Source organism: Isoptericola sp. BMS4 (assembly GCF_011634835.1).
GTDB lineage: Bacteria > Actinomycetota > Actinomycetes > Actinomycetales > Cellulomonadaceae > Isoptericola.
The window spans coordinates 1,165,606-1,207,827 of record NZ_SIRP01000001.1 but is presented as its reverse complement, the minus strand read 5'-3'; the positions used below and the strand labels follow the sequence as shown (position 1 = coordinate 1,207,827).

40 protein-coding genes are annotated in these 42,222 nt (G+C 72.9%); 21 read left to right on the top strand and 19 right to left on the bottom strand.

Annotation, left to right across the window (positions count from 1 at the left end; translation table 11 throughout):
* Window positions 1-274: 274 nt before the first annotated feature.
* Window positions 275-943: a redox-sensing transcriptional repressor Rex gene (locus tag EYB28_RS05320; RefSeq protein ID WP_166845460.1), complete on the bottom strand. Its 669-nt coding sequence runs from the start codon at window positions 941-943 to the stop codon at window positions 275-277.
* A 17-nt stretch (window positions 944-960) separates the two neighbouring features.
* A complete protein-coding gene (locus tag EYB28_RS05315; protein WP_370459502.1) occupies window positions 961-1,263 on the bottom strand; it encodes a glutaredoxin family protein in 303 nt (100 codons plus the stop codon).
* Window positions 1,264-1,304: 41 nt separating this feature from the next.
* On the opposite strand from EYB28_RS05315, the gene EYB28_RS05310 reads away from it, so the two are divergent.
* Complete coding sequence (locus EYB28_RS05310; RefSeq protein ID WP_166845459.1) at window positions 1,305-2,111, top strand: HAD family phosphatase; 807 nt, start codon at window positions 1,305-1,307, stop codon at window positions 2,109-2,111.
* A 162-nt stretch (window positions 2,112-2,273) separates the two neighbouring features.
* On the opposite strand, the gene EYB28_RS05305 is transcribed toward EYB28_RS05310, so the two are convergent.
* On the bottom strand, window positions 2,274-2,372 hold the full coding sequence (locus EYB28_RS05305) for a 30S ribosomal protein bS22 (protein ID WP_012085056.1): 99 nt from the start codon (window positions 2,370-2,372) through the stop codon (window positions 2,274-2,276).
* 142 nt (window positions 2,373-2,514) lie between these two features.
* Window positions 2,515-3,693, bottom strand: coding sequence for an acetoin utilization protein AcuC (locus tag EYB28_RS05300; RefSeq protein ID WP_166845456.1), 1,179 nt, complete (start codon window positions 3,691-3,693; stop codon window positions 2,515-2,517).
* Window positions 3,694-3,831: 138 nt separating this feature from the next.
* Here EYB28_RS05300 and EYB28_RS05295 point away from each other — a divergent pair, with 138 nt between their 5' ends.
* Window positions 3,832-5,190, top strand: coding sequence for a TrkH family potassium uptake protein (locus EYB28_RS05295; protein ID WP_166851759.1), 1,359 nt, complete (start codon window positions 3,832-3,834; stop codon window positions 5,188-5,190).
* A 60-nt stretch (window positions 5,191-5,250) separates the two neighbouring features.
* Window positions 5,251-5,922: a TrkA family potassium uptake protein gene (locus EYB28_RS05290; RefSeq protein ID WP_166845454.1), complete on the top strand. Its 672-nt coding sequence runs from the start codon at window positions 5,251-5,253 to the stop codon at window positions 5,920-5,922.
* A 7-nt stretch (window positions 5,923-5,929) separates the two neighbouring features.
* Here EYB28_RS05290 and EYB28_RS05285 read toward each other — a convergent pair whose 3' ends face one another.
* Window positions 5,930-7,201, bottom strand: coding sequence for an ATP-binding protein (locus EYB28_RS05285; protein ID WP_205710848.1), 1,272 nt, complete (start codon window positions 7,199-7,201; stop codon window positions 5,930-5,932).
* A 197-nt stretch (window positions 7,202-7,398) separates the two neighbouring features.
* Here EYB28_RS05285 and EYB28_RS05280 point away from each other — a divergent pair, with 197 nt between their 5' ends.
* The gene (locus tag EYB28_RS05280; protein WP_166845452.1) at window positions 7,399-8,757 is read left to right on the top strand and encodes a phytase; all 1,359 of its coding nucleotides are present in this window, start codon (window positions 7,399-7,401) and stop codon (window positions 8,755-8,757) included.
* 78 nt (window positions 8,758-8,835) lie between these two features.
* Here EYB28_RS05280 and EYB28_RS05275 read toward each other — a convergent pair whose 3' ends face one another.
* The 5 genes from EYB28_RS05275 to EYB28_RS05255 all read right to left on the bottom strand — a co-directional run bounded on the left by EYB28_RS05275 (window position 8,836) and on the right by EYB28_RS05255 (window position 12,606).
* The gene (locus EYB28_RS05275; RefSeq protein WP_166845450.1) at window positions 8,836-9,558 is read right to left on the bottom strand and encodes an ABC transporter permease; all 723 of its coding nucleotides are present in this window, start codon (window positions 9,556-9,558) and stop codon (window positions 8,836-8,838) included.
* A complete protein-coding gene (locus tag EYB28_RS05270) occupies window positions 9,555-10,319 on the bottom strand; it encodes an ABC transporter ATP-binding protein (protein ID WP_166845448.1) in 765 nt (254 codons plus the stop codon). The genes EYB28_RS05275 and EYB28_RS05270 overlap by 4 nt, the downstream gene beginning before the upstream one ends.
* A gap of 45 nt (window positions 10,320-10,364) precedes the next feature.
* The gene (locus EYB28_RS05265; protein WP_166845446.1) at window positions 10,365-10,994 is read right to left on the bottom strand and encodes a TetR/AcrR family transcriptional regulator; all 630 of its coding nucleotides are present in this window, start codon (window positions 10,992-10,994) and stop codon (window positions 10,365-10,367) included.
* A gap of 47 nt (window positions 10,995-11,041) precedes the next feature.
* Window positions 11,042-11,884 carry a pyrroline-5-carboxylate reductase gene (gene proC / locus EYB28_RS05260; RefSeq protein WP_304599232.1) on the bottom strand — a complete coding sequence of 281 codons (843 nt, stop codon included), beginning with the start codon at window positions 11,882-11,884 and terminating at the stop codon, window positions 11,042-11,044.
* A gap of 77 nt (window positions 11,885-11,961) precedes the next feature.
* Window positions 11,962-12,606 carry a hypothetical protein gene (locus tag EYB28_RS05255; protein WP_166845444.1) on the bottom strand — a complete coding sequence of 215 codons (645 nt, stop codon included), beginning with the start codon at window positions 12,604-12,606 and terminating at the stop codon, window positions 11,962-11,964.
* 129 nt (window positions 12,607-12,735) lie between these two features.
* On the opposite strand from EYB28_RS05255, the gene radA reads away from it, so the two are divergent.
* Window positions 12,736-14,139 (top strand): DNA repair protein RadA, encoded by a 1,404-nt coding sequence (gene radA / locus EYB28_RS05250; RefSeq protein WP_166845442.1) that lies wholly within the window; start codon window positions 12,736-12,738, stop codon window positions 14,137-14,139.
* 92 nt (window positions 14,140-14,231) lie between these two features.
* A complete protein-coding gene (gene disA / locus EYB28_RS05245) occupies window positions 14,232-15,317 on the top strand; it encodes a DNA integrity scanning diadenylate cyclase DisA (protein WP_166845440.1) in 1,086 nt (361 codons plus the stop codon).
* 71 nt (window positions 15,318-15,388) lie between these two features.
* Here disA and EYB28_RS05240 read toward each other — a convergent pair whose 3' ends face one another.
* Window positions 15,389-15,892 carry a GNAT family N-acetyltransferase gene (locus EYB28_RS05240; protein WP_240930399.1) on the bottom strand — a complete coding sequence of 168 codons (504 nt, stop codon included), beginning with the start codon at window positions 15,890-15,892 and terminating at the stop codon, window positions 15,389-15,391.
* Between the two features lies 1 nt (window position 15,893).
* A complete protein-coding gene (locus EYB28_RS05235) occupies window positions 15,894-16,844 on the bottom strand; it encodes a hypothetical protein (RefSeq protein WP_166845436.1) in 951 nt (316 codons plus the stop codon).
* A gap of 699 nt (window positions 16,845-17,543) precedes the next feature.
* Between EYB28_RS05235 and EYB28_RS05230 the strand changes: the two genes are divergently transcribed.
* Window positions 17,544-18,449: an A/G-specific adenine glycosylase gene (locus tag EYB28_RS05230; RefSeq protein WP_240930398.1), complete on the top strand. Its 906-nt coding sequence runs from the start codon at window positions 17,544-17,546 to the stop codon at window positions 18,447-18,449.
* Between the two features lie 146 nt (window positions 18,450-18,595).
* Here EYB28_RS05230 and EYB28_RS05225 read toward each other — a convergent pair whose 3' ends face one another.
* Window positions 18,596-19,126 carry an amino-acid N-acetyltransferase gene (locus tag EYB28_RS05225; protein ID WP_255461466.1) on the bottom strand — a complete coding sequence of 177 codons (531 nt, stop codon included), beginning with the start codon at window positions 19,124-19,126 and terminating at the stop codon, window positions 18,596-18,598.
* A gap of 97 nt (window positions 19,127-19,223) precedes the next feature.
* Window positions 19,224-20,177 (bottom strand): sugar-binding transcriptional regulator, encoded by a 954-nt coding sequence (locus EYB28_RS05220; protein ID WP_166845435.1) that lies wholly within the window; start codon window positions 20,175-20,177, stop codon window positions 19,224-19,226.
* A 105-nt stretch (window positions 20,178-20,282) separates the two neighbouring features.
* Here EYB28_RS05220 and EYB28_RS05215 point away from each other — a divergent pair, with 105 nt between their 5' ends.
* From EYB28_RS05215 to EYB28_RS05185, 7 genes are all read left to right on the top strand, one after another.
* Complete coding sequence (locus EYB28_RS05215; protein ID WP_166845433.1) at window positions 20,283-22,028, top strand: glycerol-3-phosphate dehydrogenase/oxidase; 1,746 nt, start codon at window positions 20,283-20,285, stop codon at window positions 22,026-22,028.
* Between the two features lie 90 nt (window positions 22,029-22,118).
* Window positions 22,119-22,880 (top strand): MIP/aquaporin family protein, encoded by a 762-nt coding sequence (locus EYB28_RS05210; RefSeq protein WP_166845431.1) that lies wholly within the window; start codon window positions 22,119-22,121, stop codon window positions 22,878-22,880.
* Between the two features lie 57 nt (window positions 22,881-22,937).
* Window positions 22,938-24,452 (top strand): glycerol kinase GlpK, encoded by a 1,515-nt coding sequence (glpK, locus tag EYB28_RS05205; RefSeq protein ID WP_166845429.1) that lies wholly within the window; start codon window positions 22,938-22,940, stop codon window positions 24,450-24,452.
* Window positions 24,453-24,760: 308 nt separating this feature from the next.
* Entirely contained in the window at window positions 24,761-26,077 is a 1,317-nt protein-coding gene (locus tag EYB28_RS05200; protein ID WP_240930397.1) for an alpha/beta fold hydrolase, read from the top strand.
* A gap of 171 nt (window positions 26,078-26,248) precedes the next feature.
* Entirely contained in the window at window positions 26,249-26,533 is a 285-nt protein-coding gene (locus EYB28_RS05195) for a hypothetical protein (RefSeq protein WP_166845427.1), read from the top strand.
* A 118-nt stretch (window positions 26,534-26,651) separates the two neighbouring features.
* Window positions 26,652-27,440, top strand: coding sequence for an ABC transporter ATP-binding protein (locus tag EYB28_RS05190; protein ID WP_166845425.1), 789 nt, complete (start codon window positions 26,652-26,654; stop codon window positions 27,438-27,440).
* Between the two features lie 62 nt (window positions 27,441-27,502).
* The gene (locus EYB28_RS05185) at window positions 27,503-28,765 is read left to right on the top strand and encodes a hemolysin family protein (protein WP_166845424.1); all 1,263 of its coding nucleotides are present in this window, start codon (window positions 27,503-27,505) and stop codon (window positions 28,763-28,765) included.
* 63 nt (window positions 28,766-28,828) lie between these two features.
* Here the strand turns inward: EYB28_RS05185 and EYB28_RS05180 are convergent, their stop codons facing one another.
* Genes EYB28_RS05180 through EYB28_RS05170 form a run of 3 tightly spaced genes read right to left on the bottom strand, consistent with a single transcriptional unit; the run spans window position 28,829 to window position 31,667 of the window.
* Window positions 28,829-29,590 (bottom strand): glucose 1-dehydrogenase, encoded by a 762-nt coding sequence (locus EYB28_RS05180; protein ID WP_166845422.1) that lies wholly within the window; start codon window positions 29,588-29,590, stop codon window positions 28,829-28,831.
* Entirely contained in the window at window positions 29,587-30,648 is a 1,062-nt protein-coding gene (locus EYB28_RS05175; RefSeq protein WP_166845420.1) for a zinc-binding dehydrogenase, read from the bottom strand. The genes EYB28_RS05180 and EYB28_RS05175 overlap by 4 nt, the downstream gene beginning before the upstream one ends.
* A complete protein-coding gene (locus EYB28_RS05170) occupies window positions 30,645-31,667 on the bottom strand; it encodes a C-terminal binding protein (RefSeq protein ID WP_240930396.1) in 1,023 nt (340 codons plus the stop codon). Before EYB28_RS05170 ends, EYB28_RS05175 begins: the two co-directional genes overlap by 4 nt.
* A gap of 238 nt (window positions 31,668-31,905) precedes the next feature.
* Here EYB28_RS05170 and EYB28_RS05165 point away from each other — a divergent pair, with 238 nt between their 5' ends.
* The 6 genes from EYB28_RS05165 to EYB28_RS05140 all read left to right on the top strand — a co-directional run bounded on the left by EYB28_RS05165 (window position 31,906) and on the right by EYB28_RS05140 (window position 37,293).
* Window positions 31,906-33,279 carry an ABC transporter substrate-binding protein gene (locus tag EYB28_RS05165; protein ID WP_166845418.1) on the top strand — a complete coding sequence of 458 codons (1,374 nt, stop codon included), beginning with the start codon at window positions 31,906-31,908 and terminating at the stop codon, window positions 33,277-33,279.
* A gap of 71 nt (window positions 33,280-33,350) precedes the next feature.
* Window positions 33,351-34,238, top strand: a complete 888-nt coding sequence (locus EYB28_RS05160; RefSeq protein ID WP_166845416.1) for a carbohydrate ABC transporter permease — start codon at window positions 33,351-33,353, stop codon at window positions 34,236-34,238.
* Window positions 34,225-35,133, top strand: a complete 909-nt coding sequence (locus EYB28_RS05155) for a carbohydrate ABC transporter permease (protein WP_240930395.1) — start codon at window positions 34,225-34,227, stop codon at window positions 35,131-35,133. Before EYB28_RS05160 ends, EYB28_RS05155 begins: the two co-directional genes overlap by 14 nt.
* Before the next feature lie 2 nt (window positions 35,134-35,135).
* A complete protein-coding gene (locus tag EYB28_RS05150; protein WP_166845414.1) occupies window positions 35,136-35,462 on the top strand; it encodes an L-rhamnose mutarotase in 327 nt (108 codons plus the stop codon).
* Window positions 35,459-36,307 carry an amidohydrolase gene (locus EYB28_RS05145; RefSeq protein ID WP_166845412.1) on the top strand — a complete coding sequence of 283 codons (849 nt, stop codon included), beginning with the start codon at window positions 35,459-35,461 and terminating at the stop codon, window positions 36,305-36,307. Before EYB28_RS05150 ends, EYB28_RS05145 begins: the two co-directional genes overlap by 4 nt.
* Before the next feature lie 5 nt (window positions 36,308-36,312).
* Window positions 36,313-37,293 (top strand): aldo/keto reductase, encoded by a 981-nt coding sequence (locus tag EYB28_RS05140; RefSeq protein WP_166845410.1) that lies wholly within the window; start codon window positions 36,313-36,315, stop codon window positions 37,291-37,293.
* Between the two features lie 83 nt (window positions 37,294-37,376).
* Here the strand turns inward: EYB28_RS05140 and EYB28_RS05135 are convergent, their stop codons facing one another.
* Entirely contained in the window at window positions 37,377-38,546 is a 1,170-nt protein-coding gene (locus EYB28_RS05135; RefSeq protein WP_166845408.1) for a mandelate racemase/muconate lactonizing enzyme family protein, read from the bottom strand.
* A gap of 111 nt (window positions 38,547-38,657) precedes the next feature.
* On the opposite strand from EYB28_RS05135, the gene EYB28_RS05130 reads away from it, so the two are divergent.
* Window positions 38,658-39,440, top strand: coding sequence for a FadR/GntR family transcriptional regulator (locus EYB28_RS05130; protein ID WP_166845406.1), 783 nt, complete (start codon window positions 38,658-38,660; stop codon window positions 39,438-39,440).
* 96 nt (window positions 39,441-39,536) lie between these two features.
* Here the strand turns inward: EYB28_RS05130 and EYB28_RS05125 are convergent, their stop codons facing one another.
* A complete protein-coding gene (locus tag EYB28_RS05125; RefSeq protein WP_205710847.1) occupies window positions 39,537-42,050 on the bottom strand; it encodes a right-handed parallel beta-helix repeat-containing protein in 2,514 nt (837 codons plus the stop codon).
* Window positions 42,051-42,222: the final 172 nt, after the last annotated feature.

Here is a 42,222-nt window from a genome sequence, read left to right as displayed (position 1 = left end):
GTCCGCTCGGCCGCTCGTTCCTCGCGGCCTCCTGCCAGGCCCAGCCAGCCTCGCGACAAGCATCCCCGAAGGGTCTCGTGCTGTGGTCGCCCTGCCTGCACGCGCGCCACGTCAGGCCTGTGGGAGCGGCTGCTGCAGGTGCTGTGGTCGCCCTGGTTGCACGCGCGCCAAGTCACGCGGAGAAAGAGCGGAGGGATGCCGGGACCACCGCGCCTGCACCGGTGACTGCCGTCGGCTCGGGAGGCCGGCGTCGGCCACCGCGAGGCCGCGGAGTCTACGGCTGGGGCTGCGGGGCGGCGTGGGTCGCGGCGCGGGCGGCGGCGTGGAAGGCGAGGATCTGCAGCTCGCCCGCGACGTCCACGGAGCGCACGACGACGTCGTCGGGCAGCTGCAGGGCCACCGGCGCGAAGGACAGGATCTCGCGGACCCCGCCGGCGACGACGCGCTCGGCGAGGCCCTGCGCCACGGGGCCGGGCGTCGCCAGCAGCACCATCGACACGCCGCGCCGGGCGAGGACGTCCTCGAGGTCGTCGACGTGGTCGATCGTGATGCCGGCCGCGGTGCGGCCCACGACGCGCGGGTCGGCGTCCAGCAGCGCCACGACCTGGAACCCGCGGGCCGCGTACCCGGAGTAGTTCGCCAGCGCGTGCCCCAGGTTGCCGATCCCCACGATCGCCAGCCGGTGCTCGGAGCCCAGACCCAGGGCCGAGGCGATGTACGACGCCAGCGACTGCACGTCGTAGCCCACGCCGCGCGTGCCGAACGACCCCAGGTACGACAGGTCCTTGCGCAGCTGCGCCGACCCCACGCCGGAGCGCTCCGCGAGCTCCGAGGACGACGTCGTCGTCACCCCCGCCTCCGCCAGGTCGCGCAACGCGCGCAGGTAGTAGGGCAGCCGCGCCACCGTCGCGGCCGGCACCGTCGCCTCGCCGAGCTCGATCACGTTCGTTCCCTCCCGGGCTACCGCCCCAGCCGGCGCGCCAAGCGCGCGGCGTCCACCCGCCAGAACCCCTGCTGCACACCGTCCACCTCGACGACCGGTACGTAGTCGCCGTACCGCGCCACCAGGTCGTCCGACGCCCCGCCGGCCGCGTCGCCCGCTCCGCCGACGTCGATGTCGACCTCGCGCCACGCCGCGCCCACGGTGCCGCACACCTCGACCACCACCGCCCGTGCCTCGTCGCACAGGTGGCAGCCCGCCCTCGTGTACAGGACGACCCGGGGGTCGTCGACCGATTCTTGCAGCCCGCTCACGCAGGACAGCGTAGCCGCGCCGACGTGGTGGCGCCGATACAGTGGGCCGCATGCCGTCGCCCGCCGAGTCTCGTGTTCCCCCGGCGCGCACGGCGGCGTTCTTCGACGTCGACAACACGATCATCCGCGGCGCGAGCGCCTTCCACCTCGCCCGCGCGCTGTACCAGCGCCGATTCTTCGGGGCCGGCGACCTGCTGCGCTTCGGCCTGATCCAGGCGAAGTACCTGATGTTCGGCGAGTCGCGCAGCCAGATCGAGACCGTCCGCAGCCGGGCCCTGTCGCTCATCGCGGGCCGGTCCGTCGCGGAGATCACCGCCGTCGGCGAGGAGGTGTACGACACCGTCCTCGAGCTGCGGATCTTCCCCGGCACCAAGCGGCTGCTGGACGAGCACCTCGCCGCGGGCGACCAGGTGTGGCTGGTGACGGCGACCCCGGTGGAGATCGGCGGCATGATCGCGCGACGGCTCGGCGCCACGGGCTGCCTCGGCACGGTCGCCGAGCACTCGGGCGGCTACTACACCGGCCGCCTCGTGGGCGATCTCATGCACGGCGAGGCGAAGGGCGCGGCGGTCCGCGAGCTGGCGGAGCGCGAGGGCGTCGACCTCGCGTCGTCCTACGCCTACGGCGACTCCCTCAACGACCTGCCGATGATGCGCTCCGTGGGCCACCCGTGCCCCATCAACCCCGACACCCGGCTGCGGCGGCACGCCAAGGAGGTCGGCTGGCCCATCCGCGAGTTCCGCGGCCGCGGGCAGCGGGTCGCCGGGCGGGGCATGAAGACGGCGTCGTGGGCCGGCGCGGCCTGGATCGTCGGCCTGGTGCTGCGCTCGATCCAGCGGCGCTTCCGCCGCCGCTGACCCAGGTCGGCATTCCGTCCCCGGGTCGGCACGCCTGTGTGCCGACCCGGGGACGGGATGCCGACCCGGCGCGCCCGCACCGTCCGGAGACGCGACGAGCCCGGCGCCCTCACGGAGGGCCCGGGCTCGGTGCGTGCGCCCCGCCGACCGGCGGGGGCGGCGTCACTTCTTGTTGCGGCGCTGGTGACGCGTCCTGCGAAGCAGCTTGCGGTGCTTCTTCTTCGCCATGCGCTTGCGGCGCTTCTTGATGACGGAGCCCATGAGGTCCTCACAATGCTGGTCGGGTGGTGGAGCACGGTTGGTCCCACGAGCACCTGTCCCCAGGCGCAGCCGACCAACACGAAAAAGTCCGTCCCTCAGAGTACCCGATCCGGCCCGCAGGCCCGAACACGGACGGCACCCCTCAGTCGCGGTAGGGGTCCAGGCCCCACGTCGGGAACACGTGGCGGCGCGTGGCCAGCACGGCGCGGTCGACGTCGTCCTCCGGGTCGTACCCGTCGCTCCAGGGGCGCCACGCGACCTCGCCGCCCCCGAGCCGTTCCGCGGGGTCGAGGCCGGAGAGCTCCTCCACCTCGCGACGCCAGCGGGTGGGCAGCTCCAGGCCGGGCGCCAGGGGCGCATGGGCGGCCTCCGCCACGAGGCTCGCCCACACCAGCGGGACGACGTCGACGACCGCGTACCCGCCGCCGCCGAGCGCCACCCACCGGCCCCGGGCGACCTGGTGCGCGAGGTCGTGCACCCAGCGCGCGGCCGTCCGCTGCGCGTCGACGCTCACGGCGAGGTCGGTGAGGGGGTCGTTGGCGTGGGCGTCGCACCCGTGCTGGGAGACGATCGCCTCGGGCTCGAACGCGCGCACCACCGCAGGCACGACGGCGTCCACCGCGCGCAGCCACTGCTCGCCGCCGGTGCGCGGCGGCAGGGCGACGTTCACCGCGGTGCCCTGGGCGGCCGTGCCACCGGTGTCGCCGGCGTTGCCGGTGCCCGGGAACAGCGTGTGCCCGTCCTGGTGGACGGAGACGGTGAGCACCCGCGGGTCGTCCCAGAAGATCGACTCGACGCCGTCGCCGTGGTGGGCGTCCAGGTCGACGTAGACCACGCGCTCGGCGCCGAGGTCGAGGAGCCGCTGCACGGCGGCCGCGGCGTCGTTGTACACGCAGAAGCCGGACGCGGCGTCCCGGCGGGCGTGGTGCATGCCCCCGGCGACGTTCACGCCGTGCGCCACGCGGCCGGTCCACACGGACTCCGCGGCGTCCACGGAGGCGGCCACGAGCCGCGCGGCGGCGTCGTGCATGTCCGCGAAGACGGGGTCGTCCTCGGTGCCGAGGCCGCGGGCCGGGTCGGGCTCGCCGGTGGCCGCGGCGCGGCGCACCGCCGCGACGTAGTCGGCGTCGTGCACCGTGCGGATCACGTCGTCGGGCGCGGGGCCCGGGACGTCGCCCACCTCGAGGGTCGGCTCGTCGAGCAGCCCCAGCTCACGGACCAGCCGCATCGTGAGGTCGAGGCGGGCGGGCGCCATCGGGTGCCCGGGACCGAAGTCGTATCGCAGGAGCTCGGGGCTCCACAGCAGCCGGGCGACGCGCATCCCGTCACGGTAGCCCACGTCGTGGCAGGCTTGAGCCGCGTGTCCGCGGACCGGGGCGGGGACGCGGACGGCGGCACGTGCGAAGGCCGGACGGCAACGGGAGGTCGGGTGGCGACGAGGTGGGGCAGCCGCGCCGTCATGCTGCGCGAGTGGGTCGACAAGACGGTCCGCGAGTACCCCGCCCGGCTGGCGATGACCGTGTTCGCCGCCGTCATCACCGTCTTCACGCTGCTGCTGCTGCCCCCGTGGGCGACGGCGTCGGGCCGTTCCGCATCGTTCGCCGACGCCCTGTTCACCGCGACCTCGGCCGTGTGCATCACGGGCCTGGTGACCGTCGACACCGGGGAGTACTGGTCCACCTACGGTCGCGTCGTCATCATCGTCGGCATCAAGATCGGCGGCCTGGGGGTCATGACGCTCGCGTCGCTGCTCGGCATGGCGGTGTCGCGGCGCATCGGGCTGACCCAGCGTCTCCTCACCGCCTCGGAGACCAAGACGAGCCGCCTCGGCGAGGTCGGCGACCTCGTGCGCGTCATCATCATCACCTCGACGTCGATCGAGGCCACCATCGCCCTGTTCCTCTTCCCCCGCTTCCTCGCGCTGGGCGAGAGCGTCGGGCAGGCCGCGTGGCACGCGGCGTTCTTCGGCATCTCGGCGTTCAACAACGCCGGGTTCGTCCCGACGGCCGACGGCCTGGTCCCCTACACCTCCGACTGGCTCGTGCTGGTGCCGGTGGCCCTGGGCGTGTTCATCGGGGCGCTGGGCTTCCCCGTGATCCTCAACGTGCTCACCCACCGGCGCCGCCGGCACCACTGGGTGCGGTCGCTGTCGCTGCACACGAAGCTGACGGTCACCACCAGCCTGGCGCTGCTCGCCGGCGGCGCGGTGCTCATCGGCGCCCTGGAGTGGAACAACCCCCGCACCCTCGGCGAGCAGGACCTGCCCACCCGGCTGCTCTCGACGTTCTTCGCGGCCGTGATGCCCCGCTCCGGGGGGTTCAGCACCGTGGACGTCGGCGCCATGCACGACGAGACGTGGCTCGTGCACGACGCCATGATGTTCGTCGGCGGCGGGTCCGCCTCGACGGCGGGCGGCATCAAGGTCACGACGCTCGCCGTCATGCTGCTCGCGATCCTCGCCGAGGCCCGCGGCGACAAGGACACCGAGGCGTTCGGGCGGCGGATCCCGCGCGACACGCTGCGGCTGTCCATCGCGGTGGTCTTCATCGGCGCGACCGCGGTGCTCGTGTCGTGCATCGTGCTGCTGCAGATCACCGAGTTCTCGCTGTCCCAGGTGCTGTTCGAGGTGATCTCGGCGTTCGCGACCGTCGGGCTGTCCACCGGCATCACGCCCGAGCTGCCGGACGCGGCGAAGATCTGGCTCAGCGCCCTCATGTTCATGGGCCGTGTCGGCACGATCTCGATCCTCAGCGCGCTGGCGCTGCGCGACCGGCGCCGCATCGTACGCTTCCCCGAGGAACGCCCGATCATCGGGTGAGCCAGACTCATCCGACCGACAGCATCGGCTGACGCTCCGCCCCACCAGGAAAGGAACACCGTGCCCGACAAGAAGGTCCCCGAGCGGGACGCCGGCGTGCTCGTCATCGGCCTGGGCCGGTTCGGCTCGGCCATCGCCTCCACGCTGGACCGGCTCGGTCAGGACGTGCTCGCCGTCGAGCAGGACGAGCGCCTCGTGGCGCAGTGGTCGGGGCGACTGCCGCTGGTCGAGGCGGACGCCTCCAACCCGGAGGCGCTGGAGCAGCTCGGCGCCCGGGACTTCGGCGTGGCCGTCGTCGGCGTCGGCACCTCCCTGGAGGCGTCCGTGCTCATCACGGGCAACCTCGTGGACATGGGCACCCCGCAGATCTGGGCGAAGGCGGTCTCGGTGGAGCACGGCCGCATCCTCACGCGCATCGGCGCCCATCACGTGGTGTTCCCCGAGACGGACGCGGGCTCCCGCGTCGCGCACCTCGTCAGCGGCAAGATGCTCGACTACATCGAGGTGGAGGACGGGTTCACCATCGTCAAGATGCGCCCGCCGAAGGAGATGCAGGGGTTCACGCTCGCGCAGGCGAACATCCGGCAGAAGTACGGCATCACCGTCATCGGGGTGAAGTCGCCCGGCGTCGAGTTCGCGTACGCGACGCCGGAGACGCGGGTCAGCGCAAACGACCTGCTGGTCTGCTCCGGCCACGCCGAGCTGCTGGAGCGGTTCTCCGCGCGGCCGTAGCGCGCGGTCAAGGCCCGAGCAGGGCCAGGGGGACGACGGCGATGCCGTCCGGTCGCCGGTACGCTGCCCGCCCCGTGGTGATGACGACCGAGTCGACGACATCTGCCCCGACACGTTCTGAGAGCCAGTGCAGGTGTCGCACGTCCCGGTCGCTCGGCGTGGCACCGAGCTTGACCTCGATCGCGAGGACGCGCCCGTCGTCCCGCTCGACGATCAGGTCGACCTCGTGGTCCCCTCGGTGCGTCCGCAGGTGGCTCACCGTCGCGCCCGCTCCTTCCGCGTAGACGCGGACGCACAACGTCGCCAGGCTCTCGAAGAGCGCACCGAACAGGCTTCCACGACGGGGCCCGACCGTCCCGGCGGGGTGCGGCGTGTCCAGCAACGTGGGCGCGTTCACTCCGAGCAACCGGGCGGCGAGCGCCGGGTCGGCGAGGTGATGCTTCGGCGTCCTGCCCAGGGCGCTCAGCCGGCTGCCTGCCCCGACCCACGGCGGGAGCTCCTCGAGCAGCCAGATGCGCTCGAGGGTCTCGCGGTACGCGGTCGTGGTGGTCCGCGCAGGCTTGTCCGGCTCTCCCGCCGTCGCCGCGTCGAGGATCTCGGTGTACGAGGCCGTCGTCGCCGTGGCGGCCGCGTACGCCCGCATCCAGGCCCGGAGCGTCCCGGGCCGACGAACCTCGCGGCCGGCCTCCGGGAAGTCACGCTCGACGATGAGCCGAAGATACGTGTCAAGCGCGTCCCGTCGCACGCGTGGCGGCATCTCACGCAACCCGGGGAACCCTGATGCCACGATCTCCTCGGCGTAGTGCTCGAGCAGGACACCGGTGTCGCCCTCAAGTGCGCGCTCGCCACCGAGCATCGCTGAGAGCGAGACCGTGGGGTCGCCGATGCCGCGCTCCGCCAGGGCCATCGGACGCATCCTCAGCTGCACGATGCGTCCAGCGCCCGAGTGCATCGGCCGTGCCGTCGGCGTCGCGGATCCCGTCAGCAGGAACGAACCGGGCTCGGCCCCGTCGTCCACGCCACGACGCACCGCGTCCCACACCCTCGGGAGCACCTGCCACTCGTCGACGAGGACGGGCCGGGGAAGTCGTGTCACGCGGCGGAGGTCTGCCACGACGAGGTCGGTCTCGTCCGGGTCGGAGAGGTCGACCACGGTGCGCGCACGTCGCTGAGCCGTCGCCGTCTTGCCCACCGCCTTGGGGCCGACGATCGCCACTGCTGGCAAGCCGGTGAGCATGCGGTCGAGCTCACCATCGACCACGCGATTCCTGTACTCCACCAGGCCACACTACAGACTCGCGGACTCCTACGCTACAAACACGCACGTCCCTACGCTACAAACACGTAGGCTCCCACGCTACAGATGCGCGCGGGAGCCTCCCGCTCGGTCCCGCGATGCGCGGGCCTCGCGGTGTTCGCCTCCCGGACACCCCGGCGCCACCGGGAGGTCAGAGCCGCAGGGGAACCTCTGCTCCCATGCGATCCCCACGAACCGCGCTGCTCGCGCTCGCCCTGCTGCCCGCCCTCGCCGTCGTCCACGCCGCCGCGGCATGGGGGCATCCCGGGCACGGCGGCGGTGACCCGCACGGCCGCGGCGACGTGGCGGCCGTGACGACCGACGTCCAGACCCCGGCGCTGTTCGACGACGAGGCGGGCGGCAACGCCTCGGGCGACGACCCCGCCATCTGGGTGCACCCCGAGGACCCGGACCGCTCGCTCGTCGTCGCCACCGCCAAGGAGGGCGGACTGCGCGTCTACGACGCCGACGCCGCCGAGGTCCAGTCGCTGCCCGCGACGCCCGCGCCGCGCGCCGACGGGGTGGACGGCCGGTACAACAACGTCGACGTCGCCTACGGCCTCGAGGTCGGCGGCGAGCGTCTGGACGTCGCCGTCGTCTCCGACCGGTACAACGACCAGATCCGCCTGTTCGCCGTCGACCCCGACGGCGCGGCCTCCGACGCGCCGCTGCACGAGATCACGACGCCCGACCAGGAGTTCCTGTTCCAGCCGGACCGCGCGGGCGTGGACTCCGAGCAGACCGCATACGGCCTGGCCGTGTGGCAGGACGGCGACGACGCGTACGCCGTCGTCACGCAGGAGGGCACCACCCGCATCGCCACGGCGCGCCTCGTGCCCGGCGCGGACGGTACCGTGGGCTACACGGACGTGCAGCACCTCGACATGCCCGCGTCGTTCGACCTGCCCGACGGCACCACGTGGACCCCGTGCGACGAGCCGGGCGTCGGGCCGCAGCTCGAGGGCCTGTCCGTGGACCAGCGCACCGGCACGCTGTACGCGGCGCAGGAGGACGTCGGGCTGTGGCGGCTTCCGCTCCCGCTCGGCTCCGGGGAGCCGCGCCTGGTGGACCGGGTCACGGACTTCGGCGTGCACGACGCCTACGACCCCGCCACCGAGGAGTGCGCACCGGCCGACGGCTCGTCGCAGGCCGACGCCGTCGCCGCGAACCCGTTCGGCGGCGACCTGCTCACGGCCGACGCCGAGGGGGTGGACGTCTACGACGGGCCCGGCCGCACCGGGTACGTCATCGTCTCCAGCCAGGGCGACGACACGTTCGCCGTGTACTCGACGACGGGCCGCAACCGTGCCGTCGGGTCGTTCCGCGCCGAGGGCGCGGGCGACGTCGACGACGTCCACGGGTCGGACGGCCTGGCCGTCACGCACCGGCCGGTGGGCGACCACACGGAGGGGCTGCTCGTGCTGCACGACGAGCCGCACACCGGCCCCGACGTCGCCGACGAGCGCGCGGACGACGCGACGAACTTCCACTACGTGGGCTGGGACGCCGTCGCCGACGCGCTGGGCCTGCACCACTGACCCAGCCACCCGTGTTGTGGGCGCGGTTTCGGGGACGATCCGACCGCGGATTGTCCCCGAAATCGCGCCCACAACGGATCAGGCGGTGCGGCGGCGCAGGGTCGCGACGCCGAGGGTCACGGCCCCGACGATGAACAGGGCGATCACGCCGACGGCGCCGGCGACGTCGGGCCACTCGGCGCCGGCGGCGAGGTCCTGCATGGCCTCCACGGCGTACGTCAGCGGGAAGACGCGGGACAGCCACTCGAGCACCTGCGGCATCTCGTCGCGCGGCATGAGCAGGCCGCAGGTGATGAGCTGGGGGAAGATGATCGCCGGCATCATCTGCACCGCCTGGAACTCCGACCGGGCGAGCGCTGACGCCGCGAGGCCCAGGCAGGAGCCGAGCACGGCGTCGAGCAGCGCGACCACGACCACGAGCCACAGCGGCCCGGCGACGTCCATCCCGACCAGGAGCGCGAAGCCGACGACCACCAGGGCCTGCACGAGCGCGAGCCCGGCGAAGGCGAGCGCGTAGCCGGCGACGAAGTCGCCCTTGCCCAGCGGGGTCGTCATGAGGCGTTCGAGCGTGCCCGATTGCCGCTCGCGCAGCGTCGCGACGCTCGTGACCAGGAACATCACGATGAGCGGGAACAGCCCCACGAGCATGGGGCCGAACTGGTCGAGCACCGGGGTCCCGTCGAACATCCAGGCGATGAGGCCCAGCAGCAGGCACGGCAGCACGATGATGAGCGCCACGGTCCGTCGGTCGAACCGGATCTGCGCCAGGACGCGTGCCGCGGTGGTGAGCGTGAGGGTCATCGGGACTCCTCCCCGGTGGTGGTCCCGGCCGCCTCGGACCGGTCGATGAGCGCGAGGAACGCCCGCTCGGCGTCGGGGGCGCCGGTCTCGGCGAGCAGCTCGTCGGGCGTGGTGTCCGCGACGAGCTCGCCCCGCCGCAGCAGGAGGAGCCGGCCGCACTGGGTGGCCTCGTCCATCACGTGGCTGGAGACGAGCAGGCTGCGCCCGTCGGCGGCCAGGCCGCGGAAGGTGCGCCACAGGTCCCGGCGCAGGACGGGGTCGAGACCGACGGTCGGCTCGTCGAGGACGAGCAGCTCGGGGTCGCCGACGAGCGCCGCGGCGAGGGAGACGCGCGAGCGCTCCCCTCCGGAGAGCGTGCCGACCCGCTGCTTCTCGTGGCCGGCGAGGTCCACCGTGTCGACCGCCCGGGCGACGGCGGCATCGGCCCCCGCGGCGGGCAGGCCCGCCAGCCGCGCGAAGTACCGCAGGTTCTGCACGACGGTGAGGTCGGTGTACACGGAGGCGGCCTGGGTCACGTAGCCGACACGACGGCGCAGTCCGGGCGACCCGGCGGGCTCGCCGAGCACGGTGACCTCGCCGCGCGTCCTGTCCTGCACGCCGACGATCGCGCGCATCAGGGTCGTCTTGCCGGACCCGGACGGCCCGAGCAGACCGACCACCTGGCCGGTGGGCACGTCGACGTCCAGGCCGGCGATCACCTCGCGACCGCCGCGTTCGACGTCGAGGCCGCGGACCCGGACGGCACCTCCGTTATTCACCATGTGAAGAATTCTGCTCCTCCGCCGTGCCCGACGCAATCCCCCCGGTCAGCCGGGCGGCAGCTCCCCCGTGAGGTAGCGCTGGACGGTCGGCCCGACCAGCGCAGCGGCACGCGCCGGCGGGAGGGCGGCCAGCGGCTCGACGGGGACGAGGTAGCGGGTCAGGAGGAGCCCCGACATCTGCGAGGCGACGAGCGAGGTACGCAGCCGCGCGTCGTCGACGCCGAGGCGCCGCACGAGCGGCCCGAGCACCTCCGCGCCGAGGAACTGCGGGAGCAGCGCCCGCAGGCCCGGGTCGGACAGCACGGCGGGAATCATCAGCCGCACGGTGTCGCCCTCGTCCGCGTCCCACACCTCGAGGACGGCACGCACGAGCCGCTCCCCCATGGTCTCCACTGGACCGCCCTCGGCCACGGCCCGGGCGATGGACGCGGGGTCGACGTCCGCCAGCCCGAGTGTGGCGGTCAGCAGGTGCGTCTTGTCGCCGAACCAGTGCCGCACCGTGCCCGGGTCCACCCCGGCACGCCGCGCGACCGCACGGAGGGACGCTGCCTCGTACCCCCGCTCGAGGAACTCCGCCCGGGCCGCCGCCAGCACCGCGCCCCGGGTGTCGGAGCCGCCGGGGCGGCGCCCCCGGCGGCCGGGCCTGGTCTCGGCGGGCTTCTCACGTGCGGGCACACCGTCATCGTGCCAGGTGGGTGGGCGCGCCCGCCGGACGGCGGCGGTCAGCCGTGCTCGGCGGCGAGCTCGCGCGACCGGTCCCGGGCGGCGGAGAGCGCGTCGAGGAAGGCCGCGCGCACGCCGCCGTCGTCCAGCTTGCGCAGCGCGGCGACGGTGGTGCCGCCCGGCGAGGAGACCTTCTCGCGCAGCAGCACCGGGTGCTCCCCGGTCTCGTCGAGGAGCTTCGCCGAGCCCAGGACGGTCTCGACGGCGAGGCGGCGCGCGACGTCGCGCGTGAGGCCCAGCAGCACGCCGGCCTCCGCCATCGCGTCGACGACGTAGAACACGTACGCAGGCCCCGACCCGGCGAGCGCGCCGAACGCGTCCATGTCCTTCTCCGCGACACGGAAGACGTGCCCGGAGCCGGACAGGACCGTCTCCACCAGCGCGACGTCGTCCTCGCGGGCCGCCGTGCCGCCGACGACGGCGGTGACGCCCGCCCCGACGAGCGCCGGCGTGTTCGGCATCGCCCGCACGACCGGCGTCCCCGCCGGCAGCCGCTGCTCGAAGAACGACAGCGGCAGGCCCGCCGCGACGCTGACGACGACCGCGCCCGGCTCCAGGGCGTCCGCGACCCGGTCGAGCATGGACCCGACGTCCTTCGGCTTCACGCCGACGACGACGACGTGCGCGCCGGCGACCGCGGCGACGTTGTCCGTCGTCGCGCGCACCCCGTAGCGCTCGGTCAGCTGCGCCCCGCGCTCGGGCCGGCGGGACGTGACCACCACGTCGCCCGGCGCCACGCCGGCCTTCAACGCCCCGGACAGCACCGCCTCGCCCATGTTCCCCGTGCCGAGGAACGCGACCGTGGTGCCGGTGACCTGCTGCTCGTCCGTCTGTTCGCTCACGGGCACCACGGTACGGGGCGGACGACGGCGGGCGGCCGCGTGGACGTGTGCCGACGGCCACAGCCGGGCAGCAGCGCCTACAGCGGGTAGGCGGAGTAGAAGTCCTGGACCAGCTCGGCCGGGCCGGTGGCCTGCAGGACGGCGGTCCCGTTGCGCCACGTGACGACGGCGGTGCCCTCGGCGCTGCCCGGCGTGACGACGTACGACCCGACGGTCTCGCCGTCCACCTGCACGTCGCCCTCGTCCGTCGGGTCGCCCGCCGCCTTCACGAGCGCCTCGTAGGTGCCGGCGGCGCCGTCGCCGTCCTCCCACTGCCCGGCAAGCACGTCGACACGCGTCGCCCCGCCACCATCCCCGTCGGCGTACGTCAGCTCCCACGCCTCGACGGCGTCCACGTCGTCGACCCACGCGTCGTGCGGGACCGCCTCGCGCAGCGCCAGCTGCAGCACCGTGTCCGGCATGGCCATGAGGAACGCCGTCTGGTCCTCCGGGCGGCCGCTCGGCTCGATCGTCGGCGTCGGCGGCGGGCCGGTGACCGTCGTCGTGGGCTCCGGTTCGGGCGAGCGCGCGAAGCCGGGCCAGACCACGGCCGTGAAGATCACCACCAGCAGCACCAGCGCACCAGCGAGCGAGGCCACCACGATCCGACGACGGCGGATCACCGCCGCCGACGGGCGCCGGGACCCGCCTCGACCGTTCGGGCCCGTGCGTGCCTGGCTCACGTCGTCCTCCTGGTCGTCGGCGCGGTGCACCCGCAGCCTAGAGCGCGCGACGCCGTCCGGGAGCCGTATCCGGGCCGCGTGTCGAGGCCGGACTCTCCCTGTCGGTGCCCGCCCCTAGCGTGTCGTGACGTGAGTACCTCGACGGCGTCCCGCACGCGCAACCGCCCGGCCTTCCGCTGCACGGAGTGCGGCTGGACCACCGCGAAGTGGGTGGGGCGGTGCGGGGAGTGCCAGGAGTGGGGCACGGTCACGGACGAGGGGCCGGCGGCGACCGGGCCGCGGACGGTCGCGGTCAGCCCGGCCCGCAACCCGGCGCGGCCGATCGGCGAGATCGACGTGGCCGCCGCGCAGGCGTCGCCCACCCAGGTGGACGAGCTCGACCGCGTCCTCGGCGGCGGCCTGGTGCCGGGCGCGGTGGTGCTGCTCGCCGGGGAGCCGGGCGTCGGCAAGTCGACGCTGCTGCTCGACGTCGCCGCGACGTTCGCCCGCGGTGCGGACGGCCGCTCGAACCGCACCGTGCTGTACGTGACGGGCGAGGAGTCGGCCGGGCAGGTGCGGCTGCGCGCCGAGCGCATCGGGGCGCTCGCGCCCACCCTGATGCTCACCGCCGAGACCGACCTCGCCAGCGTCCTGGGCCACATCGAGGCGACCGAGCCGGACCTGCTCGTCGTCGACTCGGTGCAGACCATCGCCTCGGCGGAGGTCGACGGCGCCCCGGGCGGCGTCAGCCAGGTGCGCGAGGTCGCGGCGGCGCTCATCGCGGCGGCCAAGGAGCGCGCAGTGCCCGTGCTGCTCGTGGGTCACGTCACCAAGGACGGCACGGTCGCCGGGCCGCGCACGCTGGAGCACCTCGTCGACGTCGTCTGCCAGTTCGAGGGCGACCGGCACTCACGCCTGCGCATGGTCCGCGCCGTGAAGAACCGGTACGGGCCCACCGACGAGGTCGGCTGCTTCGAGCTCAACGAGTCGGGCATCGTCGGGCTGAGCGACCCCAGCGGGCTCTTCCTGTCCCACCTCGGTGCCGGCGTCCCCGGCACGTGCGTCACGGTCACGCTGGAGGGCCGACGCCCCCTGGCGCTGGAGATCCAGTCGCTCGTCGCCCCGTCCCCGCTGGCTAACCCGCGCCGCACCACGAGCGGCCTGGAGACGTCCCGCCTCGCGATGATCCTCGCCGTCCTGCACCGGCACGCCGGGCTGCGGCTCGCCGACCAGGACGTCTACGTCTCCACCATCGGCGGCGCCAAGGTGACCGAGCCCGCCGCCGACCTCGCCACCGCGCTCGCCATCGTGTCCGCCCGCACCGGAACCCCGCTGCCGACGGGCACGGTGGCGCTCGGCGAGGTCGGTCTCGCCGGCGACATCCGGCCGGTCACCGGACTCGACCGCCGGGTGGGCGAGGCGGCGCGCCTCGGCTTCGTGCGCGCCGTCGTGCCCGCCGGGACCAAGGTCGCGGCGCCCGCCGGGATGCGGCTGCTGGAGGCCCGGCACATCGCCGAGGCCGTGGAGCTCGCCGAGGTCGCGGCGCGCCGCTGACCGGCGAGCGCTTGCCCCGTGCCGGGGCCGATCCGGCGCCGACCGGGTGTCTTCCCTGGGGCGGGCGGCCTCGCACGTCGTAGGCTTTCCTCGTGGCTCCCTCCTTCGCGCACTCCGACGCCCTGCTCAGGGAGACGCTCGCGGCCGTCGCCCCCGGGACCGAGCTCCGCGACGGTCTCGAGCGCATCCTGCGCGGGCGCACCGGCGCGCTGATCGTCCTGGGCCTCGACGACGTGGTCGAGGAGATGTGCTCCGGCGGCTTCGTCCTCGACGTGGAGTTCTCCGCGACCCGCCTGCGCGAGCTGTCCAAGATGGACGGCGCCGTCGTCATGGACCGGGACGCGACCCGCATCCGGCGCGCCGCCGTCCAGCTGCTGCCCGACCCGACGATCGAGACCAGCGAGTCCGGCACCCGGCACCGCACCGCCGAGCGGGTCGCCAAGCAGACCGGCCTGCCGGTGATCTCGGTGAGCCAGTCCATGCGCATCGTCGCGATCTACATCGGATCCTTCCGGCACGTGCTGGAGGACCCGGACACCATCCTGGGCCGCGCCAACCAGGCCCTCGCCACGCTGGAGCGGTACCGCTCCCGCCTCGACGAGGTGTCCGGCACCCTGTCCGCCCTGGAGATCGAGGACCTGGTGACGGTCCGCGACGTGTGCTCCGTGGTGCAGCGCCTGGAGATGGTGCGCCGCATCTCCGAGGAGATCGACGGCTACGTCGTCGAGCTCGGCGCGGACGGCCGCCTGCTGGCGCTGCAGCTCGACGAGCTCATCGGGGGCATCGGCGCCGACCGGGACTTCGTGGTGCGCGACTACGTCGAGCTCGACCGGGCCGGCCGCGCCGTGGCCGCCGTCCACGCCGACCTCGCGTCGCTGGACTCCGCCCAGCTCCTCGACCTCGGGCAGATCGGCCGCGTGCTCGAGCTGCCCGGCGGCGGCGTCGCCCTCGACGCCGCCGTCGCGCCGCGGGGCTACCGGCTCCTGTCCAAGGTGCCGCGCCTGCCCGCCACGATCATCGACCGGCTGGTCGGGCACTTCGGGGGGCTGCAGAAGATGCTCGCGGCGAGCGTCGACGACCTCATGGCCGTCGAGGGCGTCGGCGAGCAGCGTGCCCGAGCCGTGCGCGAGGGCCTGTCACGGCTCGCGGAGTCGAGCATCCTCGAGCGCTACGTCTGACCGAGCCCGACGCCTGACAGCGCTGCACCGCGCGGCGGAGCCGCGCGCGACAGAGCACGGCCCGTTGCCGGTCACGGCCGGTCCAGGTCACGGTGCCAGGCGACCTCCCGCTCGAGCTGCCCGGTCCGGCGGAACAGGCGCACCTGGGTGGCGTCGGCGAGCACGCCGGCCAGCTCCTCGGTCGTCGCGCGCGCGAACCCGAGCCGCTGCCAGAACGGCCCCGACCGCCGGGAGAACAGCCACGCGTGACGGGCGCCCGCGTCGCGGGCCCGCAGGACGGCGAACTCAGCGACCGCCAGGCCCTCGCCCCGGCCGCGCCGGTCCTGCCGCACGGCGGTGCTGCGCACCAGCGCGTGCTCGCCGTCGGCGCTCAGCTCGAAGCCAGCGCTCGCCGCGACCCGCCCGCTCGCGTCGCGGGCCACCCAGAGGTGCACGTCGGCGCGGTCCAGCCCGGCGAGGGTGAGGTCGGCGTCCCGCAGGAAGGCCTCGACGTCAGGCACGTCGTCGGCGCGCACCGGCACCAGCCCCGAGACCAGCCCTGCGGCCGGCGCCTCCGCCGGACACGGGCTCGCCACGTCAGGCATCGTCCGTCCCGCTCTTCTGCCCGCCGCCCTTGGCGTCCTCCGCGGTCTCGGTCCCCTTCGTGGGCCGGTCCCCCGACGCGCCCTTGTCACCCTTCGCGTCCTTGTCCTTCGTGCTCCCGTCGGGGCTGGTGCCCGAACCGTCCGCGGTCGCGTCGTCGGAGCCGTCGTCGGTGGCGCCGTCATCGGCCGCCGAGTCGTCCCCGGTGCCGGACGCCGCGCCCCGGCCGCCGTCGCCCTTCTCGGCGGAGCCTTCCGCCGACGGCGCGACGCTGGGCTCGGGCGGGGCGGTGACGGTGACCGTGACGGGCTCGCTGCGCGCACCGGGCACGTCGGCGAGCTCCGCGTACGCCTGGTAGGTGCCGGGCTCCAGCGCTGGCAGGTCGTCCGCGCACTTCGCCGTCGACCGCTCGGTGCGCCAGCGCACGTCCTGCTCGGCGACGTGGTCGACCCCGAGCAGCAGCATGGTCTCGCCGTCGGTGCAGTCACCCGAGGACCAGACGCGCTTCCCCGGGGCCGCGGCGTCCTCCTCGGCGCCCTCGGTCGCGGTCTTCTTCGCGGACCCCGACGACGTGCCGGCCGTCCCCGTCGCGCCGGCGGTGCCGGACGCGTCGGCCGGGAGCTCCCGCACCGTGACGGTGCGGCTGCCCGAGCCGCCGTCGACGAGGCACGGCACCCGGCCGGTGTTCGTCACCTTCACGGAGAAGACGAGGGAGTCGCCGACCACGGCGGTCGGCGTGGCGGCGGAGAGGGTGAGGTCCACGGCGTCCGCGCGGCAGGTGGTGGCCGGGCCGGTGAGGTCGATCGGCTCCGGCGGCGCGGCCTTGTCGGCCGGCAGGCCGGGGTCCGAGCTCGGCAGCACCGCGCGCACGGCGTCCGCGGCCCGACCCACGCCGTAGCCGCCGAGCACGCCCACCGTGCACAGCAGCGCGAGGACCGCCAGCATCCCGGCGAGACGGCCGCGCCCTCCGCCCGCGCGGCGGCGCGCGCCGGAGCGGGTGGGGGCGCGGCCCGGCGTCCGGCGGGCGGTGCCCGGCGCGACCAGCCCGTTCGTCGTCCTGCGGGTGCCGCCCGACCTCGACCCACCGCGCGACGCGCCGCGCCCGGCCGGTGCCGTGCCGCGGCCCGACGTGCGCGCCCCACCGGAGCGGGACGAGGCCGACCGCGACGAGGCCGACCGCGAGGCCGTGGACCGGGACGTGGAAGACGACTTCGCCTGCCCGTTCGATCGCCGGGTGGCGGCCTGCTGCCCGCCCTTCGCCGCGGCGGAGCGGGAGGAGCCGGACGCCCCGGAACCGGACCTCGACGAGCCCGACCGGGTCCCACCGGAACGGGTGGATCCGGACCTGGACGTGCCCGACGCGGAGGCGCCCGACCGGCGGGCGGCGGCCCCGCCCCGCGAGGCCGCCGCGCCCCGGGACCCGGACGCGCCTCCGCGTGCCGCACCGCCGCGCGAGGCCCCGGAGCCTCGGCGCCCGTCCTTCGCAGGTGTCACCGGCCACCCCTCCGTCTCGTACTGCCGGCGCCACAGTACGACGTGGGCACGCGCCCACCGCGCAGCCGCGCCGCCACCCCCAGTCGTCAGGGCGAGATGGCCGTCGACCGGTACCCGAGCGTGACAGGTCGTGGGAGAGAATGGGCCACCGTGTCGACCACCGCGCCCCCGGCCCCCGAGACCACCGACGAGCTCGTCGAGCGCGTCACCGACTGGTTCTCGGGCGCCGCCCGCGACCTGCCCTGGCGACGCCCGGACCGGACCCCCTGGCAGGTGCTCGTCAGCGAGGTGATGCTGCAGCAGACGCCGGTCGTGCGGGTGGAGCCGGTGTGGCGCGAGTGGATGCGCCGCTGGCCCGCCCCCGCCGACCTCGCGACCGCCCCCACGGCGGAGGTGCTGCGTGCCTGGGACCGCCTCGGCTACCCGCGCCGAGCCCTGCGGCTCGCCGACTGCGCCCGCGCGATCGTCGAGCGGCACGACGGCGCGGTGCCGGACGACGAGGAGGCGCTGCGTGCCCTGCCCGGCGTCGGCGAGTACACGGCGGCCGCGGTGCGGGCGTTCGCGTTCGGCCGCCGCGCCGTCGTCGTGGACACGAACGTGCGGCGCGTCCTCGCCCGGTCCCTCGGCGGCACCGCCCTCGGCGCCCCGTCACCCACCGCGGCCGAGCGCGCCCTGGCCGCCGCTGCCGTCCCGGCGGACGACGCCACGGCGGCCCGCTGGGCCGCGGCGTCGATGGAGCTCGGCGCGCTGGTGTGCACCGCGCGCGCCCCGCGCTGCCACGCGTGCCCCGTCGCCGACCTGTGCGCCTGGCGCGCCGCCGGGCACCCGCCGGACGCGCACGCGCACCGCCGCCGCACCCAGGCGTGGCACGGCACCGACCGCCAGGTCCGCGGGCGCGTCATGGCGGCCCTGCGGGCCTCGGACGCCCCGGTCCCCCGGGCGCTGCTCGCGGACTCCGGGCCCGACCCTGTGCAGGTGGAGCGCTGCCTCGCGGGCCTGGTCGAGGACGGCCTGATCGAGCAGGACGACGCGGACCGCTTCCACCTGCCTGCCTGACCACCCACTCCGGTGTTGTGGGTACGAAGATGGCGTGGATCCGGGCCCGGATCCACGCCATCTTCGTACGTACGAAGATGGCGTGGATCCGGGCCCGGATCCACGCCATCTTCGTACCCACAACACCGGAGGGCAGCCTCGAAGGGTCAGAGGTCGAGGAGCATGCGGGTGTTGCCGAGCGTGTTGGGCTTCACGTGGGCGAGGTCGAGGAACTCCGCGACGCCGTCGTCGTGCGAGCGCAGCAGCTCGGCGTACACGTCCGCGGTGACGGGCGTGCCGTCGATCTCGCGGAACCCGTGCGCGGCGAAGAACGGGACCTCGAACGTCAGGCAGAAGACGCGGCGGAGCCCGAGGCCGCGGGCCCGCTCCACCAGGGCCGCCAGCAGGGCGTGCCCGACGCGCCGTCCGCGCCACGCCGGGTCGACCGCCAGGGTGCGCACCTCGGCGAGGTCCTCCCACATGACGTGCAGGGCGCCGCACCCGACCACGTCACCGGCTGTGCCGCCGTCGGTGGACGTCGCCACGACGAACTCCTGGACGGCCTCGTAGTAGCCGACCATCTCCTTGTCGAGCAGGATGCGTCGCTCGGCGTACGGCTCCACGAGCCCCCGCACCGCGCGCATGTCGGCGGGCAGGGCGGGACGCAGGGCGATCGGGTCCTGGGGCTCGGTGGGCACGCGGTCACTCTACGACCGGGGCCGGCCACCGCGTCCGGGCGTCCGCGGCACGCCGCGCCCCCGTCCGTGCACAGACGTTCACGACATTCACCCGTCGTCACCGGCCCGCCACGAGGCGAGCGGCCGTCACCTCGTCCACCACGAGGTCGGTCACGACGCCGGCGGCCAGCGCGGCCCGCAGCGGGGCCGTCTTGTTGTCCCCCGCCACGGCGCACAGGCGCCGCGGGATGCGCCGCAGCTCGGCGGGCGACGGGCCCGTGGCACGGGCGTTGAGGGAGATGTCGCGGTACGTGCCGTCCGCCCGCAGGAACACGGTGCACACGTCCCCGACGACGCCCTCCGTGTCGAGGACGCCGACGTCGTCCGGCTCCAGGTACCCGGCCGCGTAGACGTGGGACGGCACGCCGCCGGTGAGGGCGCCCACCGAGAACAGCGCGATGTCGGCCCGCGACTGGACGTCGAGGACGCGGCGCACGGAGCGCTCGCGCCACATCGCCTCCCGGGTCTCGGCGTAGTCGAAGAACGCCGGCACCGGGAAGTGGTGCAGGTGGGCGTCGAAGGCCTCGCCGAAGCCCGCGATCAGGTCGCCGGCGTAGCTGACGCCGGAGGTCCGCGTGTTGGCGGCCCCGTTGAGCTGCACGACGGCGGAGCCGCGGGTGGGCTTGTGCGGCAGGTGGTGGGCGATCGCCGCGAGGGTCGTCCCCCAGGCGATGCCGAGCACCATCTCGGAGTCGAACCACCGGGCGAGGAGCCGGGCGGTGGTGATGGCCACCTGGTCGAGCCGCTCGGCGTCGCCGGCCGAGTCCGGGACGGGCACCACGTAGGCGTCGATGCCGTACCGCTCGGTGATCTCCTGGCCGAGGCCCGGCGCCCGCGAGTGCCCGGGTCGCAGGGTGATCTCGACGACGCCGGTGTCCCGCGCCCGCTTGAGCAACCGCGACACCGTGGAGCGCGACGTGCGCAGGTGGCGGGCGATGGTCTCCATCTTCATGTCCTGCAGGTAGTACATGGTCGCGGCCATCACCACGTCACGTTCCCGGTCGGTCGTCACCCGTCCACGGTCTCACGGATTCTGCACGTTCGTGCACCCGGCTTGCGAGGACGTGCCACCAGTGTTGATCTGGAAAACGTCCCTCGTCGATCGGAAGGAAGAACGATGGCCTCATCCCGGCTCACGGCCGACGCACGATCCCAGGCCCTTGCCGCGCTCGAGGGATCCCAGGCGGCGAGCGCCGAGCTCGACGTCCTCGTCGTCGGCGGCGGGGTCACCGGCGCCGGGATCGCCCTCGACGCCGCCACCCGCGGCCTGTCCACGGCCGTCGTCGAGGCCCAGGACTGGGCCTCCGGCACGTCCAGCCGCTCCAGCAAGCTCGTGCACGGCGGCCTGCGCTACCTGCAGATGCTCGACTTCCACCTCGTCAAGGAAGCCCTCACCGAGCGGGACCTGCTGCTCAAGACGATCGCGCCCCACCTGGTCAAGCCCGTCCCGTTCCTCTACCCGCTGGAGCACCGCCTCTGGGAGCGGGCCTACGTCGGCGCCGGCATCGCGCTCTACGACACGCTCGCCTCCCTCGCCCCCGGCCGCCGCGCCATGCCGCTGCACCGGCACCTGACCCGGCACCAGATGGAGCGCAAGTTCCCCGACCTCGCGCACGACGCCGCCATCGGCGCCGTCCAGTACTGGGACGCGTCCGTGGACGACGCCCGCCTCGTCACCACCCTGATCCGCACCGCCGCGAGCTACGGCGCGCACGCCGCGTCGCGCACCCAGGTCGTCGCGCTGACCAAGAGCGCCACGGGTGCGGTCAACGGCGCCGTCGTCGTCGACCTCGAGACCGGGCGGGAGATCACCGTCCGCGCCCGGCAGGTCATCAACGCCACCGGCGTGTGGACCGAGGACACCGAGTCGCTCGCCGGCGACGGCGGCGGGCTGCGCGTCCTCGCGTCCAAGGGCGTGCACGTCGTCGTGCCGCGCGAACGCATCCGCGGCACCTCCGGCCTGATCCTGCAGACCGAGAAGTCCGTGCTGTTCGTCATCCCGTGGTCGCGGTACTGGATCGTCGGCACCACCGACACCCCGTGGGAGCAGGAGCTCACCCACCCCGTCGCGACCGCTGCCGACATCGACTACGTCCTCGAGCATGCGAACGCCGTCCTCGCGCACCCCCTCACCCGCGACGACGTCGTCGGCACGTACGCCGGTCTGCGGCCGCTGCTGCAGCCCGGCACCAAGGAGGGCACCAGCTCGGCCAAGGTGTCCCGCGAGCACACCGTCGCGAGCCCCGCCCCCGGCCTCACGGTCATCGCCGGCGGCAAGCTCACCACCTACCGGGTGATGGCCAAGGACGCCGTCGACTTCGCCATCGGGCAGCGGGCCGCCGCCCTCCCGTCCATCACCGACCAGATCCCGCTGCTCGGCGCCGTCGGCCTGCAAGCCACCCGGCGGCAGGCCCGGGCCTGGGCGCAGCGGTACGGGTGGACGCCCGCCATGGTCGACCACCTGCTGCACCGGTACGGCTCGGACGTCGCCGCGCTGGTCGAGCTGTGCGAGCAGGACCCCGGCCTCGCCCGCCCCCTCGAGCACGCCCCCGCCTACCTGCGCGCCGAGATCCACTTCGGCGTGAGCCACGAGGGCGCCCTGCACCTCGAGGACGTCATGCTGCACCGCACCCGCCTCGTCTACGAGGTCGACGACCGCGGACGCGGCGCCCTGCCCGAGATCGCCGACATCGTCGCCCCGCTGCTCGGCTGGGACGACGCCACCCGGCAGGCCGAGATCGACTCCTACACCGCCCGCGCCGACGCCGAGGACGCGGCCGGGCTCGAGCCCGACGACGCCGCCGCCGAGGCCGCCCGGCTGCGCGCGCCCGACGTCGCCGCCATGCAGCCCCTGCAGGGCTGACCGCTCCATCACCGCGACGGGCGACCCCGCCCGCCGCGCTCTCTCCGCCAGGAGACGACGAAGTCCCCCCGAGAAGAAAGTGAACCGACGATGGACTCCATACTGGCCCAGGCGTTCTGGTCCGAGATCCTCGGCACCGCGACGCTGGTACTGCTCGGCTGCGGTGTCGTCGCCAACGTCGTCCTGCCCCGCAACAAGGGGTTCGACGGCGGGTGGCTGCTGATCAACTTCGGGTGGGGGCTGGCGGTGTTCGCGGGTGTCTTCACCGCGTTCAAGTCCGGCGCCCACATCAACCCGGCCGTCACCATCGGCCTCTTCTCCGCGGACCGGCCCTTCTTCGAGGTCACCGGCCCGGAGGGCCTGGTCACCGCGAGCATCGAGCCGACCGTCGGCAACATGTTCATGTACTTCGGCGCGCAGATGATCGGCGCGATCGTCGGTGCGGTGCTGTGCTTCCTCGCCTACAAGCGCCACTTCGACCAGGAGGCGCCCGGCGCGACCAAGCTCGCCGTGTTCTCCACCGGCCCCGAGGTGCGCTCCTACGGCTGGAACTTCGTCACCGAGGTCATCGGCACCTTCGTGCTCGTCTTCTTCGTGGTCGTGTCCGGCGAGACGCCGTCCGGTCTCGGCCCGCTCGCCGTCGCCCTCATCGTGGTCGGCATCGGCGCCAGCCTGGGTGGTCCCACCGGGTACGCCATCAACCCCGCTCGCGACCTCGGCCCGCGCATCGCCCACGCCTTCCTGCCCATCAAGGGCAAGGGCTCCAGCGACTGGGCCTACTCGTGGGTCCCCGTCGCCGGCCCGCTGGTCGGCGGCGTGCTCGCCGGCCTCGCCGGGGCGGTCTACGTCTGATCGCCCACCACACACCCCGTACCGCACCACCGCACACCGACGTGAAGGGCAACCCCCATGGCTGACTACGTCCTCGCCATCGACCAGGGCACGACCAGCTCCCGTGCCATCGTCTTCGACCACTCCGGCCGGATCGTGTCCACCGGCCAGCTCGAGCACGACCAGATCTTCCCGAAGGCGGGCTGGGTCGAGCACAACGCCGAGCAGATCTGGACCAACGTCCGCGAGGTCGTCGGCCTCGCCCTGACCCGCGGCAACCTGTCCCACGAGGACATCGCCGCCATCGGCATCACCAACCAGCGCGAGACCGCCGTCGTCTGGGACAAGAACACCGGCAAGCCGGTCTACAACGCGATCGTCTGGCAGGACACCCGTACCCAGGCCATCGCCGACGAGCTCGCGGGCGACGAGGGCCCCGAGAAGTACAAGTCGATCGTCGGGCTGCCGCTCGCCACCTACTTCTCCGGCCCCAAGGTCAAGTGGATCCTCGACAACGTCGAGGGCGCCCGCGAGGCCGCGGAGCGTGGCGACCTGCTGTTCGGCAACACCGACACCTGGGTGCTGTGGAACATGACCGGCGGGCCCGACGGCGGCGTGCACGTCACCGACGTCACCAACGCCTCGCGCACCATGCTCATGGACCTCGACACCCTGTCGTGGCGGGAGGACATCGCCGCGGACATGGGCATCCCCATGTCGATGCTCCCCGAGATCCGATCCTCCTCCGAGGTGTACGGCCAGGGCCGCCCCCGCGGCATGGTCCCCGGCGTGCCCATCGCCGGCATCCTCGGCGACCAGCAGGCCGCGACGTTCGGCCAGGCCTGCTTCGAGGTCGGCACCGCGAAGAACACGTACGGCACCGGCAACTTCATGCTGCTCAACACCGGCACGCAGAAGATCCCGTCCAAGAACGGCCTGCTGACGACCGTCTGCTACAAGATCGGCGAGCAGGACACCCGGTACGCCCTCGAGGGATCCATCGCCGTCACCGGCTCCCTCATCCAGTGGCTGCGCGACAACCTCGGGCTCTTCTCCGACGCGCCCGACGTCGAGTGGCTCGCCCGCAAGGTCGACGACAACGGCGGCGCCTACTTCGTGCCGGCGTTCTCCGGCCTGTTCGCACCCTACTGGCGCCCCGACGCCCGCGGCGCCCTCGTCGGGCTCACGCGGTACGTCAACCGCAACCACGTCGCCCGCGCCGCACTCGAGGCGGTCGCCTTCCAGACCCGTGAGGTCGTCGACGCCATGAAGCTGGATTCCGGCGTCGAGCTCACCGAGCTCAAGGTCGACGGCGGCATGGTCGCCAACGAGCTGCTCATGCAGTTCCAGGCCGACCAGCTCGGCGTCGACGTCGTCCGCCCCAAGGTCGCCGAGACCACCGCCCTCGGCGCCGCCTACGCCGCCGGCATCGCCGTCGGGTTCTGGAACGGCGAGGAGGACGTCATCGCCAACTGGGCCGAGGACAAGCGCTGGTCGCCCGCCATGGCCGACGACGAGCGCGAACGGCTCTACCGCAACTGGAAGAAGGCCGTCACGAAGACGTTCGACTGGGTGGATGCTGACGTGCACTGATCTTCTGCTCGGCCCGCGGCGGGGACGGACCTCGTGCGGGCGGCCGCGTTCACGGGCGCTGGGCGCCCTCCACTTCGGGAAGGATACGGCCGCCCGCACGAGGTCCGTCCCCGCCGCTCTGCCGTCGGCTCACTGCGCGTGGGGGCGATGGGGCTGGGCGGGCGGGGCGACGGCGTCCCCTCAGCTCTGCCTCGGCTCACTGCTCGTGGGTGGGTGATGGGACTGGGCGGGCGGGGCGACGGCGTCCCTTCAGCTCTGCTGTCGGCTCGCGGTGCGTGGTGGGGACGGCCGGCCTCTAGGGTGGCGGGGTGAGCAGCACCGTGACCAGCGAGTCCTCGTACACGATTCCCGGCGTCCACGTCACCGACCGCACCCTGACCGTGCCGCTGGCCTGGGCGCGGCCCGACGACGGGCGCACGCTGTCGCTGTTCGTGCGTGAGCTGGTCGACCCGACGAAGAAGGGCGACGACCTGCCCCTGCTGGTCTTCCTGCAGGGCGGGCCCGGCGGCAAGGGGCCCCGGCCCACCGGGCCCGACGGCTGGGTGGGCGAAGCGCTGAAGCGGTTCCGGGTGGTGCTGCTCGACCAGCGCGGCACCGGGCGGTCGACGGCGGTGCGCGCGGGCGCACTGACCGCCCTCGGGGACGCCGCCGCCCAGGCCGAGCACCTGAGCCACTTCCGGGCGGACTCGATCGTGCGCGACGCCGAGCACGTGCGGACCACGCTCTACGGCGGCCGGCGGTGGTCCACGCTCGGCCAGTCGTACGGCGGCTTCCTCACCCTGACGTACCTGTCGCTCGCGCCCGACGGCGTCGCCGCGTCGTACGTCACGGGCGGTCTGGCCGGCCTGACGGCGAGCGCCGAGGAGGTCTACCGGCGGACGCAGCCGCGCGTCGTCGCCAAGAACGCGCGGTACCGCGAGCGGTACCCCGGCGACGAGGCGCGGGTGGCGCGCGTCGCCGACCGGATCGCCGCCGGCGACGTCCGCCTCCCCGGCGGGGACCCGCTGACCGTCGAGCGGTTCTGCTCGCTCGGCATGGCGTTCGGGATGGGCCCGGGCTTCGAGCGGGTGCACTGGATCGTCGACGAGGCGTTCGACCCCGGCTCGGACGAGCTCTCCGACACCTTCCTCGCCGAGGTCGAGGCGGCGACCGGCTTCGCGACGAACCCGCTGTACGCCGTCCTGCACGAGTCGATCTACGCGCAGTCCGGCACGGGCGCCACCGCGTGGGCGGCGCAGCGGGTGCGCGACGCCGACCCCGCCTTCGCGACGTCGGCCCGGCCCCTGCTGTTCACGGGCGAGATGATCTACCCCTGGATGTTCGAGCAGGTCGCCGCGCTGCGGCCGTTCCGCGCCGCGGCCGAGGCTCTCGCAGCACGCGACGACTGGGGCGACCTGTACGACCTCGGCACCCTCGCGGCGAACGAGGTGCCGCTGGAGGCCGCCGTCTACTTCGACGACATGTTCGTCGACTCCGGGCTGTCGCTCGACACCGCCGCGCGCGTGGGGAACGCCCGCGCCTGGGTGACGAACGAGTTCGAGCACGACGGCCTGCGCGCCGGCGACGTCTTCAGCACGCTCCTGGAGCGCCTCGACGCCCGCGGCGGCCCGCTGAACGCCCGGTGACGTCCGGGGGCGACGCCGGTGGGGAGGTCGTGGAACAGTGGCCGTGTGCCCGAGACCGATGACGACGCCCAGCACGGGTGGTACGCATATGCACCGACGAGTGGCTCGGTGTTCGTACCCCGCAGTCGTCCCGACCAGGCTCCCGCGCCGCCACCTCGTGACCTCGACCGCGTGAAGCTCATGAACGAGTACGGCGCCCGGATGCCGCTCTGGCCCCAGGACGACCCGCGACTCGTCGCGCTGGTCGACGAGTTCGTCGACGACGTCCTCACGGCACGGCTGCACGCCTGGGCCGAGGTCTTCGACCAGCACTTCCACCACGAACGAGGGTGGGACGACCGTCGGGTCGCCGCCGCGCACCGAGTCGAGGGCGAGGCCCTGCGCGACACGCTCGCCGCGGCGCTTCCCGCACCGTGGCACGTCGACCTCGACTACTGGGAGACGCTCGGCGCCTGAGCATGCATCCGCGTGTCCGACCGTACCGATGACAGATGTCCGGGAACCTCCGGGTACCGTCGTTCGTCGGACCGTGCGGCCGTCCCGGCCCCGCGACACCCTCACGAAGGCAGCAGGCATGAGCACCTCTGGTACCCCGATCCTCCGCGCGCACGGCCTCGTGGCCGGCTACGGCGGGCCCGCCGTCCTGGGCGGTGTGGACCTGGAGCTCGTACCGGGCACCGCGCCGGTCGGCGTCGTGGGCGAGTCGGGGGCCGGCAAGTCGACGCTGGTGGCGGCGCTGCTGGGGCAGGTGCGCCCGCGCGAGGGCCACGTGACGTTCGAGGGCCGGACGGTGTCGAAGCTGTCGCGGCGGGACAAGAAGCGGTTCCGCGGTGCCGTGCGGACCGTCGCGCAGAACGGCCTCGACGTCGACCCGCGATGGACCGTCGAGCGCGCCCTCAAGGGGGCGCTCACCGACGCGCGCAAGGCCGGGCGCGCCAACGGTCGCCCGCCCGAGGAGCTGCTCGACGACGTCGCGCTCGAGCCGCGTTTCGCCACCCGGCAGGTCGCCACGCTCTCCGGCGGCGAGAAGCAGCGCCTCGCCCTCGCGCTGGCGCTCGCCACCCGGCCCGACGCCCTGCTGCTCGACGAGCCGCTGACCGCCGTGGACCCGGCGATGCGCAGCCGGATCGCGCGCGGCCTCGCCGACGCCGCCCGCGACCTCGGCACCGCGGTGCTGCTGGTCTCGCACGACGTCGAGCTCGTGGGCCGCCTGTGCGCCACGACGCACGTGCTCGCCGACGGCGTCTTCGTCGCGTCGGGCCCCCTGGACGACGTCCTGGCGTCCGGCGCCGCCGAGGACGCCCACCCCGCGGTGCGCGGGCTCGCGGAGGCCGCGCCGCTGGCGGCGCAGCGCTTCCGCTGACGGCCCGCGGAACTCGCGCGGGCACGTCGTCGTTGACCTGAGAACCCGGCGAGAGGAGCGGCGTGGACGCGGACACCTGGTGGAACATCGCCCTCGTGCTGCTGTTCGTGCTGGTCGGCGGTGTCTTCGCCGGCACGGAGTTCGCCCTGGTCTCGCTGCGCCGCACCCAGATCGACCAGCTCGAGCGCCGCGGTGCCCGCGGCCGGCGGGTCGCCGCCGTGGCACGCGACCCGAACCGCTTCCTCGCGGCGGTGCAGATCGGCGTCACGGTCGCCGGGTTCTTCTCGGCGGCCTACGGCGCGTCCACCCTCGCCCCCGACGTCGCGCCGGCGTTCGTCGCGCTCGGGCTGGGGCCCGGCGTCGCGGACACGGTCGCCCTGGTCGTCCTGACGCTGCTCGTCGCGTACCTGTCGCTGGTGCTCGGCGAGCTGGTGCCCAAGCGCATCGCGCTGCAGCGCTCGGCGCAGGTCGCGCTCGTCGTGGGGCCGCCGCTGGACCGGTTCTCCCTGCTGATGCGGCCGGTGATCTGGCTGCTGTCGCGGTCCACCGACGCCGTCGTCCGTCTGCTGGGCGGGGACCCGGCCGTGCGCTCCGAGGAGATGAGCGGCACCGAGCTGCGCGACCTGGTGGCCGCGCACCCCGGGCTCCAGGAGGAGGAACGACGCATCCTCGCGGACGTCTTCGCCGCCTCCGAACGCACGGTGGCCGAGGTGATGCGGCCGCGGGCCGACGTCGACTTCCTGCCGGCCGAGATGCCCGTCACGGAGGCCGAGGGGCTGACCCGGGCACAGCCGTACTCGCGCTACCCCGTCACCGGCGAGGACGCCGACGACGTGCTCGGTTTCGTGCACGTGCGCGACCTGGACACCCGGAGGGACGGCCCGGGCGCCGGACCACGCGTCGTCCGTGACGTGGTCCGGCCCGTCCTGGAGGTCCCCACGACCGGACGGCTGCTCCCGACTCTGACCACCATGCAGCGCACACGCGCGCACCTGGCGGTCGTCGTCGACGAGTACGGCGGCACCGACGGCATCGTCACCCTGGAGGACGTGCTGGAGGAGCTGGTCGGAGACATCCGCGACGAGTACGACCCCGCCCGCCCCGCGCGCGCCGCCGGCACGCACGACGCGGGCCTCACGATCGAGGACTTCGCCCGGGCGACGGGCGTCGAGCTGGCCGACGGGCCGTACGAGACGGTGGCGGGCTATGTGCTGGACCGGCTCGGCCGCCTGGCGGAGGTCGACGACACGGTCGATGTCGACGGGCACGTCCTCACCGTCGTCGAGGTCGAGGACCGGCGTATCCGCACCGTCCGGGTCGACTAGCGCCTGTTCAGAACGACCGTGATGCCGGGTCGGCGCGAGGTAGCCGTGGGTCGCCCACGCCACTCATCGCCCCATCCATCCGCCGTCGACGGCCAGCACCTGTCCGTGCACGTATCCCGCGGCCGGGGAAGCCAGGAACACCACCACATCACCGACGTCCTCCGGCGTCCCCCACCGGCCGGCGGGGATGCGTGCCGAGAGCTGCTCGAGCCTGACGGGATCGGCCAGCAGTGCCTCGTTCATCTCGGTGGCCATGTAGCCCGGTGCCACGGCATTGACCCGCACGCCGCGGCCGGCCCACTCGTTGGCCAGGGCCTTCGTCAGCTGCGCCACGCCACCCTTCGACGCGGCGTAGGCAGCCACGTTCAGCCCGCCCTGGAAGCTCAACAGGGATGCCATGTTGATGACGGCGCCGGCCCCACGCGCGAGCATCGGCCGCCCGAACCGTTGGGTGAGCTGGAGCACGACACGCAGGTTGACGTCGAGCACACGGTCCCACGCGTCGAGCGGGAACTCCGCAGCGGGGTGGCGTTCCTGGACGCCCGCGTTGTTGACCAGGACGTCCACCTCGCGCCGGGCGAGCACCTCGTCGGCGGCCGCGTCGACGGCGTCCGCATCGACCAGGTCCACCGGGACGAACTCCAGGGTGCGGCCGAGGTCTCGGGCGGCCTCGACGAGTTCGGCCGGAGGGTCTCGCCGGGCGAGCACGACGACGTCGGCACCGGCCGTGAGCAGCGCGGTGGTGACACCCGCCCCCAGTCCTCGGCCGCCGCCGGTCACGACGGCGGTACGGCCGGACAGGGAGAAGCGCCCGCCGGCCGTCACCGCGTACCTCCCGAGCGGACGAGAACCTTGAGGTTGTCCTCTCCGGCAGCGGCCGAGTCGAACGCGGCGGCCACGTCGTCCAAGGGAAAGACAGCCACCGGCAGCCGGTCCAGCCCGAGCTCTCCGTCGGCGACCAGACGTACGGCACGGGCGACGTCGTCACGGGTGTAGACGCGCACTCCCACGAGGCTCTGCTCCTTGAAGCAGACCGCCTGCAGGTCCACCGGCGCGGGCTGCTTGTACACCCCCACGACGACGATCCGCCCGAGCACCCGGGTCACGCCCGGCAGCTGAGCCGCCACGGCCGGGTGCCCCGCGGCATCGAACGTCGTGTCCGCCCCCTCACCACCGGTCAGCGCGGCGATGTGCTCGGCGGGCTCGACACCCTCGGGGACGACGTCCAGGCCGAGCCCCGCGATCACGTTCCGGCGCCAGGCGCGCGGTTCCACGACGACCACCTGCTCGGCGCCCGACTCCCGGGCGACGAGCGCGGTCAGCACCCCGATCGGCCCCCCGCCGAGGACCGCCACGGTGTCACCGGCCTGCATGCCGGAACGGGACACCGCGTGGACGGCCACGGCCAGAGGCTCGACCAACGCAGCGTGCCGGGCGGGCACGTCGGCGGGAAGCACGTGCAGCGCAGTCGCGGGCAGGGCGACGTGCCCGGCCAGCGAGCCGGGAGCGTCGATCCCGAACAGCTTCAGGTCGCGGCACACGTGCGGGCTGCCGGACCTGCAGGCGCGGCACTCTCCGCACGAGATCAGCGGCTCCGCGACCACACGGCTCCCCGGGCTCAGCCCGGTGGTCCCCGCGTCGGCGACCACCCCCACGATCTCGTGCCCCGGCACGACCCCCGCACGCGCCCGCGGATGACTGCCGTGCACGATCGACAGGTCGGTACCGCAGATCCCCGTGTACTCGACCCCGACGAGCACCCACCCGTCGGGCACGTCGGGCATCGGGACGTCTCGGACCGTGATCGTGTCAGGCCCGTCCCAGACCGCCGCTCGCATCGTCCCGGGCGGCGGCGTCCCGGCGTCGTCGATCGGCTGGCTCATCGCGTCTCCCCGTTCACCACGTTCCGGGGCCTGCGCCCGGCGATCGCCTCCACCACGTTCTGTGCGGTGCGGCGCTTGAGCTCGGTGTACGACTCCTCCGTGTACCACGCCAGGTGCGGGGTGAGCACCACGTTGTCGAGTCGCGTGAGCGGGTGGCCGAGCGGCACCGGCTCGTCCTCGTGCACGTCGATCCCCGCAGCACGCAGGCCGCCGTCACGCAGCGCCGCCACCAGGGCATCGGTGTCGACGACCCCGCCGCGACTGGTATTGACCAGGACGGCGGCCGGTCGGAGCAGAGCCAGCTCGCGCCCCCCGACCAGATGGTGGGTCGCCTCGGTCAGCGGCGTGTGCAGCGAGACCACGTCGGCTCGCCGCAACACCTCGTCCAGGGGTGCGACGGGCACGCCGTGGTACTCCGTCGCGCCGGCGGGTGCCTGCACGTCGAACCCGATGACGTCATAGCCCAGCCCGCGCGCCTTGAGCGCCGTCGCATGCCCGATCCGGCCGACGCCCACCACGCCGAAGATCGAGCCCCGCACCTGGGGCACGGGGCGAATCGCCTCGAGATCGAACCGCCCGGCCCGCACGCCCCGGTCCAGGCGGGCGATCCCGCGCGAGGCGGCCAGGGCCAGCGCGATCGCGTGGTCGGACACGGCCTCGGTGCCGTAGTCGGGCACGTTGCACACGACGATGCCGCGCGCCGATGCGGCGGCGACGTCGACCGAGTCGACCCCGACGCCGTATCGGCTGATCGCCTGCAGTCCGGGCATCGCGTCCATGACGGCGGCCGTGATCTGCGCGTACTGCACCACCAGCCCGGCCGCGCCGGTGGCCGCCGCGACGAGCTCGTCGAGCGAGCGCGCCTGGGCGAGCCGGAGCTCGACACCGGCCTGCTGAGCGACGGCGATCTCGGCGTCGAACGAGTCGTGGTCACAGTCGGTGATCAGCACCACCGGCGATCCGGGTTCCGCCGGTACGAGCACCTCGACGCCCGCCGGCGCCCCCTCGTGCGTGCTCACGCGCACCCCCGGTTGTCGTGGTGCACGCGTTCACCTGTGCTCGCAGCATCGGACGGGCGATCTCCGAGATGTGCGGCTCTGAGCACTGTTGCCTCCTCAGTCGTGGGGTGACGCACCCGGGCGCCGGCCCTACCGTAGCGACGTTTGAAGGAAACGTCACATGTATGATCTACTCTCGGACAACGAAGCCGCACCTGCGCGGAGCCGCGTGTTTCTCCGAGGAAGAAGGAACGGGATCATGACGAAGCCGAACACCCGCACGGGGCGGGCGCATGCCTCGCGCATATCCGCACTGGCCGCCGCCGCGCTGCTCGCGCTCACTGCGTGCACGCCAGGCTCCTCGACGTCCGCCGAGAGAACGGGATCGGACTCGCCGTTCGGCTTCGAGACGGTCGAACAAGACGCCGACGCCCCCATCACCGTCTGGGTCGACGCCTCGCGCAAGCCCGCCGCGGACGCCTTCGCCGAGGCCTATCCCGACGTCCCGATCGAGGTCGAGACCTACGACGGCGGGGCCGACGGGTCTGGCTCGTTCCAGACCAAGATCCAGGCCTTCAACCAGGCCGGGAACGGGTGGCCCGACGTCGTGTTCTCCACGCAGAACAACGATGCGGCCTGGGCGAGCCAGGGCGACGACCCCTTCGCCGCTCCCCTCGACCAGGGTTACTTCGACCAGTCGTTCCTCGACGGCTTCACCGAGGGCGCGCTCGCTCCGCTCACCGTCGACGGCGCCGTCTACGGTCTGCGCAACGACATCGCACCCACCGTGACCTGGTACGACCAGAGCCTCATGGAGAAGTTCGGCTACGAGGTGCCCACGACGTGGGAGGAATACCGAGAGCTGGGCCTGAAGGTCGCCGAGGAGCACCCCGGCTACATCGTCGGCGGCATCGGCGACGCCTTCGCCGAGGAGATCTACTTCTGGGGCGCCAAGGCCCCGCTGAGCACCGTCGTGGACGTCAACACCTTCAGCGCCGACGCCTCCGACCCGCACGCGACGCGGATGGCGGAGATCCTCGACGACCTGCTCGACGCCGGGGCGCTCGCCCAGGACGACGTGTTCAGCCCGGACTTCGTGCAGAAGCACTCCGGGAAGGTCCTGATGCTGCCTGGGCCGGCCTGGTTCTCCGGCGCGATCTTCAACAACCCGAGCTCCCTCGACGCCAAGCCCGGGACCATCGCGGTCGGCGCGCCGCTCGCCTGGGAGGGCGAGGAGCCTGCCGCCGGAAACGTCGGCGGCGGCACCTGGTTCATCTCCCAGCACTCCGAGAACCTCGAGGCCGCGAAGACCTTCCTCGAGTTCGTGACGAGCGACGAGCGCTACCAGGTCGACCTGGCCCCCGGGCTGCCCGCCTACCAGGAGTCCGCCGACAAGTGGCTCGCCCAGCAGGCCGAGGACGGCTTCTTCGCCGGTGACTTCGCCGCGGCGCTCTCGTCCGCCTCGACCCAGGTCTGGGACGGCTGGGGATACCCGCGGTTCAGCCAGGAAGCCGTGTGGAACAAGACCATCACCCCGAAGCTGGCCGCGGGGGAAAACCTGGTCGGCCTGCTGCCGGAGTGGGAGACCGCCATCGAGAACGAGGCACAAGTGAACGGGTACACGATCAAGTGACCGCATCAGCACTCGACGGATCGCCGAACGTCGCTGCCCCCGGTGCCCCCCGTGGGAGCCGGCGGCAGCGCGTGTCGACCCCGCACCGGTCAGTCACCGCGAAGTGGTCCCGGTTCAGCTACGTCTTCGTCTCGGGCTACGTCCTGTTCGCGCTCGCCTTCGGTGTCCTGCCCACGCTGTACGCCGTGTTCATCGCCTTCCTCGACAACGAGGGCCGGTTCACCGGCATCGCGAACTTCACGAAGGTGCTGGCCGACTTCCGGTTCTGGCCCGCGGCCGCGCACGTCGGACTCTTCCTCCTGGTCTGGCTCGTCGCCCTGATGGTGCTGGTCACGCTGCTGGCACTGGTGGTCCACGGGATCGGGCGGCGCTGGCTCAGCTCGAGCCTGCGCTTCGTCTACTACATCCCCGGCGCCCTGGCAGGCGCGTCGTCGGTGGTGCTGTGGCTTTTCGTGCTCAACCCCACGGTGAGCCCGGTGTCGGCCGTCCTGCACGCCTTCGGCTTCGAGTCGTTCGTCCAGACGGTCTCGCCGGGCAACCTGCCCGTCGTCTTCGCCGTGATCGCTTTCTGGACGGGCGCAGGCAACTGGATCATCGTCATGTACGGCGCGCTGAACAGCATCCCGGACGAGGTGCTCGAAGCGGCGCGCATGGACGGAGCGGGGGCGGTGCGCACCGCACTGCACATCCAGCTGCCGATGCTGCGCAAGTGGATCGCCTACATGGCCGTCATGTCCCTGGCGGCAGGAGCCCAGCTCTTCGTCGAGCCCCGGGTGCTCTCCCAGGCCACACACGCCGTCGTCCCGACGGACTGGTCGCTGAACCAGCTGACCTACCTGTACGCGTTCAAGCAGCAGGACCTCAACGGATCTGCGGCGATCGCCGTCCTCCTGCTCGTGGCCTCGCTCGCCGTGAGCCTGTTCTTCGTCGTCCGAGGAGGCCTCTTTGAGCGCGACTGACCTGCGCACCCGCCCCCGCCGTGAGCTGACGCCCGGCGCCTGGCTGGGACGCGCGACCATCATCGTCATCACGGTCTTCTTCGTCCTCTTCTTCGCCGTGCCGATCGTGTGGTTGCTGATCGCCACGGGGAAGTCCCCGCACGCGCTCATCACGACGGGCCCGTTCGTCCTGGGCTCCTTCGACGACCTGGCCGTCAACTGGAACGCGCTCGTGAGCTTCCAGGACGGCATCGTCTTCCGGTGGCTCGGGAACTCGTTGCTCTACTCGTTCGGCGCGCTGGTGATCACCCTCGTCACGACGGTCCCCGCTGGCTACACGCTCGCGCTCGGCGACTTTCGCGGACGCAAGGTGCTGCTCACCACGACCCTCGTCGTGATGCTCATCCCGAACACCGCACTGGTGCTCCCGATCTTCCTCGAGCTGTCGGCGGTGAATCTGATCGGCCACCCGCTCGCTGCGATCCTGCCGTTCTCGTTCTTCCCGTTCGGTGTGTACCTGACGTACATCTACTTCTCGACCAGCGTTCCTCGTGACCTGCTCAACGCGGCCCGGATCGACGGCTGCGGCGAGTTCGTCGTGTTCACCAGGATCGCGATGCCCCTCGCGCTCCCCGTGGTCGCGCTGGTGGGGTTCTTCAGCTTCGTGGCCAACTGGAACAACTTCTTTCTCCCGTTCCTCACCGTTCCCGGCCGCGCCGCCCCCATCCAGGTGGGCCTGACCGAGCTGCTGGGCAGCGTGCCGGCGTTCAACCCGACATCGGCCGGGGTGACCGCCATCGAGCTGCCGACCCTGGCGGTGGCGACCCTGCTGTCGGTCACCCCCGTGCTGCTCGTCTTCCTGTTCTCCCAACGATTCCTCGTCGCCGGCCTCACCGCCGGCGGGACAAAGGAGTGACCATGCAACGCCTCGCCTTCGTCGTGGACGTGGTGCCCGAGAAGCGTGCGGAATATCTGCGGCTGCACTCCGCGGTGTGGCCGCAGGTGGAGGCGGCCCTGTCCGCCCACCACATCACCAACTATTCGATCTTCGTGCTCGAGAACACGCTCGTCGGGTACTACGAGTACACGGGCGACGACTACGAGGCCGACATGGCACAGCTGGACTCCGACCCGGACATGCAGGAGTGGCTGAGGCATACCGACCCGTGCCAGACGCCCTTCGGCCGCGACGCCCGACCCGCCGACCGGTGGCGTCGGCTCGAGGAGGTCTGGCACCTGGCATGAGGCAGATCCTGGACGCCCACCTGCACGTGTGGGAACGAGCCAAGCACCCGCAGCCCTGGATCGACCCGGACACGATGGCGGGCATCGCCAAGGATTTCCCTCCGACGCACGCCGTGGCCGAGCTGGGCCGGCACGGCGTTCGCGGTGGTGTCGTGGTGCAGGCGGTCAACGACATCGACGAGACGGTCGACCTGCTGGCCGACTCCCGCGAGCTGGACGCCGTGGCCGGCGTCGTCGGCTGGGTCGACCTCACCGGCGACGTGCGCGCCCAGGTCGGCGCACTCCGGTCGGGACCCGGAGGGGAGAAGCTCGTCGGGATCCGCCACGTCACCTTCGTCGAGGACGACGAGCGCTGGCTCTCCCGGGACGACGTCGGCCGGGGTCTCGACGATCTGGCAGACCTCGACCTGACGTTCGACGTCCTCGTGGGACACGAGCAGCTGGCCCAGGCCGCGCAGGTCGTCCGCGACCACCCGCGGACACGCTTCGTCCTGGACCACCTCGGGAAGGTGCCGGTGCCGAGCACCACGCTCGTCGACTGGGCCCGGGACCTGGCGCTCGTCGCGGGGGAGCCGAACGTCGTCGCCAAGGTCTCCGGTCTCGTGACCGAGGACGAGCCGGGCCGGTGGTCGGTCGCGCGCCTGAGACCGATCGTCGATCACGCGCTCCGGGTCTTCGGACCGCGGCGGCTGCTGTTCGGCTCGGACTGGCCGCTCGCCGAGCTGGCCGGCGGGTACGAGGCGTGGCTGCGGGCGTACGTGGAGCTGACCGATCGTCTCGCCCCGGACGATCAGGCCGCCATCGACGGCCGGAACACGGCACGAACCTACGGGCTGACGCGGTGACGGCGATGCGCTCGAGGCCCCTCGGGACCAGCGGTCTGCGACTGACGGAGCTCGGCCTCGGGGCGTCGACGCTCGGCAATCTCGGCCGCGCGATGACCGACGAGGACGCCGAGGCGCTCGTCCGCGGCGCCTGGGACCGAGGGATCCGCTACTTCGACACGGCGCCGCACTACGGCCTCGGGCTGTCCGAGCGCCGGTTGGGCGCGGTGCTGAGGCAACGGCCGCGCGACGAGTACGTCATCTCGACGAAGGTGGGCCGGCTGCTCGAACCTCACCCCCGACCGACCGCGCTCGACGACGACGGGTTCGTCGTCCCCGGCGACGTGCGGCGAGTGTGGGACTTCAGCCGCGACGGCGTGCGACGGTCGCTCGACGCCTCTCTCGACCGGCTCGGGCTGGACCACGTCGACACCGTCTACGCACACGATCCGGACCAGCACTCCCCCGACTCGGGGCTGCGAGCGCTCGAGGCTCTCGCCGAACTGCGCGACCAGAAGGTGGTCCGGGCCATCGGCGTGGGGACGAACGCGCCGCACCGAGTACCAGGCCTGTTCACGAGCGGCCTGGCCGACGTCGTCATGGTGGCCGGGCGCTTCACCCTGCTCGAGCAGGGCGCACTGCGCTCGGCGCTCGAGCCGGCACGAGACGCCGGAGTCGCGATCGTCGTCGCCGGCGTCTTCAACTCCGGACTGCTCAGCAGACCGTGGCCCCCGGACGACGCTCTGTACGAGTACGGACCGGCTCCGGCGGAGATGCTGTCCCGTGCGCGCAGGATCGCCGAGATCTGCCGGCGGCACGGGACGACGCTTCCCGCCGCCGCCGTCGAGCTCCCCCTCATGCATCCCGCCGTGACGGCCGTGGTTCTCGGTGCGCGGGACTCCGCGCAGCTGGACATGAACGTCGACCGGCACGACCAGGGCGTACCGGCCGAACTCTGGTCGGACCTGGTGGCGGCCGGCCTCCTCGAGCCGGCGGCCCTGAGCTGACCGGTCGTCGTGCACCTGCGCGAGGCCGACCATCGCCAAGGCCCTCCGGAGCTTCTCCGGAGGGCCTTCGCCGCCTTCCTGGGTCAGCAGTCTCCAGCCGCGCGGCCGAAGACCACGTCCTCGGGCACCAGCCGGAGGCCGGCGCGTTCGGGCCGGACATGGGGACCTGACGGCTGCGCCCATCGCTGGAGCGCGTGGGTCCGGGCGATGGCCCGCTCGTCGATCGACAGGCCGTTGCCCGGGTCGTCGCCCAGGACGACACCGCCGTCGTCGACCTCGTGATCGGTGTCCAGGCCGACCGGGTCGGTCAGGCTCTGCAGCTCCAGCGCAAGGTGGTTCGGGACCGCGGCAGCGGCATGCCACACGGGGCTCGCGAGCGAACCGACAGGGCTGATGGGCAGGTCGTGCGCGTAGGCGACGACGGCGGCACGGAGGAAATGGGTGACTCCCCACATGCTGCCGACCTGGACGATGTCGACCGCACCGGCGTCGAGCAGCGGACGGAGCTGTTCGAGACCGGTCAGGTTCTCGCCGGTCGCCACGCCCGCACGGACCGAGCGCGTCAGCAGCGCCATCCCTTCGGCGTCCCAGCGGCGCAACGGCTCCTCGACCCACGTGAGGTCGAACTCTCGCTCGAGCTCCGAGACGTGCCGCACCGCCTGCTTGCGGCTCCAGGACTCGTTCGCGTCGAGCATGAGCCCGGGCCGCGAGGTGTTGCGCCGGAAGAGGTCGCCGACGAGCCGGAGCCTGGCGGCGTCACGGTCGAGGTCGAGCCCACCCTTGAGCTTCACGCTGGTGAAGCCCCTCTCGACCCAGCCGGACAGCAGCGCACCGAGCTCGTCGTCCGGGACGGCCACCTCCAGGGCCGAGGCGTAGGCGGGGACGAACCGGTCGGCGGCTCCGAGCGTGCGCCACAGCGGCTCGTCGGCCATCTTGGCCTTCAGGTCCCACAGGGCCATGTCGAACGCTCCGACGCCGCCGAACGTCGCGCCGGCGTGCCCGCTCTTGAAGACGTGGGCCAGCATCCGGTCGTGGAGCGCCGACACCGCCCGCGGGTCCTGCCCCTCGAGGGCGGGAAAGAGACGATCGAGGTCCGCGTGCGATCCCACACCGATGCCCTCGAGACCACCGTCCGTCTCCACGACGACCACCGGAACCTCGGTGATGCCGTCATCGATGAAGCCGTTGACGTCCCCGACGGGACGCCCCCAGTCCTGGAGGGTCGTCAGAGTGCGAAAGCCAGTGATCTTCATAGTTCGCGGTCCTTCATCGGGTGCGCCCGTCGCCGAACGGAGATGCCATCGTATGCCAAACAGCATACATCACATGTCTACTTTTTGAGCGCTGTTGGCTATAGTCCCCTCATGGCAGATGACGTCGGCACCAGCGGCGACGCAACCGGGGCCCTCGCCCTTCCCCTGCGGGTCCCCGCGAAGCGACTGGGGGTCGCGGTCGTCGAGGCGCTCGTGGACCTGATCGTGTCGGGCAGGCTCGCACCGGGTGAGTCGTTGCCGCCCGAGCTACCCCTCAGCGAGCAGTTCGGTGTCAGCCGGACCGTGCTGAGAGAGTCGGTCAAGCGGCTCGAGGAGAAGGGGCTCGTCACGGTCAGCCAGGGGCGAGGCACGGTGGTGCAGCCGACCCGGTCCTGGAACATGCTCGACCGTGTGGTCCTCCAGGCGCTGATCGCGCACGACAAGACCCTCGGCGTCCTCGACGAGCTGACGGTGGTCAGGGGGCAGCTCGAGTCCGCCATGGCGAGCGAGACGGCGGCATCGCTGACGCCCGCCCAGCTCGCGCCCCTGCGCGAGGCACTCGAGGAGATGCGGACGTCCATCGACGACGTACCCCGCTTCCTGGCGGCCGACGTGGCCTTCCACGAGACCGTGATGGCCATGTCGGGGAACCGGCTCGCCGAGAGCATCGCCCGGATCCTGTACGAGCGAGCACGGGAGAGTGCGCGCTACGCCCGGGTAGACGTCCCGGCATCGTTCCACGAGCAGACGCTCCGCGAGCACGAGCGGGTCTTCGAGGCCATCGCCGCAGGATCCCCGGAAGAGGCCGCGACGGCGATGTACCGCCATGTCGTGGACGCCTGGACCCGCCGCCGCCCCACGGACCACCGCGGGTCGAAGAGCGCGGGTCGATGAGGTGCGCGAGTGCCCCCGGGACAAGGACACGATCGTCCACGAGCCCAGGGGCACTCGGTCGGCATGCCGGGCCGGCGTGCCGACGCGGTGCGCCGCTCAGTCGACGGCGAGCTCGCTGAAGATGTTCACCGCCGCCCGTCCACGGTCGTGCGAGGTGGCGAACACGCCGGCGTCCTGCGGTGTCACCGAAGGCAGCGTGACCGGGCCCCCGACGGCGCTGAAGTTCACGCCGTCGTAGGAGTACGACCCGGACAGCTCGCCGCCGGAGCGCGTCAGGCGCACCCACACCGGGCGGAAGGTGTCGACATCGGCCGTGCGCGCCTGGTCGAGGTAGCCGTCCCCGTCCCCGTCCCACTGGAGGGCCACACCGTGGCCTCCGGTGACGGCGAGCACGGCGTAGCCCGAGGACTCGCCGCTCGCGGAGATGTCGTCGCGGACCATCACACCGCTCTTGGCCCACGGGTCGGCGTCGTTGAGCGAGTCGACCCGGACCGTCACGCTGCCACCGTCGGTGAGACCGCCGGGTCGGTAGATGCCGGCGTACTCGTCGTCCATCTGGCCACCTCCGCCCCAGACGTCGGCCCCGGCCGCGGCGAGGCCCAGGCTGTCGCCGACCTGCGCGGCGTACGACCGGGCGACCCCTTCGGCCGTCACGAGCGAGCCGTCACCGACCGGAGCGTCCACCGTGCAGCCGTCCAGCCCGAAGAGATTCGCGTTGAGGGCGGTCCGGTACTCGGGCGCCACGCCTGCGGCGCAGATGACGTCCTGGGCCTCCGCCGGCCAGTCCGTCCCGTCGACCCGGACGTTGTCCTCGAGACGGTTGTTGCGCGCTTCCGCGTTCGGCATCTGCGCACCTCCGGAGTTCATCCAGTTGCCGCGCAGCAGGTTGTCGTTCGTGCCGTTCCCGGCACTGTACGCGTTGGTGAAGACCCAGGGGTTGCTGCCGTCCAGGACGTTGCGCTCGTACGTCGTGTAGCGCGTCCCCTCATCGAGATAGAGACCGACCCCCGACGCCCTCGTCACATAGTTCTCCGACACCACGGTGCCCGGGCTCGCCGACAGGTTGTACAGGGTCCCGCCGTCCGCGAAGCGCGCCTTGGTGTTGCGGACGAGGTTGCCCGACACGGTGTTGTCGCGGAGCGTCGTCGGGGTCTCGTAGACCGGATGCCAGTTGTAGTAGCCCCGGCGCAGGTACTCGTCAGAGCCACCGGGGTCGTTGGCGCCCCAGCCGAAGCCGGTGTCGATGCCGTCGTAGGCCACGTTGGCCACCTCGTTGTGGACGATGTCGAGGTTCGTCACATAGGTGCCGAGGATGCCCGAGTTGTCCTTGTAGTCGACGGCGACCCGGTTGATCGTGTTGTTCTCGATCACGATGTCACGGTTGGTCATGGCGACGTCGCTCGGGTGGTGGGCGTCAGCGCGCACGCCACCGACGGCGATGCCGTGGCCGGAGATCTCGTTGAAGATGTTGCCCGCCACCGTGATGTCGCCGGCACCCAGCCCGACACCGCTCAGGTGAGCGTTGTCGTCGTTGCCGATACCCAGTCCCGTCGAGCCGAGGTTGACGAAGCGGTTCTCGACGAGCGACACGCGCGAGGCCGCCGAGACCTGGACGGCGGCCGGCTCTTGGTACCAGGCGTCGAACCGGGCGCGTTCGAACGCTTCGCAGCCGCGGGAGCAGCTGTCGAAGGCGTCGTCCGGGCGATACTCGTAGTCCTCCGCGATGAACGTGCCGTTCTGTTGGTTCGCATACCCGTACGCGGACGGTCCGAGCCACGAGGTGCCCGTGAGCTCGAGGCCACGGATCTCGAGGCCGGTGACGGGCTCGTCGTACGTGCCGCCGATGCTCATCAACGTCTCGAGCCGCGGCAGCTCGATGTCCAGGTCGTCGGGGTCGACGCCCTCGCCGGGCTTGTAGTACAGCTGCCCGGCCTCGGGGTCCAGGTACCACTCGCCGACCTCGTCCACGAAGGCCAGGGAGTTCTGCAGGAAGTAGGTCGGTGCGGCGAGGAACGAGTTCTGGAAGGTGTCCCATCCCCAGGTGTTGTTGTCCCATGCCGGCTGGTCCATCACGATGAGGTCGCCGTCGATCCCGGCGACCGGCGAGTACCGGTTCGTGAAGTCGCCGAGGGACTCGAACTCCATCCTGTCGGCGTCCGGCAGGTCGGCGAGGTAGTCCAGCGCCGGGTCCACGATCCGTAGTCCTTCGGGCGTCACCTCGACGTCCGAGCTATCCACGGGCATCGCGGCCCGGGCGGCGATGATCCCCTCGACGTACAGCTGGCGGGAGTCGATCCCGGCCGGAACGTCCGCGACATACACTCCGGCGTCCTCGTCGTAGACCGACCAGTCGTCGACCTGGATCGCACCGGTGAGCACCGGGCGCTCACCGGGTGCGGCGGTCCAGGTGACCGTACGGCCGTCCCGCCCGCCGTCCTCGGCGCGCAGCTCGAGAGGCTCGTCGAGCCGGTAGGTTCCGCCTGCGAGCCGGACCGTGATGTCCCTGTTGCCCCCCTTGGCGAGGGCAGAGACGAGCTCCTGGGCTCGCTCGATGGAACACGGGGTCCTCTGATGGCACGCCGTCCCCCGGGCGCCCTCGTCGGGTGCCACGTAGACGATCCGTTCGGGGGGCGCCGCGTGCACCGCGTGCGCCGCAGGAGCCCAGCCGGTCACGGTGGCGATGGCCACCGCTGCCGCAAGCCCGCACAGCGTCGCAGATCGGTCAAGTCCCCGGTAGTGGTGTAGCGCTCGGTGATCCTGGTGAGGTCAGGCGCTCAGTTCG

Excerpts from the sequence above, each read along its gene's own strand:
- EYB28_RS05310 (WP_166845459.1), top strand. The coding sequence starts at position 1,305 with ATGCCGTCGCCCGCCGAGTCTCGTGTTCCCCCGGCGCGCACGGCGGCG.
- EYB28_RS05305 (WP_012085056.1), bottom strand. The coding sequence starts at position 2,372 with ATGGGCTCCGTCATCAAGAAGCGCCGCAAGCGCATGGCGAAGAAGAAG.
- EYB28_RS05300 (WP_166845456.1), bottom strand. The coding sequence starts at position 3,693 with ATGCGCGTCGCCCGGCTGCTGTGGAGCCCCGAGCTCCTGCGATACGAC.
- EYB28_RS05295 (WP_166851759.1), top strand. The coding sequence starts at position 3,832 with ATGCTGCGCGAGTGGGTCGACAAGACGGTCCGCGAGTACCCCGCCCGG.
- EYB28_RS05280 (WP_166845452.1), top strand. The coding sequence starts at position 7,399 with ATGCGATCCCCACGAACCGCGCTGCTCGCGCTCGCCCTGCTGCCCGCC.
- EYB28_RS05275 (WP_166845450.1), bottom strand. The coding sequence starts at position 9,558 with ATGACCCTCACGCTCACCACCGCGGCACGCGTCCTGGCGCAGATCCGG.
- EYB28_RS05270 (WP_166845448.1), bottom strand. The coding sequence starts at position 10,319 with ATGGTGAATAACGGAGGTGCCGTCCGGGTCCGCGGCCTCGACGTCGAA.
- EYB28_RS05235 (WP_166845436.1), bottom strand. The coding sequence starts at position 16,844 with ATGCTGGCGGTCCTCGCGCTGCTGTGCACGGTGGGCGTGCTCGGCGGC.
- EYB28_RS05215 (WP_166845433.1), top strand. The coding sequence starts at position 20,283 with ATGGCCTCATCCCGGCTCACGGCCGACGCACGATCCCAGGCCCTTGCC.
- EYB28_RS05210 (WP_166845431.1), top strand. The coding sequence starts at position 22,119 with ATGGACTCCATACTGGCCCAGGCGTTCTGGTCCGAGATCCTCGGCACC.
- glpK (WP_166845429.1), top strand. The coding sequence starts at position 22,938 with ATGGCTGACTACGTCCTCGCCATCGACCAGGGCACGACCAGCTCCCGT.
- EYB28_RS05190 (WP_166845425.1), top strand. The coding sequence starts at position 26,652 with ATGAGCACCTCTGGTACCCCGATCCTCCGCGCGCACGGCCTCGTGGCC.
- EYB28_RS05175 (WP_166845420.1), bottom strand. The coding sequence starts at position 30,648 with ATGAGCCAGCCGATCGACGACGCCGGGACGCCGCCGCCCGGGACGATG.
- EYB28_RS05165 (WP_166845418.1), top strand. The coding sequence starts at position 31,906 with ATGACGAAGCCGAACACCCGCACGGGGCGGGCGCATGCCTCGCGCATA.
- EYB28_RS05150 (WP_166845414.1), top strand. The coding sequence starts at position 35,136 with ATGCAACGCCTCGCCTTCGTCGTGGACGTGGTGCCCGAGAAGCGTGCG.
- EYB28_RS05145 (WP_166845412.1), top strand. The coding sequence starts at position 35,459 with ATGAGGCAGATCCTGGACGCCCACCTGCACGTGTGGGAACGAGCCAAG.
- EYB28_RS05140 (WP_166845410.1), top strand. The coding sequence starts at position 36,313 with ATGCGCTCGAGGCCCCTCGGGACCAGCGGTCTGCGACTGACGGAGCTC.
- EYB28_RS05135 (WP_166845408.1), bottom strand. The coding sequence starts at position 38,546 with ATGAAGATCACTGGCTTTCGCACTCTGACGACCCTCCAGGACTGGGGG.
- EYB28_RS05130 (WP_166845406.1), top strand. The coding sequence starts at position 38,658 with ATGGCAGATGACGTCGGCACCAGCGGCGACGCAACCGGGGCCCTCGCC.